This is a genomic window from Cytobacillus oceanisediminis (assembly GCF_022811925.1).
Lineage (GTDB): Bacteria > Bacillota > Bacilli > Bacillales > Cytobacillaceae > Cytobacillus > Cytobacillus oceanisediminis_D.
The window spans coordinates 1,660,247-1,717,917 of the sequence record NZ_CP065511.1; the positions used below are offsets into that span (position 1 = coordinate 1,660,247).

Consider the following 57,671-nt stretch of genomic DNA (forward strand, 5'->3'; position numbering starts at 1 on the left):
TTGAATGAGAGTGAGTAATGGGGAACCAGCCTTTGGGCTGGTTTTTTGTTTGGGGTATTACCTCTGCGGGATTTGAATGATTATAAAAATGGCGCAAAAAGTTAGCTGAAAGCGCAAATGACTTATATAACGGCGCAATAAAGAAGAAGAACAGCGCAAGTAAAGTAATCAAGACGCAATCAGGTCTTGAGAGCGCAATTAAGCCAGAGGAAAACGCATATAAAATATATGATGGCGCAATGGAGAAAATGAACAACGCAATTAAAATAAATCACGACGCAATTTAGGTCCCGAGAGCGCAAAAAAGCAAGAGGAAGACGCAAATGACTTATATATCGGCGCAATAAAGAAAAGGAACAGCGCAATTAAAGTAAATCAGGACGCAATCAGGTCCCGAGGGCGCAAATAAGCAAGTGGAAGACGCAAATAACTTAGATGATGGCGCAAAGGAGAAAAAGAACAGCGCAATTAAAGTAATTCACGACGCAATCAGGTCTCGAGAGCGTAAAAACCAGAGGAAAACGCAAATAACCTAGATAATGGCGCAGAAAAAAAGAACTTGTGCTAATCAAGAAAATAACGAAGCAATCAGATTTCGAGAGACAAAAATATACATAACATACAAAAATCCAAAAGGGAATTTACTGATCGATTGCGAATTTTAAATACGTAAACTAAAGGAGGTAATGTAATGATAATGAAGCCAAGAACTATTCCAAGAAGAATTCTGCAAAATGAAGCATTATTGCGAAGATTGCCCGAATTTCATCGAAAGAGGCATGAAATTGAAAGAGATAACCGAAACCGAATTAGTGGATATAAAGGAGAAAGGCAGCTTGATTACTTTTTAGGTTTCCTTCCAAATGAATTTAAAGTATATAATGATCTCCGTTTTAAAAACCACACTGCCTTTCAAATCGATACCCTTCTAATAACTCCTTTTTTCACAGCTATTATTGAAGTGAAGAATTATACCGGTACTTTATACTTTGAACCTCTTTCTGATCAAGTGATTCAAATACATTATTCCTAATCCTATTTCACAGGTAAAACGGCAAGCAGCACAGTTCATAGAATGGATGCATAACGAAAAACTGCCAGCCGTACCTATTGAACATTTTGTAGTAATGGCTAATCAATTAACCTATATAAAAACCGAGAAGGAAAATAGAGATATTTTAAAGACAGTGATCCATGCTGAGAAAATAATAGACAGGCTGCTGGAAGCCAAAAATCAATATCAAAAACAATTACTTTATCCCCATCAGATAAAAGAAATTAATAAAAGACTTCTTGTAAAACATACCCCATCCAACAAGAAAATTCTCGAAATATATGGAATAGCGGAGAAAGAACTAATACGAGGTGTTCAATGTAACTCTTGCAACTCTTTTAACATTAAAAGAAAAAATCGGAAGTGGCATGCTCTATATGTCAAAACATTTCCAACACTGCTCATCGACAAGCCATCTATGACTATTTCCTTCTTATTAACGATCAAATATCGAATACGGGTTGCCGCGAGTTCCTTAATATTAATTCCAGGCACATGACCTATAAATTACTATCTTCAATGAAGCTTAAAAATAAAGGTGTCACTAAATCCAGGGTTTATACAGAAAATGATGCAGAGTAGCCCCAGCCCCTACTTCTTCAAAAACATCTCCAGCAAAGGCCCTGCATTTTTCAGCAATGGTTTTAACTGATGAGCTGAAGTCATAAGAGTGTCAATGTTGCCCATTAGTTCCTCCAAGTTGATATTGTTCAGGATATTGTTTCCATTTTCGTTAGGAGGATTGTCTCTTTCATTAGTTTCTCTGCTTCTTCCGCCAAGAAGCCATTCGTCAGCTTCATGTGCATTTCTGCTCCTGCCCCCGAAAAGCCAGTCATCTATCCCTTGAGCTTCTTCAGCTCTTCTATCCGATTCAGTTTCACCTTCAGCTGGCTCATGTCTTCTTACTCTTTCACCAAACAGAAAATGGGTTAAAGGGTCTTCTGTATTTTCTTTGACTTTATCATCTTTATCAAGCATAAGCTATTTTCCTCCTTTCAGATCCCTATATAACAGCATATGAAGAAAAGTTAACTGGGTATAGACATTTGTGCAGTAATAAGTAAGGGAAGGTAAAAAGTGTTGCGTTATTATATATACTTTTGATAAAATTAGTACCAAGTCATAATAATTGATAACAATTTAAATAGAGAATGCTTATGGGTTTGTAAATATGAAAGGGAGTGGGACTCCATGAATGCTGGAATTATAGGAATCGGAAGATATCTTCCTGAAAAAGTGGTAACAAATGCAGATTTGGAGAAAATAGTTGATACTTCTGATGAATGGATTCGGACCAGGACTGGAATTGAGGAAAGAAGAATTGCGGATGACAGCATAGACACATCTGATATGGCGTATGAGTCAGCACTTAAAGCATTGGAAAATGCAGGCATTGAAGCAGAGGATTTAGATCTTATTTTAGTTGCAACGGTTACACCGGATCACCCGTTTCCATCTGTTGCCTGCATGCTTCAGGAGCGATTAAATGCAAAAAAGGCGGCGGCAATGGATATTAGCGCTGCATGTGCAGGTTTCATGTATGGTATCATAACGGGAAAACAGTTTATTGAAACAGGGACATATAAACATGTATTGGTAGTAGGTGTTGAAAAGCTTTCCAAAATTACAGACTGGAATGACCGTAATACTGCTGTTTTATTTGGAGACGGAGCAGGTGCAGCTGTAATCGGGCCAGTCTCAGATGGCCGGGGAATATTATCATTTGAATTAGGTGCAGATGGCACAGGCGCAAAACATCTATATCAGGATGAATATATCATTATGAATGGACGCGAAGTGTTCAAATTTGCGGTTCGCCAAATGGGTGAAAGCTGCATCAACGTACTTGATAAAGCTGGACTATCCAAAGAGGATGTAGATTTCCTAATACCTCATCAGGCGAATATACGCATTATGGAAGCTTCCCGTCAAAGACTGGAACTTCCGGTTGAGAAGATGTCGAAAACAGTGGATAAATACGGAAATACTTCTGCTGCATCTATTCCAATTGCATTGGTGGAAGAACTGGAAGCGGGTAAAATTAAAGATGATGATTTGCTCGTGATGGTCGGCTTTGGCGGAGGGTTGACTTGGGGAGCCATTGCGATGAGATGGGGAAGATAAGATACCTCATTTTAAATATGATGATAATTTAAAAGGAGCTGCATCAAAATGAATAAAAGAAGAGTTGTAGTTACAGGCATCGGAGCTGTAACACCGCTTGGAAATAATACAGAGACGACATGGAATAATATTAAATCAGGGGTTTCAGGTGTTGGCCCTCTGACTAGATTAAATGCAGATGAATATCCCGCTAAGGTTGCTGCTGAGGTAAAGGATTTCAATCCTGAAGAATATATTGACAAAAAAGATGCCAGAAAAATGGACCGCTTCACACACTATGCTGTTGCATCATCCTTTATGGCCGTAAAGGATGCAAACCTTCAGATTACAGATGAAAATGCTCATCGCATCGGTGTTTGGATTGGTTCAGGCATTGGTGGTATGGAAACTTTTGAAAATCAATATGAAACATTTATGAAACGCGGGTACAGAAGGGTGAGCCCATTCTTCGTGCCAATGATGATTCCGGACATGGCAACGGGTCAAGTCTCGATTTATTTAGGTGCAAAAGGGTTTAACTCCTGTACAGTAACTGCATGTGCCACTGGTACAAACTCAATCGGCGATGCCTTTAAGGTTATTCAGCGCGGCGATGCCGATGCGATGATCTCAGGGGGAGCAGAAGCGCCAATAACAAAAATGTCTGTAGCTGGATTTTGTGCCAACACCGCACTTTCAACCAATCCAGATCCAAAAACAGCCAGCCGTCCATTTGATCAGAATCGTGACGGGTTTGTTATTGGAGAAGGTGCGGGAATTGTAGTACTTGAAGAATTGGAGCATGCACTTGCACGCGGTGCAAAAATTTATGCTGAAATCGTCGGATATGGCGCTACCGGGGATGCTTATCATATCACTGCACCTGCTCCAGGTGGAGAAGGCGGAGCAAGAGCCATGAAAATGGCGATTGAAGACGGCGGCTTAAAGCCGGAAGATATCGATTATATTAATGCCCACGGTACAAGTACTGATTATAATGATAAATTTGAAACATTGGCTATCAAAGAGGTGTTCGGAGAGCATGCCTATAAATTGGCAGTAAGCTCGACTAAATCAATGACGGGACATCTTCTGGGAGCTGCAGGCGGAATTGAAGCCATTTTCACAGTTCTGGCAATGAAGGAAGGGATCCTGCCGCCGACCATTAATCTCGAAAACCCGGATCCTGAATGTGATCTGGATTATGTTCCAAATAAGGCAAGGGAAAAAGAAATAAAAGCCGCAATGAGCAATTCACTAGGCTTTGGCGGCCACAATGCAACCATTGTTTTTAAAAGATATGAATAAAAAATAAACCAAAGCCGATTCAATGGAAGATGAACCTCCTTTGAATCGGCTTTTTATTTTGAAGAACAAAATGCTGCTACTTACATAAAATTTATTAAATATCGAGTATATGGAGGTGGGGAAATGGGATAGTCAAAACAGATTTATGGCTCGAAGAAAGTTTTAATGATCCGCTTAAAATATGTGAAAAACTTACAGGACCCTTCAATGATCATAATCCCCGAAAAATATACGAATACTTAATGGATTTCGGCATGTATAAACCTGACCGGTTCAGCAGGAATGATTTCAAGGAATTAAAAGAAAAAGAAACATGGGATCTAGCAGAAAAAATATACTTAAAATATAGGAAGAAATGGGGCGGTCCTAATATTGATGTTTATATCTTCCCGGCGGCAGGAGGAGGTCTTTTTTCGCGGCATTCTGGAAAATCTGGAGTTTCATTCGCAAATATGCTCTTTCTGTTTCTTCCTTCTGATATAGAAGAAGACGAAGTAGAGGCTTTATTTGTACATGAATATCACCATTCTTGCAGAATTAACTCACAGAAAAAAAGCCTTGAAGAATTTACGCTGCTTGATTCCATCATATTGGAGGGGCTTGCCGAACATGCGGTAGAAATACACTGTGGTAAGAAATTCAGAGGATCCTGGTGCAGCAGATATTCAAAGGAAGAGATCAGGAATTTCTGGGATAAATTGATTAAAGCTCATTTGAAATTAAAAAAGGATGAGAGGCTTCATCAGAAGATACTGTATGGTGAAAGACCTTACCCTCCATTACTTGGTTATGCTGCTGGCTACGAAATTGTAAGGGGATTTAGAGAGAAAAAAAGTTTTTCTACAAAACTATCTTTTAGTGCGCCATCCGAATATTTTGTGGACCAAACTTTATATAAACTGAAGTCGTAATCGCTTTAAAGCCCTAAAATGTGGGCTTTTTTTTTAGTATAGAAAAATGAATCTTAACAAATTTTAAAAAAATCTTGCAATTGTAATAACTTTGTAATAATATTTTAGACAAATAGAATGAATTAACAGAATAATTCGAAAAGGTAAGAGGTGTCCTATGAGCGCAAATCCCCGTCAACATAAAGACGCACCATTACTAGAGGTGAAGAATTTAGAAACGGCTTTTTCCATAGATGGTACATACTATAACGCAGTTGATAATGTTTCTTTTAGAGTTAAACCTAGACAAATAGTTGGAATAGTAGGAGAGTCGGGCTGCGGGAAATCTGTAATGAGCCTCTCTGTCATGAAGCTCCTGCCTAAAGGAATTGGCCAAATCCGAAACGGAGAAATCATCTTTGACGGTATTCATTTGGAGAAGATGACAGATTCAGAGATTAATAAAATCAGGGGAAAAGATATCGCAATGATATTCCAGGAACCTATGACTTCTTTAAATCCTGTTTTCTCTATCGGGTTCCAGCTGCAGGAAGTATTATTCAATCATATGAAAATCTCCAAAAGAGAAGCGCGGCTTAAAAGTATCGCACTTCTAAAAAGTGTGGGAATTTCAAGACCTGAAAAAATTGTAGATGAATATCCGCATCAGCTTTCAGGAGGCATGAGGCAAAGGGTCATGATCGCCATCGCCATTGCCTGCCAGCCGAAGCTGCTGATCGCCGATGAGCCGACAACTGCCCTGGATGTAACTGTACAAGCCCAAATTCTGGAGCTTCTAAAAGAAATCCAGGAAGTCAATGATATGTCCGTCATTCTGATTACTCATGATCTGGGTGTTGTGGCTGAGATGTGTGATGAGGTAATTGTTATGTATGCAGGGAAGATAGCAGAGCGGACAGATGTAGATTCCTTATTTCACAATCCAAAACATCCTTATACTCAGCTCCTGATGGGAGCCATTCCAAAAATGGATGAAGAAGTGGAAAAGCTAAGCACAATAAAAGGAATTGTGCCTTCATTAAAAAATATGCCTAAAACAGGGTGCAAATTTGCGGCGCGCTGCCCTAAGGCAATGCCAGAATGCATGACAGTTACACCTCGATTGGCAGAAAATGAAGAAGGACATGAGGTAGCCTGTCTGCTTTACGAGACAAGCCAGCCGAAACAAGAGGTGAACGCATAATGAGTACAGAGCATAATAATACAGCTGTTATAAAAAAGGATAAAAGCAGTAATGATGTACTTTTAGAGGTTAAGAACCTAAAAACGTACTATCCAATAAAAGGCGGAATCCTTAGAAAGACGGTAGCGGTCGTTAAGGCTGTTGATGATGTTTCCTTTGAAATTAGGAAAGGGGAGACATTGGGGCTGGTTGGAGAATCAGGCTGCGGAAAATCAACAGCAGGCAGAACAATCCTCAGACTTCTAGAACCTACAGACGGACAAATCATATTTGACGGACAGGATATCACAAATGTGAGAGGGACCAGTCTGAGGAAAATCCGCCAGGATTTCCAGATGGTTTTCCAGGATCCTTATGCATCATTAAATCCCACGATGATGGTTGGGCACCTTGTGTCAGAGCCAATCAGGAACTATAACAGTAAATCCGAAAAGGAACTGAAGCCGGAAGTAATGGATCTTCTTGCGAAAGTTGGGCTACCTGAAGACGCTTACTATAAATACCCGCATGAGTTTTCGGGCGGGCAAAGACAGCGTATCGGGATTGCAAGGGCACTGGCTTTAAGACCAAAGCTCATTATTGCGGATGAGCCTGTTTCCGCCCTGGATGTATCAGTCCAATCTCAGGTATTGAACCTGCTGAAAGAGCTTCAGGATGAATTTGATCTTACTTTCTTATTTATTGCCCACGATTTGAGTGTAGTTAAACATATGAGTGACCGGATAGGGGTTATGTATCTGGGAGGCCTTGTAGAAGTCGCTGAAAAGGACAGCCTCTATGCAGAGCCTTTGCATCCTTATACTCAAGCTCTAATATCTGCAATCCCAGAACCGGATCCGCGGAAGAAAAAAGAAAGAATCATTTTAGAGGGCGATGTGCCAAGCCCGATTGATCCTCCAAAAGGATGTACATTCCATCCGCGCTGCGCACATGCAATGCCGGAGTGCCAGAGTGTAAAACCGCACTTAAAGGAGGTGAAGCCTGGGCATAGAGTCGCTTGTCACTTATATAAATAAGGCTTTGTCAAAAAATATTTTTCGGGGGGAAACCAATGAAGAAGTCAGCATTTTGGCTGCTTTCGCTTCTGCTTGTCATGTCTGTATTCCTGGCAGCATGTTCCGGCGGGGGGGAGAAAGCCAGCACTGAAAAGGAACCAAAGGATGATGGGAAAGCATCAGGAGAAGCTCAAGAGGGTGGAACAGTAACATTCGGTTATACTCAGCCATTTAAAGGTGTTTTATCTTATGCTTATTATGAGGGTGAAGATGATGTTAATGCTCTTCAGTTTATGCATGAAGGTTTGCTTAAAGTAAATGATGAGCTTGTATCTGAACCGAATCTGGCAGATTATGAGTTATCTGAAGACAAGACTAAATTAACTTTCAAGCTTAAGCAAGGGGTTAAATGGCATGATGGTGAAGAATTAACTGCAGAAGATATGGAATTTGCATGGTATTTAATTGCTGATCCAACATATGAAGGTGCTCGTTTTGCTAACGTTGCAATGATCAAAGGTGCTCAAGAATATAAAGACGGAAAAGCTGAGACAATTGAAGGTATCAAGGTAATTGACGATTATACAATTGAAGTGACAGTAACTGAGCCTTCTGTTAACTTATTGGAAAATATTTGGATTTATCCTGAGCCAAAGCATCATTACGGGGATATTTCTTCTAAAGAGCTTCCAGACTCGGATCAAATCCGTAAAACCCCAATCGGTGTAGGTCCTTTTAAGGTGAAAAACATCGTACCTGGTGAAATGATTGAATTTGAGCGTTTTGATGATTACTGGCAAGGACCAGCTAAATTGGATGGTGTAGTTTACAAAATTATTGATGGTTCTCTTGCGCAAGGTTTAGTGCAAAACGGAGAAATCGATGTTATTGAAGCTCCAAAGGATCAGTGGGAAGCTATTAAAGCTCTTGACAATGTAAATCCAGTAGAAGCTGATGCAATGTCTTACAGCTATATCGCTTTTGACTGGGGTCATTATGACACTAAAAAAGGTGTAGTAGTTTCAGATAACAAGAAGTTCCAAAATAAATCCCTTCGCCATGCTATGGCACATGCAATTGACCGTCAGGCATTTATCGATGGCTTTGCAAACGGATTAGGAAAACCATTAAACACTCCTTTCCCATCAGTATCATGGGCAAAAATTGATGATTCAGAAATCAATCCATATGAATATGATCCAGAAAAAGCAAAGAAATTACTTGACGAAGCAGGATATGTTGACAAGGACGGCGACGGCTTCCGTGAAGATCCAGAAGGCAAGCCATTCACAATTAACTTTGATGCAATGGCGGGTGCTGAAACTTCAGAGGCACGTGCTCAATTCATCCTTCAATCCTGGCAGGAAGTTGGCTTAAATGCTAAGCTAAACGGCGGTTCATTAAAAGATTTCAACCTATTCTATGACACTATTGAAGCAGATGACCCATCTGTTGAAACATTTATGGGTGCTTGGGGACTTGCTAATGACCCAGATCCAGCTGGCATCTGGTTGTCTACTGACAAATGGAATATGTGGAGATGGTACAGCGAAGAGTCTGATGCTCTTATTAAAAAGGGTGTAACATTCCCTGAAGACTCCAGTAAAGATGTTCAAGAGCACCGTCAGGAAATCTATAATGAATGGCAAAAGCTTGTTAACGAAGAATTGCCAATCATCTTCTTCGAACAGCGTGTAGATCCATGGGCGATCAACAAGCGTGTGGGCGGAGTTAAAGTAACTCCATTTGGAACTGATGAGTTCCACAAGTGGCACATTGTAGAGTAATAGGATAAAGGAACCTGTATTCCTTGAGGGATTTTGTTCTCCCAAGGAATACAGGTTTAACCAGCGAATAAATTTTTGTTTGGTAAGGGGAATGGAAATGCTACAGTACACAATTCGACGACTCATAGGTATGATTCCAATAATTTTCCTTATCTCAGTAGTGGTTTTCACACTGGCGAAGCTAATGCCTGGTGATGCACTATCTGGAAAAATTGACCCTTTAAACTCAGATCCGGAGTATATTGAAGAAATGCGTGAGCAGATGGGATTGAATGATCCTATTCCTGTACAGTATGTCCGCTGGATGAGTGGTGTGGTCCAAGGAGATTTTGGAGATTCATTTGTTCATAAGCGCCCGGTTATGGAATTAATTGGTGACCGTTTGCCGAACACAATCATTTTAGGAATATCAGCACTAATTATCACTTATTTATTGGCCTTTCTAATGGGAAGATACTCTGGGCGTTTTGCCTATAGCATGGGCGATTATTTAATATCAGCTTTTAACTATCTAGCACTTGCAATTCCCAGCTTTGTTGCAGCTTTGGTTGCCATTTATGTTTTTGCCATCAATCTTGGATGGGTTCCAGCCAGTGGAAGTATCGGCAGCGGGGTAGAAGCAGGAACATTGGAATATTACTTAAGTAAAGCAAAACATACAGTATTGCCGGCTATTGTCCTGGGAGCCATGGCTACAGCCGCATACACACAGTTCTTAAGAAATGATATGATCGAAAGCTCTCGCAAGGATTATGTTCGTACAGCAAGAGCTAAAGGTACGAAAGAATCTGCGATTTATAATAAGCACATTCTAAGAAACTCAATCATACCTATTGTTACTTTACTTGGATTCGATATTGCCAATCTTTTTGGAGGGGCAATTATTACAGAAACTATTTTCACATACCCTGGCATCGGTTATTTATTCGTAGAATCAGTTAATGCACGTGATTATTCTGTCATGATGGCTATAGCCATGATGCTTACAATTTTGACCCTGATTGGAAATTTAGTTGCAGATTTACTATACGGTCTAGTAGATCCGCGTATTCGTTTAAGTTAGGTAGGTGAGAGTATGGAACCATCAATTTCACAGCAAACTTCGCCTGGTTTAGCAGAACCTGTTAAACCGCCGAAGAGTCAATCACCATGGGCTCTCGCCCGCCGCAAGTTTTTGCGCAATAAAGTGGCAATGATCAGTCTGGTCTTCCTGCTGCTGGTCTGTGCAATGTCCATATTGGCTGAGCCGCTAACTATGCCGGTTGAGGAGACAGCTAAGATCAATTTAACACAAATGAGCAAAGAACCATCTGCTGATCACTATTTTGGCACCGACAAGTCAGGCAGAGACGTTTTTGCCAGAACTCTGCACGGCGGCAAGACTTCACTCTTGCTTGCATTCTCTATCACGCTTGCTGTTATTACTATTGGTACTCTTGTTGGTGCTACTGCGGGATATTTTGGCGGCTGGGTCGATAATGCCCTAATGAGATTCACAGACTTTATGATGAACTTCCCATTCCTGCTATTTGTTATCGTATTAAAATCAATTTTTATCGAATCAAGTACAGGAACCCTTATATTCGTAATAAGTGTACTCAGCTGGACAGGAACTGCCCGTCTTGTGCGAAGCAAGGTCATGGCTGAGAAGGAAAATGAATATATTATGAGTGCGGTTTCCATCGGATGCTCTGCACCAAAGACCATTTTTAAACACTTGCTGCCGAACGTAATGTCAACCATTATCGTTCAGGCGACCATTACACTGGCAGCGATGATTGTAGCTGAGACAGGCCTAAGTTTCTTGGGATTCGGTGTTCCGATCAACATCCCTACCTGGGGGAATATGCTTCAGGAAGCAAGAAGTCCGGATGTTTTAACCAGTAAATGGTGGATATGGATTCCGCCAGCTGCGGTTTTAACGTTTACCATCCTATCGATCAACTTCATTGGAGAAGGCTTAAAAGATGCCTTCAATCCTAAATCCAACAGATAGCAAAGAAACGCCTACAATCAGGCGTTTTTTTTGTTGTCTACAGGACAATAGCTTGTACATATCCGAACAAATTCCTTCATATATATGTAAAAAAAGACTGGGAGTGAGTTTATGGCAGCATTAAATCCTTTTGGGACTCACGCATATAGTAAAGAATATGTTATTTAGGGCATTTTGGCTTTTAACCGGGTTTGGGATTTCTGTTTCAGGAGGAGTCAGTGTAATAGGGTATTTAAATTTGCTTACAACTGGACATACCTTTAAAGAATATTTCAATTTTATTATCTCGCGTCCAGAATGTTATTTGCTTCCGATCGGAATCATTATTATAACTCTAAGCATATATTTTCCCTATTCAAGTGTGAATGAATAAAGGGAAGGTATTTATTTCAGCAATGTCATTTCAAAGTTTATTACAAAAAATGGATTGCGAGTGCAATATAGGAATAAATTTACTGCTTACTGCCCATACTGAGTGACAAATAGTTTGTTGAAGTGGGGGTTGAAAAATGTTGTATCTTCATGATGTTTGGGTGAATTGGTTTGAAGGAGAAGAGAATGGATACAATGTATGCCATTTTCATGAATGGAGAAAAGATGACGGCGTAGAACTGCTTGATCAGGTTCCGCTGCTGAAGCTTGACCCGGTTCTTTTTAATTATATTGAAAATGATCTTTCTGAGCTGCCACAACAACTGCTAGATGATATTTATCAAAAAGCTTACTTAAGGAAAAATCATGAACGCATTCAATTGGAGTATTGCTTTGTTGTATCAGATGGGACAGGCATATTGGCAGTCGATACGATCGGCTACAATATCCCTATCAGGAAAAGCAGACTTATCCCCCGGCAGGAGCAGCTGGCATATGAAATGCTTGAAAATCACGAAGCGGCAAACTACTCATTTAATGATCAAACAGCATTAAAGGAATTTCATATCCTTTCTCCATCTCCGGATTTGATGGCAGGCCTGACGAGAAAAGAAAGACAGCTTAAGCAGCTGCTGTTTATGGCGCTGGATCAGCTTCACTCCTCCAAAAATGATGCTGAGATCCGTTATTGGTATACGGAGTGGAGCCCGGAACGCTATTCGAAAATACAGTCAATGAATTTCGAAGAGGCATGGTATGAACTTTACGATGAAAGTAAATACGGCTGGTCAGGTAAACACGAAAAGTTTTGTGAAAATTTAATAAAAGGACAGCCGTTTTTTGAGAAGTTGTGGGAAATGGAGCATGGTCCAAAAGTGAATTAGTTTAAAATAAAAAACAGCCAAAAGGCTGTTTTTTATTTAAGGAAAGGAATGTATAAATTCTAAACTTAGATAACTGTCTAGCTCCAGGCGCCATCGGCTCGAGGTCATAAGCCGATAAGCGGGCGCCTTCCGCTTTTCTTATCTCTTTCGGCCGAGTCCCATGGCACTTTCCATTTTTTTTATCATTTTGTATGCAGACTTATTCGCTTTTTCAGCTCCCTGATCAAGAACAAGATCAAGTTCTTCCGATTCCATTAGCGCATAATATTTATCCTGAATAGGCTTAATTGCTCCAACAACAACATCTGACAGGCCGGCTTTAAAATCTCCATATCCTTTGCCTTCGTATTCTTTTTCGATTTCCGCAACAGTTTTCCCTGAAAGGATTGAGTAAATGGAAAGGAGATTGGATACTCCCGGTTTGTTTTCCTTATCATATTTAACAATGCCTTCAGAATCTGTTACGGCACTTTTTATTTTCTTTTCAATTTGTTTTGGATCATCTAATAATGATATAAATGACTTTTTATTGGGATCAGACTTGCTCATTTTCTTTAATGGATCCTGAAGGGACATAACCCTAGCGCCAGCTTTGGCGATTCTTACATCAGGAATAGTGAAGATGTCGTTGTACTTCTTATTGAATCTTTCTGCAAGATCGCGAGTTAATTCCAGGTGCTGCTTTTGATCCTCTCCAACAGGAACCAGGTCAGTGTTGTATAGAAGGATATCTGCAGCCATCAGAGGGGGATAGGTCAGCAGTCCTGCAGATACAGCATCTTTACCTTCTGATTTGTCTTTGAACTGGGTCATGCGTTCGAGCTCACCGATGTAAGAAACACATTGCATCATCCATCCTGCCTGGGCATGGGCTGGAACTTCCGATTGGATGAATAGGGTGGATTTTTCAGGATCGATTCCAACAGCCAAATATAGAGCTGCCAGGCTTCGGATGTTTTTTCTTAATTCCAGTCTGTCCTGGGGTACTGTTATTGCGTGCTGGTCAACAATGCAAAAATAGCAATTGTAGTCATTCTGCAGTTCAACAAATTGCTTCATGGCACCGATGTAATTTCCAAGGGTAATTGTCCCGCTGGGCTGGATGCCGGAAAATATAGTTTTCATGTTTTTCCTCCTTTAATCGGCTTAAAAGATCATGAATTGACAGGCAGTGAAGAGCAATATTTGTGCTGTAAGCATAAAAAAGCATAAAAAAGAACCATTCATCCCTATAAAATAGGGACGAATGGTCCGCGTTGCCACCCTAATTACTCAAATACTGAGTCACTCTGCCCTATGCAGAATAATGCATAGGTCCCCGATAACGCAGGGAAACGCCTGAAAAATTCAGAAGCTCAAAAGTCCATTCGATTTACCGGGCTGCCTGTTTGCACCCTCCACAGACTCTCTGTTAAACCCTCAGTAAATGTACTACTCTTTTTTCATTGCCGACTAGATAATTAATTTATATTTGTATTATATAATAAGTTAAACTATCCGGATACAAAAATCAAGCTAATAAAAGGAAAAATGAAAGTCATCGATAGCCTCTATTTCAAAGCTGTATTTCACAATATATGGGTGATAATTCCTATTAAAATAGCAAAAATCTTAAAAGAAAAAATTTTTATAATCTCAAAAATCTTAATTTATAAGACTTTTTGACGAAAAATGTCATACTCGATTGGATTGCATGTACAAAAGCCACTTGCAATAAGTTTTTAAACTATTTATAATAAACGTAACAAACATAATCTTTACGAATTTGTTACATTTAAAACAAAACTATATCACTCCAGATAGCGAGAGTATGGTGCATATTGAGTAAGTTTATAGCTTACATATTATAGATTCATTCTTTTGATCTGAATTGTCAGAATATAAGGATAATCTATCTTTAAGAGAATATAAACTTGCTTTTTTTGTTGCCTTTTAAATAGTCTGCAAATTTTTTAAATTTAATTAACAGACTATTTGAGCAATATATCTGGGGCGCACAGTTGTGTTTTTTGTGAAAGGCAAGCGTAAGGATATTGTTTGAGGAAATTAAATAGGGGGTTACTACCGTGAACAAAAGATTATCGATCTTTTTTAGCATGCTGCTTGTGCTAAGCATGTTCCTTGCTGCATGCAGCGGCGGCGGAGACAATGCTGATGGCGGCGACAAAGGCGGAGATGACGGCGGAAAGTCCGATGTACCGCAGGAACTACGAGTAAATATCAACACTGAACCACCATCTTTAAACCCAGGTTTAGCACAGGATTCAACTTCTGGAACTGTTCTGCGAAATGTCTTAGAAGGTCTTACTCGCATCAGTCCTGAGGGCAAACCTGAAAATGCAATGGCAGAAGACATCAAAGTTTCTGAAGATGGAAAAACTTATACTTTCACAATTCGCGATGCTAAATGGTCAAATGGCGACCCTGTAATCGCTAAAGACTTTGAATATGCTTGGAAATGGGCATTAGATCCTGCCAACAACTCAACTTATGCTTACCAGCTTTACTACCTTGAAGGCGCTGAAGCATTCAACACAGGCAAAGGTGAAAAGGATGCTGTTGGTGTTAAAGCTGTCGATGAGAAAACTTTAGAAGTTAAATTAGTAAACCCAACACCATATTTTGAAGAATTAACTGCTTTCTATACTTATCTGCCAGTTAACAGCAAGATTGCTGAAGCTAACCCAGAATGGGCAACTGACGCTGGTGAAAATTTCACTACTAACGGTCCTTTCCATTTAGCTGAATGGGCTCACAGTGACAAGATCGTTCTTGAGAAGAGCGAAACATACTGGGATGCTGAAACAGTTAAGCTGGACAGCATTGAAATGATTATGATCAATGATCCTAATACTGAATTATCTATGTTTGACAACGGCGAACTAGATTGGGCTGGAGCTCCAACAGGTGCCCTTCCAACTGACGCTATGCAGGCTCTTAAAGACGAAGGCCGCTTAGTTACTCAACCAATCGCAGGTATTTACAATTACAAGTTTAATACAACTGTAGAACCATTTAATAACGTTAATATCCGTAAGGCATTTGCACATGCTATCAACCGTCAGGAGCTAATTGATAACATCCTTCAGGGTGAACAGCTTCCAGCAATGGCGATTGTCCCTCCATCAATGTTTGAAGAGAATGAAAAAGGTTATTTCTCTGACAATGATGTAGAAAAAGCAAAAGAATATTTACAAAAGGGTCTTGAAGAGCTTGGATTGAAAGATGCTTCTGAACTTCCAGCTGTAACTCTTTCTTACAACACTTCTGAAGCACATCAAAAGATTGCCCAGGCAATTCAGGATATGTGGAAGCAGAACCTTGGTGTTGAAGTAACTCTAGATAACTCAGAGTGGAATGTATATCTTGATAAATTAGACCAAATGGATTACCAAGTGGCTCGTTTGGGCTGGTTGGGTGACTTTAACGATGCAATCAACTTCTTAGAAATGTACCGTGACGCTGATGGCGGTAACAACAATACTGGATGGGAAAGCAAAGAGTTCCAGGATCTGCTTGCTAAATCTGCAACAGAAACTGACCCTGAAGCACGCCAGCAGTTATTGAAGGATGCTGAAGCAATCTTCATGGAAGATATGCCAGTAGCTCCAATCTATTTCTATACTAACAACTGGGTACAGGCTGAGAACCTTAAAGATGTTGCAGTATCCGGTCTAGGTGATGTCCAGTATAAGTGGGCACACTTCGAATAAACATAGCTAACTTTACGAAAGGTATATGGGATGCTCAATCCCATATACCTTCGTTTCTGATTAAGGCATTGTAATAAATTGGAGGTGTTTGACAATGGCGAAATATATTGGAAAACGCTTGGTGTACATGCTTCTGTCTCTTTGGATGATTGTTACAGCAACGTTTTTCTTCATGCGCATTGCACCCGGAAACCCTTTTGCATCTGAGAAAAAACTTCCTCCCGAAATTGAAGCAAACCTGAATGCCCACTTTGGGTTGGACAAGCCATGGTATGCACAGTATTGGGAGTATCTGGTTCGAATTGTCAATTGGGATTTTGGCCCATCATTTAAATATAAAAGCCAAACTGTAAACGACCTGATTAATGATGGTTTCCCTGTTTCATTTCTTCTTGGAATGGAAGCCATTTTTATCGCCATTGCAGTAGGAGTTCTATTAGGAATCATTGCGGCATTAAAACACAATAGATGGCCGGATTACACAGCGATGATTGTAGCTGTATTAGGTATCTCTGTACCTTCCTTTATTATGGCATCATTCCTGCAATATTTCCTGGCAATAAAAATGGGTATTTTCCCTGTAGCACGATGGGAATCATTTATGCACAGTGTTCTTCCAGCCATTGCACTGGCATCAACACCGATGGCATTTATAGCCCGGTTAACTCGTTCCAGCATGCTTGAAGTTCTGGCGAATGATTATATTAAGACTGCTAAATCAAAAGGTTTAAGTAGTGGAGTAATTACAGTAAAACATACAATCCGTAATGCGCTTTTACCTGTTGTAACTTATATGGGACCATTAACAGCAGGTATTTTAACAGGAAGTTTCGTTATTGAAAGAATCTTCGGTATTCCTGGACTTGGTGCACACTTTGTAACAAGTATCAACAATCGTGATTATACGGTAATTATGGGTGTAACAGTTTTCTACAGTATTCTGTTGCTTGTATCTATTCTCCTTGTTGACATTGCATACGGAATCATCGACCCACGCATCAAACTTGCTGGCGGGAAGAAAGGAGAGTAATTATGCAGATTTCGAAAGATAAGTTCAAGTTAGTCGGAACACAGCTTGGTGAAGCCGAAAAAATTTCAAAGCCTAGTCTTTCTTTTTGGAAAGATGTATTTATTCGATTTCGAAAAAACAAGCTTGCCCTGTTTGGATTAGTATTATTAGGACTGCTAATCTTCATGGCAATCTTTGGACCATATATGACTCCATATGATTATGCATCAAATGATCTGGGCAACAAAAACCAGCCGCCTTCTTCTGAACACTGGTTTGGTACAGATGATCTGGGCCGTGATGTATTTGCCCGTACATGGGAAGGTGCACGAATTTCCATTTTCATTGGAGTTGCTGCAGCTGTAATTGATTTAATTATTGGTGTGCTTTGGGGTGGTATTGCCGGTTATAAGGGCGGACGCACAGACGAGGGTATGATGCGCTTTGCCGATATTTTATATGGTGTACCTTATTTATTATTAGTAATCTTGTTAATGGTTGTACTTGGACAGGGATTGTCTACTATGATCATTGCAATGTCCATTACAGGATGGATCAATATGTCCCGTATTGTACGCGGTCAGGTGTTATCTCTTAAAAATCAGGAATATGTCCTGGCAGCCAAAACGCTTGGTGCAAATACAAGCAGAATTATGGGCAAACACTTAATTCCAAACTCAATGGGACCTATTCTAGTCACAATGACGCTAACGATCCCTTCTGCTATTTTTACTGAAGCATTCTTAAGCTTTATTGGACTTGGATTAACACCGCCTATAGCGAGCTGGGGAACAATGGCCAATGATGGATTGCCGGCTATGCGTTACTACCCATGGCGCTTATTCTTCCCTGCTACGTTTATCTGTTTAACGATTTTTGCTTTTAACGTAGTTGGCGATGGCTTGCGTGATGCTCTAGATCCAAGAATGCGTAAATAAAGGAGTGAGAACATGGAAAAATTACTTGAAGTAAAAAATTTAGAAGTCTCATTCCAAACATATGGAGGTACAGTAAAAGCAGTCCGGGGAGTCAGCTTTGACCTTCATAAGGGAGAGACGCTTGCGATTGTTGGTGAATCTGGTTCAGGCAAAAGTGTTACTTCCCAGTCTATTATGAAATTAATACCTATGCCGCCAGGCCGAATTTCAGGCGGGCAGATCCTGTTGAATGGTGAAGACATCGTACCAAAAACAGAAAAACAAATGGAAAAAATTCGCGGTAAAGAAATCAGTATGATTTTCCAGGATCCGATGACGTCATTAAATCCAACGATGAGAGTTGGAAATCAGATAATGGAAGTGCTGATTAAACATCAAAATATGACGAAGACTGATGCCAAAAACAGAGCAATTGAATTACTGAGACTTGTTGGTATTCCGATGCCTGAGAAAAGAGTTAATCAATATCCTCATGAATTCTCTGGCGGTATGAGACAGCGTGCAATGATTGCGATTGCTCTTGCAGCCAATCCAAAGCTGCTTATCGCTGATGAGCCGACAACAGCTCTTGACGTTACTATTCAGGCGCAAATCCTGGAGCTTATGAAAGATCTTCAAAATAAAATGGATACATCCATTATCTTTATCACGCACGACCTGGGTGTTGTTGCAAATGTTGCTGACCGTGTAGCTGTAATGTATGCTGGCCAGATTGTTGAAATGGGCACTGTGGATGAAATTTTCTATGACCCGCGTCATCCTTATACATGGGGATTGCTTGCATCAATGCCAAGCTTAGAAAATGATGATAAAGCTGAATTAGCTGCGATACCTGGTACTCCTCCGGATCTGACGAATCCTCCAAAGGGAGACGCATTTGCAGCCAGAAATCAATATGCACTTGCAATTGATTTTGAAGAAGAGCCGCCGATGTTCCAAATTTCAGAAACACATTTTGCAAAAACATGGCTTCTTCACCCGGATGCTCCAAAGGTTGAGCCGCCGGAAGCAGTAAAAAGACGTATGCGCCAATTATCCTCCACATTTGAAAATCCTGTATTAGTGAAGGAGGGAAAATAATAATGGCAGAAAAATTGCTCGAAATTAAAAATTTAAAACAGCATTTTAATGTAGGACGTCCAAATATGGTAAAAGCAGTTGATGGGATTACTTTTGATATTTATAAGGGAGAGACCCTTGGACTTGTAGGTGAGTCTGGCTGCGGTAAATCAACTACTGGACGAACCATTATCAGATTATACGATGCAACAGATGGTCAAGTTCTTTTTGAAGGTGAAGATGTTCACGGCAAAAAGTCTGCAAAAGAACTAAAAAAGTTTAACCGGAAAATGCAAATGATTTTCCAGGATCCTTATGCTTCCTTAAATCCGCGTATGACAGTTGCCGATATTATTGCTGAAGGCATCGATATCCACGGTTTGGCAAAGAGCAAAAAGGAACGTATGGAGAGGGTTTATGAGCTTTTAGAAACAGTCGGTTTGAACAAAGAGCATGCTAACCGTTACCCTCATGAATTCTCAGGCGGACAGAGACAGCGTATCGGGATTGCCCGCGCGCTTGCGGTTGACCCTGAATTCATTATTGCCGATGAGCCAATTTCTGCATTGGACGTTTCCATCCAGGCTCAGGTAGTAAACCTTATGAAAAAACTGCAGCGTGAAAAAGGATTGACATACCTGTTTATCGCTCATGACTTATCAATGGTTAAGTATATCAGTGACCGCATCGGTGTTATGTACTTCGGTAAACTGGTAGAGCTGGCACCAGCTGAAGATTTATATAACAATCCAATGCATCCGTATACTCAATCATTGCTGTCAGCTATTCCGCTTCCGGATCCAGAAACGGAACGTTCCCGCAGAAGAAAATCCTATGATCCAGCAGTTCATAATTATGCTGACAATGAAAAGCTGGAAATGCGTGAAATTACTCCGGGACATTTTGTTTACTGTTCTGAAAAAGAGTATAACGAATTAAAAGCCCAATATGCCAAATAACAAAAAACGATCTCAACTGAGATCGTTTTTTACATCCTGGAAAAGTAAGTGTTTGCTAAACTTATGCTAATCCTTTTTTATAATAAAAAGGAGTTGCCAAGATGTAAATTACTCAGTCAAATATGTAGAGAGTAGAAATATCTCTTTAACACGTTTATTCGCTAATGTAAGCTTTAGTATATAATACAACATTTTCTAGAATATTACTATTATAATTTTCGATTATTTATATTTTTCCGTCAATTTGTTTAATCAAACAGCATTTTAATATTTTTTAATAATATTGGTTTAAAGAACACTAATAAAGATAATTTAGTATAAATATAGTTCTTAATTCATTGAGATAATTTTATAATGGAGGTAACAACAAGCAGAACTTCAATAAAGGGGGCATCACATTTGAAAAAGTCAGTACATTTTGCTGCTGCCTTAATGTTAGTGTCAGGTCTATTCATTTCTGCCCAGCCGGGGGAGGCAAAAGAACAGGAAAACGAGGAACCAGGCCGAAATCCGCAAAGGGAACATGTTTCGCTTGTAAAGGCGCTGCCAGAAAAAATAAGCCGATTTCAATTTGATTCCGGCTATCATTTTCAATATCCTGATGCTGTAAGGGGGATATATGTTACCGGACATTCTGCAGGCGGCGCAAAGTTTAATAACCTGGTGAAATTGATGGAAGATACCGATTTGAATGCGATGGTGATTGATATTAAGGACGATTGGGGAAATCTTACTTATATTCCGGAAGAGAGCTCACCATATAATGATATTGGAAAACCTTACATAAAGGATACAAAAAAAATCCTGAAAGTCATGGAAGAAAAACAAATTTATCCGATTGCACGGGTAGTTGTTTTCAAAGACTCTGTCCTGGCAAATAAAAAGCCGGAATGGTCTTATAAAGAAGGAAATACAGTATGGAAGAATGGCAGAGGTGAATCATTTGTAAATCCATTTTTAAAAGAAGTTTGGGATTACAATGTGGGAATTGCAATTGAAGCTGCAAAAATGGGATTTCAGGAAATTCAGTTTGATTATGTTCGGTTTCCTGAAGGGTTTGAACACCGCGAGAGCTCTTTGAAATACAGTATGGGTGAATATGAAAATCTTAGGATTGAAAATGTTCAGAAGCGTGTAAGTGCAGTTACAGACTTTGTTGAGTATGCAAGGAAGCAGCTTGAGCCATATGGAGTAAAGGTATCGGTTGATATCTTTGGTTACACGGCTACCCTCCCTGAAGCTCCAGGAATTGGTCAAAATTTTTCTAAGATCTCAGAACATGTAGATGTAATTTCTTCTATGATATATCCAAGCCACTGGACTTCCTATTTCGGAATTGCCAAACCAGATCTGGAACCTTATAAGCTGGTTTCTGAATATGCAAAACTTGAGAATAAGAAGTTGGAAGAGTTGGATAGTCCACCTGTTTCAAGACCGTGGCTGCAGGATTTTACAGCTTCATATTTAGGAGCCGGAAATTATAAGAGGTATGGAAGAGCAGAGGTTGAAGCTCAAATAAAGGCACTGAACGAACAGGGAATTCATGAATTCCTTTTATGGAATGCGGGTAATTCGTATACGCCAAAAGTGGATTATACACCATAAAAGCCAGAAAGAGGCCGATTATTTTGGCCTCCTTCTGGCTTTGTTTATCAATTAATTAAGTTACATATCATTTGACACCAATCTTGAATACGGTATCATAGTATAGAGGCATAGGTTACTGCTTTTTCTTTCCGCCTACGCTTTTCCATCCAGTCTGCACCCTTGCAGATTGATCCACGAATTCGGATTTATTTTTACCGCCAAATACCTTTTCTCCAATACCATTAGTTAGTACACCTAATAAGGCAGTAAATCCAATTATGAGCAGCGCAACAATTGTTAAATCAGTTATGTAACCAACCATGATAAACCTCCATCTTTCTTTTCACAGTTTCCTGTGATTAGTGTATAAACATCCCTAATCTTATTTTATTCGAAATTTTCCAGTATTAAAAGGGGTAATTCCACAAATACTTAATCTGATTGGAAATAGTATAAAAGGCTAAATTTATAAGTGAGTGGAAAGGAAAGCTGGGAGCTTATCATGCTGGAATAAATATTCATGCTCTATAAACAGTTTATCGTTTGTGAGCAAAAAAGGAGAAGATCCATGCATTGGTATGAAAAACTGAATCAATATTTCCCTATTGAAGAAATGAAATCCAGAGAACATATGGAAACCTTATTAAAGGAACGGTCAGACATTTATCATAAAGATGAAGGTCCACACCATGTTCTTATGTATGTGGAACTGGATAACTTTGTGTTTATTGATTATCTGTTTGTTTCGAAGGAATCCAGAGGACAGGGGCTTGGCCATAAATTACTTCAAAAGCTGAAAGCCAAAGGCAAGCCGATCATTTTGGAAGTTGAACCGGTTGATTATGAAGACACGGATACAGAAAAGCGCCTTCGGTTCTATAAAAGAGAAGGGTTTGAGCATGCACAATCAATTGGATACAGCCGCCGGTCTCTTGCAACCAATGAAATCAATACAATGGAAATTCTATATTGGTCCCCTGAGAATGAAAGTGAAGAAGTGATTTATGAAGCCATGAGGAAAACATATGAAATGATACACACATACAGAGATGCACATTTCTATGGGAAGTCCTATCAGCCTGTAGATGAGGTCCTGACCTATGAGGAAAATAAAAATGGGACAGATGTATTGGAGGATCTTTAAAAATTGGGAAAACACAGCCATTTTTGTAAATGGCTGTGTTTTCATTTTCATTTATTAATTGAGAAAATGTTAATATCAATTTTAGGTTTAATCAAAATTCATAAGGGTATATATAGAATAATTTAGTATAAATAAAATAATTTAATACATAAAATTGCCTTGAGCTATAGGCTTAAGAAACTTTATGGAAGAAATTATAGCAAAAAGATATAAAAATGAAACTTTTTGCTTGTTCATTCGTCTTATTAAGTAGATTCTAATTCTTAATCCATTTGTTTAATAAATGTTTAATACTTTTATCATATTTATAAAAAGTTATACCAAATAGATATTGTTTGGTGTATAATAAATAATATAAATTCCTTGATTAAAGTTATTTTAATCTAGAAAACTCTAGAAATATTTGATTAAACAAATATAAATCTCAGATAGTTTCATATATGTCTAATTTAAGGAGTGTGAATTTGTAAAATGGTCACATTATACACTTCACCAAGTTGTACATCTTGCAGGAAAGCTAAATCATGGTTAGAAGAACATGAGATTGCCTATAAAGAAAGAAATATCTTTTCAGAACCGCTATCAATTGATGAGATTAAAGAAATTCTGCGAATGACTGAAGATGGAACCGATGAAATTATTTCTACTCGCTCAAAGACATTTCAAAAGCTTGATGTAAACCTTGAATCAATGCCTCTCCAAGATTTATTTGAGCTGATCAAGGAAAACCCTGGGCTGCTTCGCCGTCCAATCATTCTTGATGAAAAACGTTTGCAGGTTGGATATAATGAGGACGAAATAAGACGTTTCCTTCCAAGAAAAGTTCGCACCTACCAGTTGCGTGAAGCACAGCGCATGGTTAATTAACACTGGTTCAATTTAAAACTGAAACATTAGCTCAAGTCCAGATTGTGAAATAACAAACTTATTCAACTTAAAATTAAGAGGCCTTCTTTCTGTCAACAGAAGAAGGTCTTTTTGTTTGTTATGTGAAAAAGAACAAGGAAAATGGATATAATAAGAGAATATATAGTTACAGTCAGATTAGATAAGGATGAAATCTTGCGACAATATAGGCATTTAACGGTTTTTCTAAACATATGACTTTTTAATTCCCTTTATGCTCAATTTGTCATAAAATAAAAGTACAAGGTACAAAATACAGTTTACCTTCAATTAAATCGGGGATTAGCCAATTGATTTACGGGTAAATGGATAACACATGACTGCTGGGGGTATTTAGTCCCTTCAATCATAGCCAGAAGGGAGAGTTGCTGCATGGAAATCGAACGTATTAATGATCATACAGTTAAATTTTATATTTCTTATCTTGATATAGAAGAAAGAGGCTTTGACCGTGAAGAGATTTGGTACAATCGTGAGCGGAGTGAGGAACTCTTTTGGGAAATGATGGATGAAGTCCATCAGGAGGAAGAATTTCTTGTTGAAGGACCTTTATGGATTCAGGTTCAGGCATTGGATAAGGGTCTGGAGGTTCTTGTAACAAAGGCTCAGCTTTCAAAGGATGGCCAGAAGTTTGAACTTCCTGTCCCGGATGAAAAAGTGAAAGATTTGCCTGTGGATGAACATATAGAGGAAATGCTTGATCATCATTTCCGTAAATCCGATGATGATGATCCTGGATTTGAAGGAGATCTCGAGTTCTTATTATCATTTAAAGATTTTGAAGACGTTATTTCATTATCAAAGCAGTCAATTCTTGATTCCATTACTACAAAGTTATATTCCTTTGAAGGGAAGTATTATTTATTCGCAGAGTTCCCTGATGAGCTTTTTGAAGAGGATGACATAGATAACATGCTAAGTATTCTCCTGGAGTACGGGCACGAAACGAGCACAACTATTCACCGTGTAATGGAATACGGTAAATTGATTATAGAAAATGATGTTTTTGAAAATCTGAGAAAACATTTTAAGTAGTTCAGCAAAGCCGATTTCATTTTTGGAATCGGCTTTATTTTGGTTAAGGCGCTCGTGTCAGACACTATATATTGCAGTGTATATTGCAGCAATGAACATATGTATATGTTTGCACAAAAAAAGCTCAAAAAGATTTTGCAAGATATAAAGGAATTTAGCAATTAAATAAAGAACGTTTAGCATAGAAAGGAGATGATCATTTGTTAGTTGCCGCAACAGAGAAGGGGGTTCGAATAAGTCTTTTAGGTTCACACAGTATCCCGGATTTACAACAGTATAGGGAAAAGCACACTTTTTTCTGCCCCGAATGCAAAGCGGAAGTAATTATGAAGATCGGAAATAAGAGAATCCCGCATTTTAGCCACAAAAAGGGTTCTGAATGTCCAGAAAGCTTTGAAAGGGAGTCTGAATACCATATTTCTGGAAAGTTGCTTTTGTTTCAATGGCTAAAGAAAAAAGGGTTAAATCCAATTCTGGAGCCATACTATCCGGACATTTCCCAGCGGCCAGATATAGGTGTCCATTATGAAGGCGTAAATTATGCTCTTGAATTTCAATGTTCAATCATCTCAGAGGAGTTATTTAAAAAACGGTCAGAAGCATATTTTCAGTCAGGTATAGTTCCAATATGGATACTGGCAGGAAAAAATATTAATCGGATTGGCAAAACAAAAATTTCTTTATCTGGTTTCCAGTACTTTTTTCTTCGGCAAACAGCTTCAGGCAAATGGGTAATCCCTTCATTTTGCCCCCATACAAAGTCCTTTATCAATGTCCGCCAAATCCAGCCCCTAACAGTCAGAAATGCCTACGCGCATTACGATGTGAAAACAATTAACCATGCTGATGCAGATTTTTTATTTGACCCATATTTTAAAAATGATTTAAACATAAGTGAATGGAAAAATGAAATTCGAAAAATAAAGAATTTCCTAGCTCAAAATAGCAGTGCTTATAAAAATAACTTTCTTCAGGATTTATACTCCCGCTCAATTGCTCCTGCTTTTCTCCCACCTGAAATTGGCCTTCCTGTCCGTCATTCTCCATTTATTGAAACCCCACCCATTCAGTGGCAGACCTACTTGTACATGGATGTCATCGGTAAAGAAAGACCGTTTTCTCATGCGCGAATGGTTGCAGCCCTTCGCAATAGGGTAAAGAATAGCGATATTAAAGTCAGGTCAATTCCACTAATTCAAACCGGATCCGAAGTCTTGGCAGTTAAAGAATATCTGGATATCCTTATTAACTTAAACATTGTTAAACAAACTGGAAACGGTCTGTACAAAAGAACTGCGTCATATGGAGAGCCTGATAATTACTCCTGTCTTCTTCAAAGAGAGGAGGATTTTTATAGGGGTATTACGCAAAGCATTTTGCAGGGCAATAAATGAAAAAGATCTATTTAACATAAAATAATCAAAGATTTGCACATTCGCTCTTTGAAAAGAAGGAATTTTTTTCTTGAAAGAGAAGATAGTGTAATGGGACTTTTGAATGGAGGATGAATGAATGGCTAATGAGACAACTGTAAAGAAACTTCCAGCAAGGAATGAGATTTCACAAGAAGATACCTGGCGTTTGGAGGATATTTTCCCTTCTGATGAGGAATGGGACAAGGAATATAATGAAGTGCAGAAGCTAATCCCTAATGCAGGCAAGTATCAAGGCAGGCTTGGAGAAAGTGCTGAAACATTATATGAAGCGCTGCAGTTCCAGGATCATTTACTCTCGCACCTTGGGAAGCTTTATACATATGCCCATATGCGTTATGACCAGGATACAACAAACTCATTTTATCAGGGCCAGGACGACAAAATTAAAAATTTATATTCAGAAGCTGCAAGTGCACTCGCGTATATCGTTCCTGAATTGCTGGCTGAAGATGAAGAGAAGATTGCCGGGTTTTTAGAGGAAAAAACTGAGCTGCAATTATATAAACATTCTCTTGAGGAAATTAATCTTCAAAGGCCTCATGTATTATCTGCTGAGCAGGAATCCCTGCTTGCCCAGGCTTCCGAGGTGCTTGGGGCTTCGAGCAATACATTTGGCATGCTGAATAATGCTGATTTGGAGTTTCCATCCATTAAAGATGAAAATGGTGAAGAGGTCGAAATTACTCATGGAAGATTCATCCGTTTTCTCGAAAGTGATGAGCAGCGTGTCCGCCATGATGCTTTCAAAGCGGTATATGAGACTTATGGAAAGTTCCGCAATACATTCGCAAGCACTCTAAGCGGAAATGTTAAAAAGGATAATTTCAATGCAAAAATCCGGAATTATGAATCTGCGCGACATGCTGCCCTTGCTGCGAACAATATTCCCGAAAGTGTTTATGAAAATTTAGTCAATACCATTAACGATAATCTGCATTTGCTGCATCGATATGTCAAACTCCGCAAGAAGGTTCTGGGGGTTGAGGAGCTTCATATGTATGATCTTTATACTCCATTAGTGAAGGAAGTGAAAATGGAAATCCCGTACAATGAAGCAAAAGATCTCATCTTAAAAGGGCTGAAGCCGCTTGGCGAGGACTATTTGAATATTTTAAAAGAGGGCTTTGAAAATCGCTGGGTAGATGTTCATGAGAACAAGGGCAAAAGAAGCGGTGCCTATTCATCTGGAACATATGGCACTAATCCATATATACTGATGAACTGGCAGGACAATGTGAACAACCTATTTACCCTTGCCCACGAATTTGGGCATTCTGTTCACAGCTATTACACAAGAAAATATCAGCCATATCCATATGGAAACTATTCTATTTTTGTCGCAGAAGTTGCATCTACTTGTAATGAAGCCCTCTTAAATGATTATCTGCTTAAAACAATAGATGATGATAAGAAGCGTTTGTATTTGCTGAATCATTATCTTGAAGGCTTTAGGGGAACTGTTTTCCGCCAGACAATGTTTGCAGAGTTTGAACATCTCATCCATCAAAAGGCGCAAAACAATGAAGCTTTGACTGCTGATTCATTGACGAAAGAATATTATGAACTCAATAAGAAATATTTTGGGGAAGAAGCCATCGTGATAGATGAGGAAATCGGCCTGGAATGGTCCAGAATCCCGCATTTCTACTATAATTATTATGTTTATCAATATGCAACAGGCTTCAGTGCGGCAACTGCATTAAGCAAGCAAATTCTTCAGGAAGGCCAGCCTGCTGTTGACAGATACATTGAATTCCTGAAATCCGGCAGCTCAGATTATCCAATTGAGGTGTTAAAGAAAGCCGGTGTTGATATGACGAACAGCAAGCCGATTGAAGATGCCTGCAAAGTATTTGAAGAAAAACTTAATGAAATGGAGAGCTTGCTTTCTTAAATAGAAAAGCGCAAGCGCCTTGCCCACGAAGGAACGCAGACTAAGAACGCCACGTCCTCCCAAAAGCTACCGCTTTCGGTCGTGCGATGTATCGCTGCCGTAGCTTTCCTTGTCCTGTGGCAACGTCTGCATGACCCCCATCCTGGGGGCCTCACCTCGAGGGGGTAGGCTGCTTGCGCTAGTCATAAAAGGTGCCAGGCGTTTGTCTGGCACCTTTTATGTATTGTTCAAAACCCCTTAAATCTCCTTCGGTCATTCAAATATAAAAATAAAATCAGGAGAGAAATAAATAAAATAGGTGAAGTGATGAAAATGGGGATAAGTTTCATCAACCCGAGAATATTTAAAATAAAGGAGAGCAAGATGAGCAGCAGCATCAATAATACAGGCAGTTTTTTCATATTGCATTCTCCTCCTTGGCATTGTTTACATCCGTATTATTTTATGCGGTTGTCCAGCAAGTCATGACTTGATTTTGACAATATTGTGAAAAAAGGCACAAACTTATTGTCATTTTCTTTCACCTCATGATATATTACAGATGTGAAGTTGATCACATGCAAACATTTACCCCTTTTGTTTGGACGTGAAAAATTTCTCCCATCCCCTTTGTTCGTTTAAAAACCCTGAAAAAACCGTGCGTATGAAGAGCATGGTTTTTTTCATCGAAAAAAAAGCTGTGCATTTTGCACAGCCTTAAATCACCCTGAATATCTCCAGAAATTACCGTATTTTGCAGGTACATATTCAGCTATTTGCTTTAGCTGAAGCTTTTTCATTTCCCTGTTCACTTCGGTGTCGGACATATTATATACAACGGAGATCTCCTTGCTGGCCACTAGCTTAAAGTATTTTAAGAAATATTCAAGGGGCGGCAGAGGAGCACGCTCAGGTTTAGCAGGAAGCATTTCCTCTAAAATCTGTTCATAAATTTCATAGGGATAATATCCGGTGACTTTGATGCCTTCATCTTCTATATTTTCATTAAAAAAGACAAGAGTGGGTATTTCTTGAACATCCATTTCAGAAGTAATTTTTAAATCGCATTGAAAAGCCTTTGCTGCACTATCTGAATGAATATCAGAAACAAATTCTACTACATCCAGACCGACTTCCTTAGCACAATCCTTTAGTACTTCAAAATTAGACACATTCTGCTTTTCAAGAAATAAGACCTCCTGAAGCTTGCGTAAAAATCTGATGCCAGCTTTTCTCCCCTGCAATTCTGCAGCTTTAATTGCAACCGAAGCCAGATGGGGGGAAGAAATCGGATTTTCGAACCAGACGTTCCCGTCACATGACATTCCAGAGCGGCTTGCTGTTTTCTCCCATAAATCAGCAATGTTTTCGTAGTTTTGTCTTTTCCCCATATTTAACGTTGCCAGCCTGCCGCTTAATACATGCTTTATGGAAAAATAGCGGCCGTATTCAATCAGGAGCTTTTTTAAGATTGGCTCCAAAGCCCAGCATTCTGGGCAAAGAGGATCAACAAACATATAGACTTCTATGGGCTTTTTTTCACTGCCGTGGCAATGTGGAGATGTAAGCTTGTTTTCATTGGATTCTGGCTTATTCACGAGCTTTCACCTTTCACGCCGTTTTCAGGTGTATTGATCATATGCTGGGCAGTGAGTACAAGCCTTGCAAAAAAGTCTTCCCTCAAGTGACCATCCAGCCTAATTTCGTCCATTGCTTCATTCATGCATGAAAGCCAGGCCTTTGCCCGCGTTTCCGTTATGGGAAAAGGCATGTGCCGTGCCCGAAGCATCGGATGTCCATGTTCTGAAGTATATAAAGGAGGTCCCCCTAAATACTGCGTCATAAACTGCTTTTGTTTTCTGGCTGTCTCTGTCAGGTCATCTGGAAAAATAGGAACGAGATCAGGATGTTGTCCTACGCGCCGGTAAAAAGCGTCAATTAGCTGGTGAAGCTTTTCCTCACCAATAGCGTCGAAGGGAGTGTGCATTTTCTCGGCCATATTTAAAACTCCTTTTATGAGTTAATTCGTTTGTAAAAAAATCTTCCTATTTAATATTGAGTGATGTGATCTCTTTATATTCTATCAATGAGGGATTTATATCTCAAACAAATAGCTTACTGAGCCCTTTTGCCCGCTCCTTGACCATCTTATTTTTATAGTATGGATTAAGCACATGCCGTCAATCCGAAACATTCGCTGAAAAGGAATAGAAAAAGCCGCCCGGTAAATTCGGGCGGCTGAAATTAACCTTAAGCCATAAACGATGAGGTTACTTTCTTTATGTAATTCAGAGTTTCTCTAAAAGGTGGGACTCCTCCGTATTTATCTACATTTCCAGGTCCGGCATTATAGGCAGCCAGTGCAAGTTCAACATTATCCCCATACCTGTCCATCATTTGCCGTAAATATTTGACTCCGGCAAAAATGTTCTCTGCAGGGTCGAAGATATTTTCAACGCCAAGCCCCTTGGCTGTATCAGGCATAAGCTGCATTAACCCGGAAGCACCTGCATGGCTGACAGCATTCGGATTGAAGTTTGATTCCTGTTTAATGACTGACTTAATCAGATTAACTGGTACATTAAACAGATCTGATGCTTTTTGAATGAGATCATCAAAATCACTTTTTGAAGTTTCGGCAAATTTGGTTATTTTAAGGGGCGGAAGAGCTGCAGCTGTAAGGGTATCTGTTTGTAAAGCGCTAATATAAGGTTCCAGAGACGCAACTGCTCCAAGTCCTCCTGTGACTTGATGTGATGAAACGGGACTTTCCGAAACTAACCCGGCCAATAGCTCTTGAAACAAAGGGTTTGAAGTATTCGTTTGCTTAGAACTATTAAAACCTTGCAGTGCTTGCAGCTCCATCAATATTTTTAACTGATCTACGTTCATTGTATTGCTCCTTGGCAAAAGGTGTACTTCTATTAAACCTTTTGCTGTCTGTATTTTTCGTTATAAAACCTCTTAATTTTATTTTCGGTCTTTCTGACAGGAATGTTAAGCTGTTTAAGCAAATTAAGAAAAGTCAATTCACCTTCATTCCTGTTATCCACTTCATATTCTAACTCAAAATCTTCCTTATTTAAATATCGGCTGTGATCAAGAACAGCCAATCCTTTCATGTACTCCTTTTCGGCACGTTTTGTTGCGAGAGTACCAAAGTATTGAAGTTTATCTGTCTTTATGCCCAGCTCTTCTATGGATTTTATTATCTGTTCAGTGGGAATTTTCCCAGTCTGGATCATCTCTGCAGCTTCGGACTCAGTAAGATTTTCATTAGTCTCTAATAGCCCTTCAGGGTGGGGCTGTTTAAGAGTCAATTCAAATGAGCCGTTTTTCTGCCTAATCCTTAATGCACTTTCTTTAGCCTTCAATAAAAAATCCGGTGTATCGAAGTAATGATTCTCCTGTTCGGAAAAATCCTCGCTTCTTAAGTTCAAAAAATCTATTAATGAGGAAAATTCTTCTCTGGTAACCATGTTTTTAAATTCAATTTCAATATTTTTGTTAAACAAGCCTATACACCTCAGCTATAAGTAATTTCCTGTATTATCGCCTTAATCAGCATGGACTTCAATCTTTGAAATTTTTTTTATTGCTGTGATAAAGTCAATCAGGGGAGTTTGCTTCATGTTTGACTGAACTTTCGGGGCGCAGGACTGTGACTGTGAAAAATGAATCAGGGGTTTTACTGTCCATAAAATCTGCGATAGAATAGGTAATGACAATGGAGGTAGAAAAATGAAACAAAAACTTACAGTTTTAAATGCAGAATGGATTGAAAATGAATTAATCTTGGGAATAGAAGCTGGAACAGTCTCAGGCTTAACAGCCATGCAGCAAATATTGGCTGATTCCGACAACCTTTCATTTATTTACATAGCAGAACAAAATGATGATTATACATATATTTCTCTTCCGGAAACAGTCTGGCCGGAACTAAAAAAGGCACTTGATGGCCAGATGCGTGTATTTGCTTCTGATAGTAATCATGATCGCATTGAACTGGCAGGCTTTCATGAGGAATTAGGAGATTTAATAGAAAATATCCGCGGGAACAGCAATTATGGTAATGAAATGGTAGAAAAAGTAGAGAACATATTTTAATTAAATGTTTAAATTACGAAAAACTTGGATAAAGAAATAGGCTGTGTTACCCCCTCTCGAAGTCGGGGGTGGTCTAGGCGCTTGCGCTTTTCTAACTTCGGATATTTGGTGGTGTTGCAAGTGAAGCATTGGGATTTATTTTTGGCGCCATATAAGCAGGCGGTCGAAGAATTAAAAGTAAAGCTAAAAGGCATGAGAAGCCAATTTGAAATGGATTCTACCCATTCTCCGATTGAATTTGTTACTGGGAGGGTAAAGCCTATTGCAAGCATTCTTGATAAGGCAAACCAAAAAGGCATTCCTCTCGACAAATTGGAATCTGAAATGCAGGATATTGCCGGTGTTAGAATGATGTGCCAATTTGTAGATGATATTAAGAGAGTGGTTGAACTATTAAGAAAAAGAAATGACTTTGAAATTGTTGAAGAAAGAGACTACATATCTCATAAAAAAGCAAGCGGTTACCGCTCTTACCATGTCGTGATCCGCTATCCTGTTCAGACAATAAAAGGAGAGAAGAAAATTCTCGCAGAGATTCAAATCAGAACGCTTGCCATGAATTTCTGGGCCACGGTTGAACATTCCTTAAATTATAAATATAAGGGCCAATTCCCTGAAGATATTCAGATGAGGCTCCAGAGAGCGGCAGAGGCTGCTTTCAGGCTTGATGAAGAAATGTCACTCATTCGCGGTGAAATTCAGGATGCACAGGCATTCTTTACAAGGAAAAAGGAAAAGCAGCAAAAGGGAGAAAACTAACGTATAAAAGAGGAGCTTGGATAAGATGAAATTTGCCATTACCTCAAAAGGAGATTCAAAATCTAATACACTCATGCACAAAATGAGAACCTATTTATTGGACTTCGAGCTTACATATGATGAAGAAGAGCCTGATATAGTCATATCGGTAGGCGGGGATGGCACTTTACTTTATGCCTTTCACCGATACAGCAGCCGTCTGGACAAGACCGCGTTTGTGGGTATACATACAGGCCATCTTGGGTTTTATGCAGACTGGGTGCCGGAGGAAATCGAAAAGCTTGTCATTGCAATTGCCAAAACCCCGTATCAGGTGATTGAATATCCGCTCCTGGAAGTAATTATCCGCTACCAGCATGGCGGCAAAGAAACCCGTTATCTTGCATTGAATGAATCAACAGTCAAAGCGGTGGAAGGTACTTTAGTAATGGATGTGGAAATACGCGGCCAGCATTTTGAACGGTTCCGGGGAGATGGCCTTTGTGTTTCTACTCCATCTGGAAGTACAGCTTATAATAAGGCGCTGGGTGGTGCCATCCTGCATCCTTCCTTGCCTGCCATCCAGCTTGCTGAAATGGCTTCCATCAATAACAAGGTATTCCGTACAGTGGGCTCTCCGCTGGTACTGCCGGCACACCATACATGCATGCTGAAGCCTGTGAATGAACCAGATTTTCAAATTACTATTGATCATTTGACTCTTCTTCATAAAGATGTAAAATCAATACAATTCAGAGTGGCAGATGAGAAAATCCGTTTTGCCAGGTTCAGGCCATTCCCATTCTGGAAAAGGGTTCACGATTCATTTGTTGCTGATTGAAGAAGGAACCTTGGAGAGAATCACTTATTTTAATAAGCCCGTTACTTCTTACAGAACAGGAGCCTATAGCTCATGGCGCGTTTTAAATTACAATGGAAAATTACTGCCCCGCAGGCGGGCTCGTTAATCAGGGAATTTTTAAAAGAAAATGATATTTCTAAAACTGCACTCACTGACATAAAATTTGCTGGCGGCTTCATTAAAGTGAACAATCAGGAAGTCAATGTCCGCTATAAGCTAAAGGAAGGAGATATTCTTCAGGTTGGTTTCCCGGAAGAAGTTCCCAGTGAAGGCATGAAGGGGGAAGACTTGCCCCTTGATATTCTTTATGAAGATGATTATCTTCTTGTAGTAAATAAACCGGCAGGTGTGAGTACCATTCCTTCCAGAGAACATCCTTCGGGAAGTTTGGCTAATCGGCTGATTGGATACTATCAGCGAATAGGCTTAAATTCTGCTGCACATATCGTGACTCGACTCGATCGAGATACTTCTGGCTTGGTTTTAATTGCGAAACACAGGCATGTGCATCATTTGTTTAGCCAGCAGCAGCGCTTCCGTAAAATCCAGCGGAAGTATGAAGCCTTTGCAGAAGGGACAATCAGCCGGGATGCCGGTACTATAGAACAGCCGATTGCGAGAAAAAAAGACAGTATTATTGAGCGGGAAGTTAGTGAGGCAGGACAATATGCATGTACTCATTATCAGGTAATCAGCCGGTGCAAAGAATTTACACATGTAAAATTAAAGCTTGAAACTGGCAGAACTCATCAGATCAGAGTCCATTTGTCGTGGCTTGGTTATCCTCTTGCAGGTGATGAATTGTATGGAGGCACAAGACAGTTTATCAGGAGGCAGGCACTGCACTGCTGCAGCCTTTCCTTCTATCATCCCTTTCTGCACAGAACCCTTATGTTTGAACAGCAGCTTCCAGAAGATATGAATTGTCTATTATAAAAGCCGGCATTTGCCGGCTTTTTGGATTAAATCTTCCTAAACTTCTCTTCTGCATAAGGCATGCCTGACTGGACAGACATTAATTCCATTTCAGGATATCTAATTGCAGTTAACTTATTTCCAAAAACAGCACCTGTATCAATATTATAGGTGTTATTGATTTTCCTGACTTCCTTTACGGGAGTATGCCCATAGACTACCGCTGCCTTACCCTCATACTGTTTAGCCCAATCCCGTCTCACGGGTGTCCCGTCAGGATTTTTTTCTCCAGTTATATCCCCGTAAAGAACAAACGTTTTAACTTTGGATGAATGTTTCCCAATGTAGCTTTCCTTAATTCCAGCATGAGCGATTACCAGTTTATTGTTGTCAAGTACATGGTATAGCGGTGCACTTTCATATAATTCCATAAATTTACGTTTAATTTCCATCTGTGATTGCGGATCCAGCTGCTCATATTCAGCTGCTGTGGTTTCCAGGCCATGTGTAATTTGAACTTTATTTCCCAGAAAGTAGCGGTATAGTTTATTGCAATGATTGCCCGGGACATAGTACGCCAGGTCATTTGCAGCAAGGTTATATACTGCATCGATGACTGCCAGAGATTCTGGTCCTCTGTCTGTTAAGTCTCCAACAAAGGCGAGTTTTCTATTACTTGGGTGGACAGGAAATCCGTTCTTCCATATATAGCCCATTTTCAAAGTCAGTTCTTTAAATTCAGCAAAGCAGCCGTGAATATCACCAATAATATCAAGTCTCATATATAGGCTCCTTTAATAGTTCTACTGTTATGATATCAATTTTCATAATATTTATCATGACGTTTATTTTTCAGCATGCAGAGAAACCTTTAACGGTTTTAAGTTTAAGGAATGGGAAAATTAAAATTAAGAAAAGAGTTATGATTGTTCAGAGACGACAAAAAAACAAAGATTTGCTAGTATAGTGAAGTACGTTTTCCTGTTATGCATTTTAACGGGCAAGAAGCTCGTGTTCGTGTTTAACAAAAATACTGCTGCCGATATCGATTCCACAGAAAGAATGAAATTGTTCCCATTTATCTCAGGTTCTTGTGCTGTGGATAACATTTCAAAAGGATGGTTTCATTGTATGAGAGGAGGTAAATCTATGGAAGATCACGCAGTGGAAAGGGCAGATTCCCACATCAATACCAGTCTTTTAATCCAATCTTTACAAAATGAAGAAATTGATATCTTCAGGAATGAATTTCTTGATATGCACCCTTATGATCAGGCTTCATTTTTTAAAGATCTGGATGAGGACATCCGGGCAAAAATTTATCTTTATCTCTCTCCGGAAGAAATGGCAGCTCTATTTGAAAATTTGGAGATTGAGGAAGAAGATTATAAAGACGTTCTTGCTGAGATGAATCCCCACTATGCAGCGGATATGCTTTCAGAAATGTATGCCGATGATGCCGTTGATGTTTTAAATGAACTGGATAAAGACCAGGTTGTCAGCTATTTGACAATTATGGATGATGAATCGGCAAAAGAAATTAAGGATTTGCTTCATTACGAAGAATATACAGCAGGAAGTATCATGACGACGGAATTTGTCTCACTGTCAGCCAATCAGACGGTTCGTTCTGCTATGTATATCCTGAAAAATGAAGCGCCAAGGGCGGAAACCATTTATTATGTGTACGTTGTGAATGACGAAAAAAAACTTATTGGCGTTATTTCATTAAGGGATTTAATAGTAAGTGATGATGATACGATGATTTCGGAAATTACAAATGACAGGGTAGTTTCCGTATCAGTTGGCGAAGATCAGGAAGAAGTCGCAAGAAAAATTAAAGACTATAACTTCCTAGCCGTTCCGGTTGTGGATTTTCAAAACCATTTGCTGGGTATTATTACAGTTGATGATGTCATGGATGTCATGGAAGAAGAAGCATCTGATGATTATTCCAAATTGGCTGCTGTATCGGATATGGATCATATTGACAGGAATCCAGTTTCTGCGGCACGTAAACGGCTCCCCTGGCTTATCATCCTGCTGTTTTTGGGTATGTTAACTGCAAGCCTTATAGGAAGATTTGAGGATACCCTGGATAAGGTTGCCATTTTGGCTGTTTTCATTCCTCTTATTGCAGGGATGGCAGGAAATACAGGGACTCAGGCATTGGCCGTAGCTGTCCGGGGGATTGCTACAGGAGACCTGGAGAAAGAAAATAAGTGGAAACTGGTGATAAGGGAAGCCGGGACTGGGTTAATTAATGGCGGAATTTGCGGCGTTCTTGTTACTTTCATTGTTTACTTCTGGAAAGGAAATTTCTTTCTTGGTGTTTTAGTTGGCGTTTCAATTTTGTTTACATTGATAGTAGCCACCCTTGCCGGTGCGCTGATCCCTTTACTAATGCACAGAATGAAAATTGACCCGGCAGTAGCTTCAGGTCCATTTATTACAACTATTAATGATCTAATCAGTATTTTAATTTATTTTGGCATGGCGACATTATTTATGAGCTACTTAACAGGCTAAGGGGGTTATTTTATGGAACATGGGGCATCGGTAGCATCGCTGGTCATTGTGATATTGGCTGCTTTTATCACGCCCATTTTACTTCACCGGCTGAAAATTAATTTCATCCCTGTAGTGGTGGCAGAGATTCTTATAGGTTTGATTATCGGTAAAAGCGGCTTTGATATCGTGCATGAAGATATGTGGCTGGAGACACTTTCGACTCTTGGATTTATATTTCTAATGTTCCTGAGCGGTCTGGAAATTGACTTCACAGCTTTTTCTTCGGCAAAGAAGAGAGTAAAGCTCCCAAGCGGGAAGCTTGAGCCAAACTCTTTTGCTGTTTCTTCCATTGTTTTTATAGGAATATTTTTGGTTTCATTGGGTCTATCGTATTTATTTGTCTGGGCAGGATTCATTGATAATGCCTTTTTAATGACATTAATTATTTCGACCATTTCTCTGGGAGTAGTGGTTCCGACACTTAAGGAAGCTCATTTAATGAAAACAGGCATAGGCCAAATTATTCTGCTGATCGCCGTTATTGCTGATTTGGCTACGATGATTCTACTGGCTGTGTTTGTTTCATTAAATGACACAGGCGGAGGGAATACCTGGCTGCTTCTCGTCTTATTTGGCGTAGGTGTATTGCTGTATTTTCTTGGCAGAAGGTTCAAAAACCTTAATTTTCTTGAAGCGATGTCTACTGGGACTGTTCAGATTGGAACAAGAGCAGTATTTGCACTGATCATTTTCCTGGTGGCGTTATCAGAAACAGTTGGGGCAGAGAATATATTAGGTGCTTTCCTGGCCGGGGTGCTTGTATCATTGCTGGCGCCAAACCAGGAAATGATCCATAAACTGGATTCTTTCGGATATGGATTCCTCATCCCTATTTTCTTTGTGATGGTAGGGGTGGATCTCGACGTATGGACATTGTTTGGAGATCCTAAATTGCTAATGCTTATTCCATTGCTGCTGATTGCACTGCTGCTTTCAAAACTTTTACCAATCTATATTTTAAAAAGATGGTATGACATTAAAACTGTTATTGCTTCAGGGTTTTTATTAACGTCAACCCTTTCCCTTGTTATTGCTGCAGCAACGATAGGCGAAAGAATGGACGTCATAACCGCCGAAATGAGCGGAACATTGATTCTGGTTGCTGTCATAACAAGTATATTTACTCCTGTAGTCTTTAAAAAGCTATTCCCTCAGGAAGCGGCAGAGGAGAAAAAGCTTAAAGTGTCCTTCATTGGTGCAAATCAGATGACTATGCCGATCTATAATGAACTTAAGTCAACCCTTTACGAACCAGCTTTGTATCATAAAAAGCAGGAAAAGGCGGAAAAGCAGATAGCTGACTCTTTGTTTGATATCATTGAAGTTGATGAGTTTGATATTGAAAATTTTGAAGGTACAGAAGCATTTGATTCAGATATTGTAGTAATCTCGACAGGGGATGAAGAGACAAATGCCACATTATCCATCGCTTTTAAAGAAAAGGGAGTGGATCGTGTCATTTGCCGGATGGAAAGCCCTGATATGGAAGAAACTCTACGGGAACATGATATTGAGCTATTTTCAACCATTCTTTCGTCTAAGGCACTGCTTCGTGCTTTAATCGAGTCACCAAGTGTGGTGAACATTTTAACGAACCAGGAGACAGCTTTATACGAGATCCGATTAAAGAATGAGCAGTTTGAAGGCATGATGCTTCGGCGATTCCCGTTTACAGGGGATGTAATATTCGTACGTATATTTAGAGGAAAGGATTCTATTGTTCCCCACGGAGATACTGAACTGCATGTTAATGACCGCCTGATTGTTACAGGATCTAAGGAATACGTTGATGAATTAAAAAGGGAACTTGAATTTTGTGAATGGTGTTAAGGCTCTCCGACATCTTTCTTGCCGAAATAGTTCTGCTTTAAAAGCAGGATTTTTTCGGCTTTTCTTTTCAGGTAAATTGATGTACAATTAGTACTAGGTACTAATAACATGTAATAATAAATCAGGAGGATTATAAAATGACTCTTTCACTAAATGGAAAAACATTCGTTGTTATGGGTGTGGCTAATAAAAGAAGTATTGCATGGGGAATTGCCAAATCCCTTCATGATGCTGGTGCCCGATTAATTTTTACATATGCGGGAGAAAGACTTGAGAAAAGTGTGCGTGAATTGGCTGAATCATTGGAGGATGCACATTCATTAGTTCTTCCTTGTGATGTAACAAGTGATGAAGACATCGCGAAATGCTTTAGCACGATTAAGGAGGAAGCTGGTGTAATTCATGGAATTGCCCACTGCATCGCCTTTGCCCATAAAGAAGAACTGCAGGGAGAATATATGAACACCACAAGAGACGGGTTTCTCTTAGCTCACAATATCAGCTCTTATTCACTAACTGCCATTGCTAAGGAAGCAAAAGGATTAATGACTGAAGGCGGAAGCATTGTGACTCTCACATACCTTGGCGGTGAAAAGGTTGTGAAAAATTATAATGTTATGGGTGTAGCAAAAGCCTCCCTTGACGCAAGTGTCAAATATTTGGCCAACGACCTCGGTAAAGATGGAATTCGGGTCAATTCCATTTCAGCAGGTCCAATCAGGACTCTTTCTGCAAAAGGAATCAGCGAGTTCAATTCTATCCTGAAAGAAATTGAAGAACGGGCTCCTCTCCGTAAAACAACTACTCCGGAAGAAGTAGGGGATACAGCTTTATTCTTATTCAGCAGCCTGTCCCGCGGAATTACCGGGGAAAATATCCATGTGGATTCCGGTTATCATATTCTCTAATAGAAATTGCCTGCTCCAATGTGAGCGGGCTTTTTTTATTTCCATCAGAAACGAAAGCCCAACTTCTGCATACATATAATACGACGAAACATTAAGATTGCGGAGGTGGGCAAAAAATGGCTGAGAAAAAAGAGAAGGAACCATTATTTTATATACAGCAGCCGAGTTTTCAATTTCCAGAGACCAGGATGCAAACAGTATACTCCAGCAGAAAAGCAGAGCTGGAACGTAAACAGGAACAAAAAGACAGTGTACCGGAACCCGCGAACACAATAAATGAACAGACGGTGCCCGAAGAAAAGATCGAAAATATGACCGAAGTAAAGGTGCAGGCAGCCATTGAAGAATTTGAAGCAGGCAGGGAAGAGAAAAAAGAAAATACATCCTTTGCTTTTACGACGGAAAAAAGAAAGCCTTCTTTCAATCGTGTACGAAGTTTTAAGGAAATGGACACGCTTGAGCGCCTGGATTACTTAATTGATTTCCCAGAACAGCTTCCACCCATACCATGTATATTTGAAACCGGCGAGAAAGCAATAAGGGGATTTCTGGTTTCAAAAAATGAAGGATCCATCGAGGTTAAGTTATTTGATGAATCGATTGAACAAATTAGTCTTCAATCTTTAAATGCTGTCAAAATGATTGGCCTAAGAAGGTAAAAGAAAAGCGCTGGAGCTAGACAGAAAAAAATAGCCAGCCGAATGGACGGCTGGCTCCATATCATTAGTCTTCGCAGATATCAAGATCTACATCGGCAATACATTGAACAGCGCAGAAGCAGTTTAGGTCAACTGTTACACAGTCATTAGTACTGCGGAAGTCGTCAACTTCGCAAACTTTTTTCAAGTCGATGCAGCAGTCATCGGCAAGGTTAACTGTTTTGTCTGGGCCAGGTCTTCTATTTACTGGCTCTAGGACACGAAGCACTGCGCAGCAGTTATCGAACACTTCTTCCACTCTGAAGAAAATGGATACACATGCACACTCATTTCCTGTAAAGAAAGCATGGAATGGTGAACCGTCCGCAGTTTTCAGTGTGAAGACGCGGGTATCCGGGCGCTTATGGCGTTTTCTTCCAGATGGTGATATAACTCCCAGCGGCTCCAGGAAACAGTTTGAAGGGCATTCGCACACATCTTCTGCGTTATCTTGAATATCCTTTATAGCACGAACTACTTCACATACACAGCCTTTACCTTTGAAGTCGTCTTTTTTTCCACAACCCATTTTTGTTTTCCTCCTTGTTTGTTTCTTGTGGTCTACACTACTAACATATTGCCGGAGTGACCTATGGGTTACGGACAAACGCCTTGTTTTTTAAAAAAATAGGCTATTTTTTTACATTAGAGGTGAAAAAAATGGATATATCACCTATGGAGCTGCTAATTTTGGCACTTGCAAGCTTCAGGCTTACCAGACTGATTGTATTTGATAAAATTACCGAATTCCTGCGCAAACCTTTTCTGGAAGAAGTTGAGGAAAAAGATGAAAATGGCGAAATTGAAGTGTACTGGGTTGTAAAAGAAGGAAAAGTGCGAGGATTCTTCGGGGAGCTTTTAAGCTGTTATTGGTGTACAGGTGTTTGGAGTACATTATTTTTATATGCTTCATATTATTTTTATGCATCCTGGTCAGCTCCAGTGCTGCTGATTTTGGCAATTGCCGGACTTGCAGCAATTATTGAATCCCTGGTGCAAAAATTGATCAATTAGCATAAAGCCAAATACTTCATGCTGTAGGCGTTTGTTTTACACAAGCTTTGAGGCTCAGCATAAAATAAAAAGAGGAAAATTATTGTTAATGGAGGGCCTCAAAGATGTTAAATAATGATAAGGGTCAGCAAATGGAAAAATCACAGCCGGTCAGCAAGAAAAAGAGAAAGAAAAAGGGATGCGGCTGCGGAAAAAAAACGAAGAAAGCTCAATAGCCGGGGATACCGGCTTTTTTTATTGGGTTTCTTCTGGAAAAAATAGGATGGAAAGTAATATTCATAAATCCAAAACAATTCGAGGACAATATAATTAAAGATTCTACATAGGAAGGGACTATTATGAAAAATAGACTTTTATCATTTATTGCATTTTCACTGATCTTATTATCAGGCTGCAGCGGAGACGGAAAGGTGACGGACAGCGACCTTGCACTTCTCAAAACGACTGATCCCCCTGCTGTATTAATTGATAAAAATACAAAGGAAAATTTGGATTTAGTTGAAAACATTGAGCATGATATCGAAAAAATGAAAGAACTTTATGATGTTGCAGTGGTCAAAAGCAATGGGGATACACTTGTTGCTTATAAAGTGAAGCACTTGCAGCGATTCCACATGAAAAAAATTGAAAAGAAAATGACCAAGATGCTTGAGGAAAAGTATCCAGATGAGAAATTCATTGTATCAAGTGACTATAAGATCTTTATTGAAGCGGTGGAACTTCAGGAAAAAATGAAAGATCCTGATTTTACCGACAAGAAAGCGAAAAAAAAGCTTGATAAAATCATTAAGCTTAAAGAAGAAATGACATAAGAAAGGGGCAAGGGCATGAACAAAAATGCAAATAAGACTCCGGAACAGCAGCAATATGAGCAGCTTGAGCAAAAGCATGAACTAAAGCGCCCAGTCCTGAAAAATTGTATTCGTGCATTCTGGGTGGGAGGGCTCATCTGTGTAATCGGACAGGCAATAACGTATTTTTATATTTATTTTTTTAACTTCACCGAACAGACCGCTGGAAACCCAACTGTAGCTACGATGATTTTTATTTCCATGCTGTTGACAGGTTTTGGCGTATATGACCGTCTGGGGCAGTTTGGCGGAGCAGGCAGTGCCGTTCCTGTAACAGGTTTCGGAAACGCTGTAATTTCAGCTGCCATTGAGCATCGCACGGAAGGATTTGTGCTGGGAGTTGGAGGAAATATGTTCAAGCTTGCAGGTTCAGTTATTCTCTTTGGTGTATTTTCAGCTTTTGTAGTGGCTCTTATTAAAACACTATTAATCATGTGGGGGGTTATTTAATGCTTAAGGGTAAACAATCCTGGGTTTTTGAAAACCGCCCAGTAATTGCGGCTGCTGGTGTTTCCGGCGGTCCTTTTGAGGCAAACGGCAACCTGGCAGAAGATTTTGATGTATTGCACGATGATTTGTGGATGGGGGAAGATTCATACGAAAAAGCCCACAGAATTCTTTTGGAAGAGGCTGGACAGACGGCCTTGAATAAAGCAAATATCCAAAAGGAAGATGTTCAGTTTTATATAGCAGGGGATTTAATTAATCAGATTACACCTACCAGTTTAAGTGCAAGAACCATTCAAATCCCTTATTTCGGAATATTTGGCGCTTGTTCGACCTCTATGGAGGGGCTTGCCCTTGCATCTTTTATTGTGAACTATCATGGGGCTGATTACGTTTTAACAGGTGCTTCAAGTCATAATGCTGCAGTAGAAAAACAATTCAGATACCCCACAGAATATGGTGGGCAAAAGCCTCCTACTGCCCAATGGACAGTAACTGGTGCTGGTGCAGCTCTTATTACCTCGAAAACAGCAGGACATAATACGCCGGTCACTACTTCCGCAACAATTGGCAAAGTAATCGACATGGGTCTTACCGACCCTTTTAATATGGGAGGGGCAATGGCTCCTGCAGCAGCAGATACCATTACTGCACACTTCAAGGATATGCAGCTTGATCCATCATATTACGATTTGATTGTTACAGGGGATTTAGGGAGAATTGGCCAGGAAACTGCTTATGAATTGCTTTCAAATAATGGGCTTAACATAGAAAAAGAGAAATTTAAAGATTGCGGATTGATGATCTATAAAGATGATCAGCCTGTCCAATCTGGAGGAAGCGGAGCAGGGTGCTCAGCTGCTGTCCTGTATGGACATCTATTGAATCAAATGAAACAGGGGACTTATAGGAGAATCCTTGTTGTCGCTACGGGTGCACTATTATCCCCATTGACATTCCAGCAGAATGAGAGCATCCCTTGTATTGCTCATGCTGTTTCTATCGAAATGACTTAAAGGAGGAATTTGTATGCTGCCTATGTTTTTCTGGGCTTTTGTAATTGGTGGCCTATTTTGCGTATTTGGCCAAATAATGTTTGATGTTTTTAAGCTAACACCTGGCCATACATTAAGTCTTTTGGTTGTAATAGGAGCTGTTCTTGATGGCGTTGGACTCTATGAACCGCTTGCAGACTTTGCGGGAGCCGGAGCGACAATCCCTATAACAAGCTTTGGCAATTCCCTCGTCCATGGAGCCCTTCAGGAAGCTGATCAGCATGGGCTTGTCGGTGTATTGACCGGAATGTTTGAAGTAACCAGCTCCGGTATTTCAGCAGCGATAATCTTCGGCTTTATCGGTGCACTTATTTTCAAGCCAAAGGGATAAGTGGCATTAGATATAATGAAAAGATTCACAAGAATGATCTTCAGTTATTTAAAAACAAGCCCCTTATTACAATTTGACTGAATAAACCAAGCCTGCCTTGGGAGCTTGCCCATACACCCTGTTTAGATTTTACATATGTTGTATTGAGAAATCTAAGTGAGGTGAAAGGCATGGGCTATGGCTATGGAGGCTGCGGATATGGCGGGGGCTATGGAAATACGTTTGTTCTAATCGTTGTCCTATTCATTTTACTCATTATCGTCGGAGCAAGTTTCTACAATTAGATTCACAAAGGCTGACTCAGAACCAGCAGCAGGTTTTGTGTTGGCTTTTTTGCATATAAGGTACATAAATTATTAATACATTTCACGTTTTCCGCCCACCTTCATAAGATATAAAGGAGTAAATGAAGGAGCGTGATTGAGCAGGATGGATAACAACTTTTTTAAAAACCTTGAAAAGAAAACAGGCGTAAATATGAAGGATGTATTTGAACTGGCCGGCTCTTTGCAGAATGCAAATTTTAAAGATGAAAAAACAGTACGAAATGTAATCAAGAGGGTTTCGCAAATTGCAAATAAACCCGTTTCCAAGGATACGGAAGACAAGATTGTGAAATCGATCGTTGCTGATGGAAAGCAGCTTGACTTTAATACAATTTCCCAGATGATGAATAAAAAATAACAGAAGGACCTGGCCGGGGTGCAGCCAGGTCTTCTTTTTATCTTCCGTCTTTGTTCCTGCTGCTTCTTGTGATGGGGGCAAGGAACCTTGAGGCATATGCCCTCCGTCCCCGCCTTTTTTCCGGCACAGAGATATATAAGTCCTTCCTGGCCCTTGTTACGGCAACGTACATCAGCCTTCGTTCTTCCTCCAATGGGGCAGACTCACCTGAACGGTAAGCTTCCAGAGCATGATCATGAGGAAGATTTCCTTCAACTGCACCGGCAACATATACCACATTATATTCAAGCCCTTTTGCACGGTGGATAGTGCTTAATGTAATAGCATTATCATTATTCCTGCTGAGGCGCTTGATTTCTTTGTTCATGGCTTTCATATGTTCAGTATGCTCCAGAAACTCTTGAAGAGAATGAAAGTTACGCGCAGCGACCTTTAAATCTTTTATATCATCAGAGCCTTTATCCATTTTATTGCCTTCATTGCCGCGTTTTTTTAAAAAGTCCTGGAAGCCAAGCTCTTTTTCAACAGTTTCAATTGCAGTGATGGGACTAAGACCTGAGATTGATCTGGTAACAGGGATCACTTTTTTTAACTTGCTTTCCTGAAAAGCAAATCCTGTTTTTATAAACTTTAGGCACTCCAGCATTGAGCAATCCTGCAAGATGCTTTCTGCCTTAATATCCTGAAGGACTGATTGTTTAACAAATAGAGACGGCAGCATATCTTTCAAAGCATTCTGGTCATCCTCATTTAACGATAACTTTAGAAAAGCAAGCATGCTTCGAACAATAAACCGATCATAAAATGATTCGGCATCCTGATCCAATTTAAACGGAAGACTGGAATTGGCCAGCCTTTCAAAAATGGCCCTGCTCCCAGTATGGGTGCGGAATAATACTGCAAAATCCCGCGGCTCGTATCCTTCTTCAATTTTCTCCTGAATATCAGTCATGATCATCGTAGCTTCTTCTTCCTCATCATAAGGAAAAAAGAGGAAAGGGTGCTGTCCGCCAGAAAATTGGGCATTCATGCTTTTGGCGCGTCTATGTTTATTTAAAGATATGATTTGGTTTGCAGCTGATACGATCTCGTGAGCAGAGCGGTAATTCTGATTCAATGTTATAACCTTAGCACCAGGGAAATCTTTCTCGAAATCTAAAAGATATTGGGGATCGCTTCCTCTGAAAGCATAAATAGATTGATCATCGTCACCCACTGCACAGACATTTTTTGTTTTATCGGACAGCATTTTCATAAGCTCATATTGAACATTATTAATATCCTGGAACTCATCGATCAGGAAATAATGAAAGCGATTCTGATATTGTTCAAGAATTTCAGGCTTTTCATGAAAAAGAACATGGCAGCCTGTCAGCATATCATCAAAATCAAATAATTCTCTTCTTAATTTTGTTTGTTCATACCTTTGATAAAGAATCGCGGTCTGTTCCTCCCAATCATTCTTTGGATGAACCTTCCCAGGTATGATAAGAGAATTTTTCCAATAGCTAATTTGCTGGAGGGCAAGGTCAAAGGCAAATTCCTTTTCATCGAGCTTTAAGTTTTTGCTGGATTCCTTAATGATCTGTTCCCGCTGCCATTCTTTATTCAGTAGCTTGCCGGAAGACCATTTATCCGGATTGTGGAAGGAGAGAATCCTGTAAAACAAGCTGTGAAAAGTGCCGGAAACGATTTGCCTGACTTTTCGTGAATCCATTCCTGGATATTGGGCAAGGCGCTCTTTCATTTCAGCCGCAGCCTTAGCTGTAAATGTAACGAGCATTATTGATGTAGGATCGATATCTTTTTCGCGCAGCATAAAAGCAGTCCTGGTTGTTAAAACTCGGGTCTTACCGCTCCCTGCACCTGCAAGAACGAGCAGAGGCCCATCAATATGTGATACAGCAGATGCCTGCTGTTCATCCAAAAAGACTCCTGCTTGTGAAAGGGACTTTAGGTATTCATCAGGGAAACTTGGATTGTGAGTGCTTTCTTGGATATAAGGGGGGATATTTTTTGCCGGCTGAGCTTTTTTAAAGGCTGATTCTATTTCTTTTACAGCAGCAGAAGCAATTGGCCTTGAAACAGGAATTTTAAAGCCGTTTCTTTCTATATATTCTTCAGTCTCAATCTTGGCCGATTCTTGTTTGATCATTTTATCCTTGCACATTCTGCTGCTTTGCTGAATATGATAAAAATGAGGCTCATCCATAATTCCTAAATACAAACGGACTGAAGCTCCGCAATCAGGGCAAAACAGCTTTCCTTTTTTGCCTTCTTCATAAATATGCTGAAAACTTTCTCGATTCAATTGTTCCAGATTCACTGTATTATTATGTAAAATTGCTGTCTTCATAAAAAATACCCCATTTTTATAAATTGCCGAGTTTAAGTGATTAATCATCTTCTAACAACAAGACAAATTTTATCATAACAAACCGGTAAAGGATTCTAAAGTGCTTTTCTGTTTAAAATTTAATGTAAACGGGTACATAAAAGTAAATATTGTTTCGTATTCCTTTAATAATCAGATACATAGAGAATGGAGAGGGGAGCATTCATGGGCTACATTTTACCTGTAACTTCATATCAATATAATCAGTATGCAGAAAGAGAGATTGGCACAAAATATGATCCATTTCGTTTCGTGCCAGTTGCCAAAATATCGGCACAAACCAATTCAAAAGATTTCCGTCATGAGCTTCCTCTTGATATTCAAAGAATGTTAACCAAATCAAATCCTCAGCAGCGGGCAGACATCCAAACACGCAGCACTAGAAAAAAAGCAGATGAAACATACGGCGAGCTGACGGGTAAAGGGCGCTATATTAGTGAATGCATATAAGAAAAGCGGAAGCGCCTTCGGAACAAGCAAAAAGCGCTTGTTCCTGAGAAGCGCATCCAAGGAAGCTTTCCCTTGGTGCTCACCCCGACACCTCGAGGGGGTAGGTGCTCCTCCTAAAAGCTACCGCTTTTAGTCGTGCGATGATTAAGCTGCCGAAGCGTTCCTGGTGGAGCTAGATAAGTATCTAAACCCATAAAATAAAGAAGGAGAGGCTCAGTACGTTTGCACGTGCAAAGCCTCTCCTTTTTTCCACTCTGCGTATAAGACATCTTTGACATTATTTGCGCCGTTGTTTTTAATCTCATTAATAAGCTTTGTTTCGTCCCAATTGATGCTTTTGAGATTATCCCAAATCACTTCTCCGTCTAAAATTAAAGTTACAGGCAGCTCGATCATATTTATAGGGAGATTCAAATCCTGTATAGTTGGTGTCGAGTAAAGCGGTTTTTTTAATGCACTGACCGTTCCATCTGTTTCAAGAATGGCATATTCGCATTCCCTGATTGAAAAAACGTCCTTTGAACGGAGGAGGTGCTGGAGCTGATTAATGTCGAGATGATTTTTCTTCAGTTCTTCATAGACGATTTTTCCTTTTTTTATAACAATAGAGGGCTCACCTTCAAGAAGTTTGCGTGCCCTTTTAAATTTCTGGGTAAGGACTTCAGTTGCGTAGATGAGTATCCCCCATACTGCAACAGCAAAGAATATTTCTGGGATTCCAGTCTCCTGATCGTATAGGGCATTTCCCACCAGCTCGCCTAACACGATGGCAGAGATAAAATCAAAAGGAGTAATCTGTGTGATCTGTGTTTTGCCCAGGAGTTTTGCCATAATAAATAAGAAAATATATCCTATAACAAGTACACTTATGATATGTAAATATTCCATTCAAACCACTCCTTAAATTGCTGTATCTGGAATAGTGTTTGCAGAAGACCCCAAAATTATTGCATACAAAAAAGCTCCTGCCATCCCTGGCAGAAGCTTGTCCGCTATATCGTTTTTTTCATTGTACGGTGGGGAATCCCGGCATCCATGAATTCTTCCGAGATTACCTGATAGCCCAACTTTTCATAAAAAGGGATAGCCTGCGTCTGGGCATTTAATTTTAAGGCAGGCAAGCCTTGTTTCTTAGCATGCTCTTCAATTTTATCCATTATTGCTTTTCCTGATCCGCTCTGGCGGTTCTCCTTCAGAACGCATATTCTTTCCACTTTGCCATTGCCGTCAACTGTGCGAAATCTTCCGGCACCTGCGGGAATGCCATTATTATATAGTACAAAATGGACTGCTTCGTCTTCGAACTGATCGATTTCCTCTTCTTCAGGAACATTTTGCTCGTTGATAAAAACTTGTTTCCTTACTGAGAAGGCATCGTGCAATTCTTGTTCAGATGAGACAACTCTAACTTCCACTTTTCACTATTCCTTTCCTAGCCTGAATGTTTCATAAACGGTCCATGAGCCGTTTTCCAGCTGATATAGAAGATGAAAACGATCAACAACCTCTTCATGATTCACAGGCTGCATTCTTAAGCTCCCATATACATCTGAATGTTCATCATTGGAGAGTTTTTGTCCGATGGTAATATGGGGGACAAAATTATATTCAGGTGTTTCGCCAGTAATATGATCATTCAGTTCAATATGTAACTCTTCGAGCTGGGCTGAAGGCTCAATTTTGAAATAAATGACATTGTTGACAGGCTGGAAAGAGCTTATTTTTGTAGCGTTTATTTGAAACGGCTCGTGTTTCTCAGCTATTCCATGAAGTGTTTCCGTCAGCTTTTTTATTTCTTCTTCAGATGCTTCAAAGCGCGATCTTAAAGTTACATGAGGAGGAATTAAAGCATAATGCGGATCATACCGCTTTCTAAAAGAATTGGCCAAATCCTGCAATTTTTTTGACGGGAAAATAACTATGCCGTAATTAGTGCTCATACAACAACCTCCATGTTTATTAATATTTTTTATAACTGGCAGGCTAAACGAGATGAAAAACACTTGGTTGGTCTATTATAGCAAATTTTCTAAATTCATTATATAATTATACCTTTTTTCGTAATAAAAAACAGTGTGTCGAGGTAATCTTTTTATCGCGAAAGAATAGTTCCTTTTACACAATTTCAAACTTAAAACATAGACTTTAGGGCCCTTTTTAAATCAGGCTGCCAGTATGTCCATGTATGATCCCCATCAAATTCATCATAGAAGTATGGAAATTGTTTTTGCTTAAACAAACTGGATAGATCCCGGTTTGGAGTAAGAAAATCTTTCTCTGCACCCCCTGTGGTTTTCACAGATGTCTCGCCTTTCCCAATAACGTGATAAATATTAAGAAGGTGAGGCTGAGTAAATTCCTGCACTGCCTCTGCAACGGAGTGATCAACATAAGGAGATTGAAGAATTATCCTCCCAAAAGTATTAGGGTATTGCAGGGCTGCCATTAATGAAACAGTTGCTGCAAGGGAATCTCCCATAAGGGCACGTCCCATTCCCATTTGATAAGTAGGGAATTCACGGTCAAGATATGGAACCAGCTCGTGTGCAAGAAAACGGATATAAGCATTATGCTGTTCACCGTCCGGATGATATTTCTTCCATCTGTCTTTGACGTTTTTATATGGGACACCAACAATAATGATATTTTCGATTTCTTTTTCGTTTAATAATTCATCTGCGATGCGCCCGACTCTTCCCAGCTGGAAGTAATCTTTGCCATCCTGGGCTATAACAACAGTGTATTTATATAAGGGTGAAAAGGAAGCGGGCAAATAAATGAGCAGCTCAACCTCTTCGCCAAGTTCCTTGCTTTCGATTACAATATCTTGTATTGATCCTCTGGGGTAATCCATCATTTTTGTTCCTCCGTTTAGTTCTGTTATGTAAGAGTTTACATATAGATTTTATCATATATATATAGGAATTGCTTTTTACATGCATTCTCATTCATGGGTCATGGTGCTTTATTTTAGATAAAATTTACATCGAGGGTGAATCAGCATGCAATAAGACAATTAACAGCAAATTTTAAAAGCAAGGAGGGATCATTTGACAATTCAGATAAGGTTTATGTTAGTATATAATTGATAAAATCTAATCTTTAAAAGGGGGAAATAGGATGAAAAAGAGAAGTATATTCCTAGCCACAGCTCTGCTGTTAGCGCTTTCTATGGTTCTTGCAGCCTGCGGCGGCGGAAAAGATGAAGGCGGCGGCGATGGAGAAGGCGGCGCAGACAAGCCTAAGTTCATGAGCATTGTGACTGGTGGAACAGGCGGTACATACTATCCGCTGGGCGGATCATTCGCTGAGATTATATCTGATGCTACAGGCATTGATACAAATGCTGAAGTTTCAGGTGCATCTGCAGAGAACATGAACACACTGAAAGATGGCAATGCTGAGATTGCTTTCTCTCAAACAGATATTGCTTCATATGCACAAGAAGGGAAATTAATGTTTGAAGGTGCAGCTGTGGATAATGTGAGTGCAGTCGGCACGCTATATCCGGAAACGATCCAGATCGTTACTACTGCAAAATCTGGCATTAAATCTGTTGAAGACTTAAAAGGCAAAAAAGTTTCAATCGGAGCTCCTGGTTCAGGAACTGCTGCGAATGCAGAACAGATTCTTGAAGTGCACGGAATCAAATTGGATGACATTCAAAAGCAGGATCTTTCTTTTGATGAGTCAACTGCCGGAATCCAGGATGGCAATATTGATGCAGCATTCGTTACAGCAGGAACTCCTACAGGTGCTGTTGAAGGACTTTCTGCAACTGAAGATGTTGTGATCGTTCCGATTGAACAGGATAAAATCGATGCATTAATCGAAAAATATCCTTACTATGTACAGGATGAAGTGCCATCTGGAACATATAAGCTTGCAGAAGCTGTACCAACAGTAGCGGTACAGGCAATGCTTGTTGTTTCAAATGACCTTTCAGAAGATGTAGTTTACGATGTTACGAAAGCAATCTTTGAGAACCTTGACAAAGTTACGCATGCCAAAGGAAAAATGATTAAGGCTGAAAATGCTGTCAAAGGTACTGGCATTGAACTGCACCCTGGTGCTAAAAAGTACTTTGACGAAAAAGGTTTTAAAGCTGAATAATCTTTCAATAACAATCGAATGATGAAATTTGGCCGGCTGTAAAACCTAATAAGGTTATTGCGCCGGTCAATTAATTTTAAAATATCAATTGTAAAAGCTGACAACTTTTTTTTAGGTGGAGGTTCCATGAACTTTTATAAGCCAGGGAATAAAAAAGCGGTCCTGGCACTCCTCGTTATCATAACCATCGCAATCATGTTCTTCATACCCATTAAGCAGGCAGTTGTTTTTGAGTATCAAAACAAAGGAAAGGTGATTGCTTATTTCCCGATTAAAGAGGACAGAACCTTTAAGATAAAGTATACACATTCCATCCACCTTACAGATGTTGTAGAAAGCTATACTATAACCGGGGATGGAAGTATTAAATTGTTCGAACTCATGTATGAGGATTTTGCCATCGGCATGCCTGAGAATGCTTCAGATGGAGAAACATTTGAACAAAAGGACGGCAAATATTATATTAAAAATATGAAAAGGATTTTTCCTTCATTTGACTTAAGGCTGGGTAAGGTCAGAGCAAATCACAGATTGATTTTGAAAGGCGAAGAATATGTCCTTTCAGATTATATCGAACCTGGCACATGGGTACGGATAAAGGCGAAAAAAATAAACTTATTCGAGGTGTTGAAAGGAGTGAATATCCTTGGAAAATAAAGGGGAAACGTTATCTCTTGAGGAACAGCAGAAATTGCTGGAAAAATACGATCCAGAGGCTGGCACAAGGAAATTAGGAGGAGTATTAGGCTGGATTGTCTTTTTTGGGCTTTTAGCATTTTCATTGTTCCATTTATATACAGGGGTTTTCGGGATGCTTACAGCCCAGCTGCAGCGTTCGATTCATTTAGGCTTTGCATTAGCCCTAATATTTCTATTATTCCCTGCAAGGAAGAAAGACAGAGGACGAAATCATAAAGTTGCCTGGTACGATATCATTTTAGCTATACTGGGTATTGCTGTAGGTGCTTATTGGCCGCTTTTTATTGATGAAATTGTCATGAGGGCTGGCCGTCTGACCGAGATTGATTTTTATGTAGGACTAATTGCAGTTCTTCTGGTTCTGGAAGCGACAAGGCGCGCGGTTGGACTTCCAATAACCATTATTGCCGTCATTTTTCTTGCCTATGCTATGTTCGGGCCATATATGCCGGCATTTTTGGCGCACCGCGGTCTTGATTTAGAAAGATTGGTGCAGACCATGTTCTTTACGACTGAGGGAATCCTAGGTACCCCCTTAGGCGTATCTGCCACGTTTATTTTCCTATTCTTGTTATTTGGCTCTTTCCTTGTAAAAACTGGTGTAGGGCAGTATTTTAATGATTTAGCTGTGTCCATCGCCGGAAAGAGAACTGGCGGACCGGCGAAAGTTGCCATTTTCTCAAGTGCTCTACAGGGAACAATCAGCGGAAGTTCTGTAGCTAACGTAGTAACTTCAGGCTCCTTTACCATTCCAATGATGAAAAAGCTTGGATACAAGAAAGAATTCGCTGGCGCAGTTGAAGCGACTGCATCAACCGGCGGCCAGATTATGCCTCCAATCATGGGTGCTGCTGCATTCCTGATGGTTGAGTTTATTGGCGGCGGCATTACATACTGGGATATTGCAAAGGCAGCTGCTATTCCGGCACTTCTATATTTTGCCGGGGTCTGGATAATGACTCACTTCGAAGCAAAACGTGTAGGACTTAGAGGGCTGAAAGATGAAGAGATGCCTAACCGTAAGGAAGTATTGAAGAAGATTTATCTGCTGCTGCCGATTTTGGCAGTTATCATCCTGCTAATGAGCGGAATGAGTGTAATACGTGCTGCTCTTTGGTCAATTGTAATTACGGTTGCAGTAAGTATGATAAGCAAGGAAACGCGCATTGGATTCAGAGATGCTATCGATGCATTAGTTGATGGTGCACGCACGGCTTTGGGCGTTGCTGCAGCAACAGCTGCGGCAGGTATTATTGTTGGAGTAGTTGTTAAAACAGGTCTTGGATTAAAGATGGCGAATGGCCTTCTTGATCTTTCAGGCGGGCTGCTGATCCCAACTTTGATGCTGACAATGGTTGCAGCAATTATCCTGGGAATGGGGTCACCAACAACTGCAAACTATGTTATTACATCTACAATAGCCGCCCCAGCAATCATTCTTCTGGGCGTACCTGATTTATCTGCTCACTTATTTGTGTTCTATTTTGGTATTGTGGCAGATGTCACACCTCCAGTTGCTCTTGCAGCATTTGCGGCGGCTGGTGTATCCGGGGGAGATCCGATAAAGACTGGAGTAACAGCATCAAAGCTTGCCATCGGGGCTTTTATTATTCCATACATGTTTGTCCTTTCACCGGAGTTATTGATGATTGATACAACCTGGTATTACTTAATCTGGGTAGTATTCACTGCTTTGGCAGGTATGATGGCAATTGGCGCTGGCGTAATTGGCTACTGGCTGCGTAAATTGAATATTTTTGAAAGACTGCTGGGAATTGCAGGGGGACTTTTGCTTATCTACCCTGAAGGGGTTACTGATATTGTAGGATTAGTTATTTTTATCCTGTTGATTGCATTGCAGGTTTTCATTAAAAAAGACGATCAGGCAAAGCCGCAAACAGCATAATAGGAAAAGCGGAAGAGCCTTGCCCACCCCCGACAAGCACAAGACGAGCCTCTCGAAAGGCGTTCTTTGCCTTTTTGGGAGGATTGGCTTGTGACCTCGAGGGGGTAGGCGCTGGAGCTAGACAGTTCTCGGAGTACAAAGAAATAAATTTATATAAAAAAGAAGGAAGGATGCTCACTCAAGCTGAGATCCTTCCTTTTTTTCATTTCCATACATTGTTTGTCATGCTTCCTAATCGCTATTGCCGATTGAAAGGGAAGCATTAACATAGCCTTCTTCATTACTCGTCAATAGGACAGTAAAAGTACCGGGATCATCGCCTTCATATACTTCTTCACTGAGGTTTTCTTTTAATAGTTCGCTTTTATATTCAATAATTTCAGTATGATTGTTATCATCTTTGGTTCTGTCAACTTCTTTGGCATCTTTCGGAATTCGCTTTTCGACAAAAGCAAGGATTTCCTCATTATTCATATCTTGTTCCATATCCTCAAATTGCAGCTCAACATTTACTGCCCGATGCGTTTGAAACTCTACCAGCATACTGTCTCCGTTGAAGCGGGCAATTTCATCATTGTTTTTATTATCTCCATAAGCCTTTGTGAAAAGGTCTCGTGTGTCTCCCAAACCAACTTCTTCAGTGATCTTTTTGTTTTCTCCCGGCGCTTCCTCTGTTTCCGCCCGCTGTTCTTCCGTTGACGGATTATTCTTATCTTCTTCCTCTACAATTTGTTCTTCGTTCGGATTACAGCCTGCCATTATGAGGCTTCCTGCAAACATTGCAGCAATCAATGTTTTATTTTTCACAGAACCCTTCCTTTCTGAGCGTGATGTCTTTATGGGATCAAACCCGGTTAAAAAGTATATACCCCAATGAGGGCAGGATAATCGGGAAGAAAGGAAGCACAGAAAAAAGCCGTACTTCTTATGTGAAATACAGGCTTTGAAGGTTCAAGTATGAAAGAAATCTCATTATTAGCTGATCTGGCGAGCTTTATTTTCGGGCAAAATGGACATGATATGGTTCAAGTTGAAGATGCGCATTTGTTTTCTATATAAACAATAGGCTAAAATCGTGCTGCCTCGAAGCTCTTTGATTAATATTTTTCTTTGTGTAAATGAATTGCGTTTGGAGAGATAAATGATTTCCACAGGCTTTCTCTCTTCCATAGCTCGATAAAGAATTCCTTTCATAGAGAAATCCCTCCTTACTTTTATTTACATTATACACGAACGCTTGTTCTTAATCAAGTGGAATGCGAAAATTTGTTCGCATAAAAAAAAGACTTCACAAATGAAGTCTTTTAAATAATCTTTAAACCCTTAGTTTTCAAGTGATTAAGCAAAACAGTGCCGTATTGTATGGCATAGCCTAAAAAGACGGCTACGAACAAGGTGCCTAATCCAACTGGACCGCCTAAGATAAGGCCAATGGCCAATGCTAAAAATTCATTAATTATACGTGCAGTCTTAATGCTGATATTGAGCCTTTTGGCAGTTGCGATCATTAATCCATCAATTGGGCCGCTGAATAATTGCGGACGGATATAAATAGATACCCCGAAGCCCAGTAATGAGACACCTGAAATAAAGGCAAGGATCTGAAGGGAAAAGTTTGTAACTGTGATGCCGCTGAAAACAAGCTCCATCCAAAAATCGATCCCCACACTCGCTAAAATGGTGCCAATAAATGATTTAAACTGGGGTTTTTCCCAGGTCAGCAGAGCATTGAAAAATATAAGGGATGCTGTGACCAGAAATGACCATGTTCCAATTGTCAGACCGAACTTATTAAAAAGGCCAACATAAACAGTGTCCCAGGCACCTGCACCAAGATTGGATAAGATAATTAATGAGACACCGAGAGTGAGAATTAAATAACCTGCAATTATTTGAATGAATGTTGTGTGTTTAATCATGTTGTATCCTCCCCAATACATATTACCGTATTTAAATAAATTCTCAAGGGAAAGAAAAGGAAGAAAATTATTTAGTATTCATAACAGTCCAGTATAGGGAATAGCACTTTTTTTAATTCTCTAACATATAAAAAACAGCTCCCATATATGGGAACTGTTTAAAAAATACTTATACCTTAATATCAATTTTTGCACTTTTCTTCAATTCTTCTACATGCTTAACCAGCATATCCTGCTGTTTTTGCTGTTCGAGCTGCTGTTTGATCTGAGGCTTTACTTCCTCCAATTTAGGTGGCTCCTGTCCTTCTGCACCGCCCTGGCTGGCATATTCATCATAGAATTTCTGAATTTCAGCATCTGTAACTTCCCCTGGTTTAATCTCGCCGTTAATATATTTCGTATATTTTATATTGTTGGCAATTTCCTTCTCTAATGAGTCAGGGTTAAGGCCAGCCTGTTTCATTGCTGTTTCGAATTCCTTGTCGTCCTTGAATTGTCCTTTTGTTTCTTCCAGCTGCTTTTTGACTTCTTCATCAGAAGCTTTGTAGCCTTTTTTGTCTGCCTCCTGGAGAAGAAGTGTCTGGCCGACTAGACTGTCGAGTGTCTGCTCCTTGATTTTCTCTGCAGCATCTTTGGTAGTAGGGTCTTGTCCCATTTGCTGATACATCATCTGTGATGAAGTAAGCACGCTGTTATACTCGCGGCCAAGAATTTCCTGGTCATTAACGATTGCGACAGTCTTTTCTTCATCAAGCTTTTGCTTGTCCATTTTCTTTTGCATTTCTTCCATTTGCTTTTGCTGGTCCTGCTGGTCGGTTTCAGCTGTTTTCGCTTCCTCTTTTTTATCTGCACTCTTGCTTTCATCATCAGCTCCACAAGCAGCTAAAACGGCAGATATTAAAACTAGTAAAAAGGGATACATTAGT

Annotated in this window: 59 protein-coding genes and 1 other annotated feature (2 of these 60 running past the window's edge); of the genes, 41 read left to right on the forward strand and 18 right to left on the reverse strand. The window is 39.8% G+C overall.

Annotation, left to right across the window (positions count from 1 at the left end):
- A protein-coding gene (locus tag IRB79_RS08585) for a ComZ family protein (protein WP_243508086.1) crosses the window boundary here: on the forward strand, window positions 1–18 show its final stretch. It extends 177 nt beyond the left edge of the window; 18 of the gene's 195 nt are visible here — the last part of the coding sequence; its start codon lies beyond the left edge, outside the window; it ends in the stop codon at window positions 16–18.
- 673 nt (window positions 19–691) lie between these two features.
- Window positions 692–1,033 (forward strand): nuclease-related domain-containing protein, encoded by a 342-nt coding sequence (locus IRB79_RS08590; RefSeq protein WP_243508087.1) that lies wholly within the window; start codon window positions 692–694, stop codon window positions 1,031–1,033.
- Window positions 1,034–1,645: 612 nt separating this feature from the next.
- Here the strand turns inward: IRB79_RS08590 and IRB79_RS08595 are convergent.
- Window positions 1,646–2,032 (reverse strand): hypothetical protein, encoded by a 387-nt coding sequence (locus IRB79_RS08595; protein WP_243508088.1) that lies wholly within the window; start codon window positions 2,030–2,032, stop codon window positions 1,646–1,648.
- 213 nt (window positions 2,033–2,245) lie between these two features.
- Here IRB79_RS08595 and IRB79_RS08600 point away from each other — a divergent pair, with 213 nt between their 5' ends.
- The 9 genes from IRB79_RS08600 to IRB79_RS08645 all read left to right on the forward strand — a co-directional run bounded on the left by IRB79_RS08600 (window position 2,246) and on the right by IRB79_RS08645 (window position 12,593).
- A complete protein-coding gene (locus IRB79_RS08600) occupies window positions 2,246–3,178 on the forward strand; it encodes a beta-ketoacyl-ACP synthase III (RefSeq protein WP_243508089.1) in 933 nt (310 codons plus the stop codon).
- 48 nt (window positions 3,179–3,226) lie between these two features.
- Window positions 3,227–4,465, forward strand: coding sequence for a beta-ketoacyl-ACP synthase II (fabF, locus tag IRB79_RS08605; RefSeq protein WP_243508090.1), 1,239 nt, complete (start codon window positions 3,227–3,229; stop codon window positions 4,463–4,465).
- Between the two features lie 254 nt (window positions 4,466–4,719).
- Window positions 4,720–5,376 carry a DUF2268 domain-containing putative Zn-dependent protease gene (locus IRB79_RS08610; protein ID WP_243508091.1) on the forward strand — a complete coding sequence of 219 codons (657 nt, stop codon included), beginning with the start codon at window positions 4,720–4,722 and terminating at the stop codon, window positions 5,374–5,376.
- Between the two features lie 157 nt (window positions 5,377–5,533).
- Window positions 5,534–6,559, forward strand: a complete 1,026-nt coding sequence (locus IRB79_RS08615) for an ABC transporter ATP-binding protein (protein WP_243508092.1) — start codon at window positions 5,534–5,536, stop codon at window positions 6,557–6,559.
- Entirely contained in the window at window positions 6,559–7,575 is a 1,017-nt protein-coding gene (locus tag IRB79_RS08620) for an ABC transporter ATP-binding protein (protein WP_243508093.1), read from the forward strand. The genes IRB79_RS08615 and IRB79_RS08620 overlap by 1 nt, the downstream gene beginning before the upstream one ends.
- Window positions 7,576–7,610: 35 nt before the next feature.
- On the forward strand, window positions 7,611–9,341 hold the full coding sequence (gene opp4A, locus IRB79_RS08625) for an oligopeptide ABC transporter substrate-binding protein (protein ID WP_243508094.1): 1,731 nt from the start codon (window positions 7,611–7,613) through the stop codon (window positions 9,339–9,341).
- A 97-nt stretch (window positions 9,342–9,438) separates the two neighbouring features.
- The gene (gene opp4B / locus IRB79_RS08630; RefSeq protein ID WP_243508095.1) at window positions 9,439–10,404 is read left to right on the forward strand and encodes an oligopeptide ABC transporter permease; all 966 of its coding nucleotides are present in this window, start codon (window positions 9,439–9,441) and stop codon (window positions 10,402–10,404) included.
- 12 nt (window positions 10,405–10,416) lie between these two features.
- Window positions 10,417–11,337: an oligopeptide ABC transporter permease gene (gene opp4C / locus IRB79_RS08635; protein WP_243508096.1), complete on the forward strand. Its 921-nt coding sequence runs from the start codon at window positions 10,417–10,419 to the stop codon at window positions 11,335–11,337.
- A 509-nt stretch (window positions 11,338–11,846) separates the two neighbouring features.
- Entirely contained in the window at window positions 11,847–12,593 is a 747-nt protein-coding gene (locus IRB79_RS08645) for a YjbA family protein (RefSeq protein ID WP_243508097.1), read from the forward strand.
- A gap of 138 nt (window positions 12,594–12,731) precedes the next feature.
- Here the strand turns inward: IRB79_RS08645 and trpS are convergent, their stop codons facing one another.
- Entirely contained in the window at window positions 12,732–13,718 is a 987-nt protein-coding gene (trpS, locus tag IRB79_RS08650) for a tryptophan--tRNA ligase (protein WP_243508098.1), read from the reverse strand.
- A gap of 110 nt (window positions 13,719–13,828) precedes the next feature.
- Window positions 13,829–14,048: a binding site (T-box leader), on the reverse strand.
- Between the two features lie 611 nt (window positions 14,049–14,659).
- Here trpS and IRB79_RS08655 point away from each other — a divergent pair.
- From IRB79_RS08655 to IRB79_RS08680, 6 genes are all read left to right on the forward strand, one after another.
- Window positions 14,660–16,306: a peptide ABC transporter substrate-binding protein gene (locus IRB79_RS08655; protein WP_243508099.1), complete on the forward strand. Its 1,647-nt coding sequence runs from the start codon at window positions 14,660–14,662 to the stop codon at window positions 16,304–16,306.
- A 94-nt stretch (window positions 16,307–16,400) separates the two neighbouring features.
- Window positions 16,401–17,336, forward strand: a complete 936-nt coding sequence (locus tag IRB79_RS08660; RefSeq protein WP_243508100.1) for an ABC transporter permease — start codon at window positions 16,401–16,403, stop codon at window positions 17,334–17,336.
- Complete coding sequence (locus IRB79_RS08665; RefSeq protein WP_370224732.1) at window positions 17,336–18,253, forward strand: ABC transporter permease; 918 nt, start codon at window positions 17,336–17,338, stop codon at window positions 18,251–18,253. The genes IRB79_RS08660 and IRB79_RS08665 overlap by 1 nt, the downstream gene beginning before the upstream one ends.
- 12 nt (window positions 18,254–18,265) lie before the next feature.
- The gene (locus IRB79_RS08670; protein WP_243508101.1) at window positions 18,266–19,333 is read left to right on the forward strand and encodes an ABC transporter ATP-binding protein; all 1,068 of its coding nucleotides are present in this window, start codon (window positions 18,266–18,268) and stop codon (window positions 19,331–19,333) included.
- Window positions 19,334–19,335: 2 nt separating this feature from the next.
- Entirely contained in the window at window positions 19,336–20,271 is a 936-nt protein-coding gene (locus IRB79_RS08675) for an ABC transporter ATP-binding protein (protein WP_243508102.1), read from the forward strand.
- A gap of 399 nt (window positions 20,272–20,670) precedes the next feature.
- Window positions 20,671–21,876, forward strand: a complete 1,206-nt coding sequence (locus tag IRB79_RS08680) for a putative glycoside hydrolase (RefSeq protein WP_243508103.1) — start codon at window positions 20,671–20,673, stop codon at window positions 21,874–21,876.
- A 115-nt stretch (window positions 21,877–21,991) separates the two neighbouring features.
- Here IRB79_RS08680 and IRB79_RS08685 read toward each other — a convergent pair whose 3' ends face one another.
- Complete coding sequence (locus tag IRB79_RS08685; RefSeq protein WP_159868752.1) at window positions 21,992–22,180, reverse strand: hypothetical protein; 189 nt, start codon at window positions 22,178–22,180, stop codon at window positions 21,992–21,994.
- 246 nt (window positions 22,181–22,426) lie between these two features.
- Here IRB79_RS08685 and IRB79_RS08690 point away from each other — a divergent pair, with 246 nt between their 5' ends.
- The 5 genes from IRB79_RS08690 (at window position 22,427) to pepF (ending at window position 28,273) form a co-directional block, all read left to right on the forward strand.
- Complete coding sequence (locus tag IRB79_RS08690) at window positions 22,427–23,002, forward strand: GNAT family N-acetyltransferase (RefSeq protein ID WP_243508104.1); 576 nt, start codon at window positions 22,427–22,429, stop codon at window positions 23,000–23,002.
- Window positions 23,003–23,473: 471 nt separating this feature from the next.
- Window positions 23,474–23,869 (forward strand): transcriptional regulator SpxA, encoded by a 396-nt coding sequence (spxA, locus tag IRB79_RS08695; protein ID WP_009331204.1) that lies wholly within the window; start codon window positions 23,474–23,476, stop codon window positions 23,867–23,869.
- 411 nt (window positions 23,870–24,280) lie between these two features.
- Window positions 24,281–24,943, forward strand: a complete 663-nt coding sequence (mecA, locus tag IRB79_RS08700) for an adaptor protein MecA (RefSeq protein WP_243508105.1) — start codon at window positions 24,281–24,283, stop codon at window positions 24,941–24,943.
- 200 nt (window positions 24,944–25,143) lie between these two features.
- Entirely contained in the window at window positions 25,144–26,337 is a 1,194-nt protein-coding gene (locus IRB79_RS08705) for a competence protein CoiA (protein ID WP_243508106.1), read from the forward strand.
- 118 nt (window positions 26,338–26,455) lie between these two features.
- Window positions 26,456–28,273 (forward strand): oligoendopeptidase F, encoded by a 1,818-nt coding sequence (pepF, locus tag IRB79_RS08710; RefSeq protein WP_243508107.1) that lies wholly within the window; start codon window positions 26,456–26,458, stop codon window positions 28,271–28,273.
- 701 nt (window positions 28,274–28,974) lie between these two features.
- Here pepF and IRB79_RS08715 read toward each other — a convergent pair.
- The 4 genes from IRB79_RS08715 to IRB79_RS08730 all read right to left on the reverse strand — a co-directional run bounded on the left by IRB79_RS08715 (window position 28,975) and on the right by IRB79_RS08730 (window position 31,731).
- Entirely contained in the window at window positions 28,975–29,850 is an 876-nt protein-coding gene (locus IRB79_RS08715) for a ClpXP adapter SpxH family protein (RefSeq protein ID WP_243508108.1), read from the reverse strand.
- A complete protein-coding gene (locus IRB79_RS08720) occupies window positions 29,847–30,251 on the reverse strand; it encodes a globin domain-containing protein (protein ID WP_243508109.1) in 405 nt (134 codons plus the stop codon). Before IRB79_RS08720 ends, IRB79_RS08715 begins: the two co-directional genes overlap by 4 nt.
- A gap of 251 nt (window positions 30,252–30,502) precedes the next feature.
- Window positions 30,503–31,144 (reverse strand): lytic transglycosylase domain-containing protein, encoded by a 642-nt coding sequence (locus tag IRB79_RS08725; RefSeq protein ID WP_243508110.1) that lies wholly within the window; start codon window positions 31,142–31,144, stop codon window positions 30,503–30,505.
- Window positions 31,145–31,176: 32 nt separating this feature from the next.
- Entirely contained in the window at window positions 31,177–31,731 is a 555-nt protein-coding gene (locus tag IRB79_RS08730) for a CYTH domain-containing protein (RefSeq protein ID WP_431833430.1), read from the reverse strand.
- Between the two features lie 262 nt (window positions 31,732–31,993).
- On the opposite strand from IRB79_RS08730, the gene IRB79_RS08735 reads away from it, so the two are divergent.
- The 4 genes from IRB79_RS08735 (at window position 31,994) to IRB79_RS08750 (ending at window position 34,895) form a co-directional block, all read left to right on the forward strand.
- Window positions 31,994–32,359 carry a UPF0738 family protein gene (locus IRB79_RS08735; RefSeq protein WP_221877427.1) on the forward strand — a complete coding sequence of 122 codons (366 nt, stop codon included), beginning with the start codon at window positions 31,994–31,996 and terminating at the stop codon, window positions 32,357–32,359.
- Between the two features lie 120 nt (window positions 32,360–32,479).
- The gene (locus IRB79_RS08740; protein WP_275723073.1) at window positions 32,480–33,118 is read left to right on the forward strand and encodes a GTP diphosphokinase; all 639 of its coding nucleotides are present in this window, start codon (window positions 32,480–32,482) and stop codon (window positions 33,116–33,118) included.
- A gap of 25 nt (window positions 33,119–33,143) precedes the next feature.
- A complete protein-coding gene (locus IRB79_RS08745) occupies window positions 33,144–33,938 on the forward strand; it encodes an NAD kinase (RefSeq protein WP_009331194.1) in 795 nt (264 codons plus the stop codon).
- Window positions 33,939–34,010: 72 nt separating this feature from the next.
- Window positions 34,011–34,895, forward strand: a complete 885-nt coding sequence (locus tag IRB79_RS08750; protein ID WP_243508112.1) for an RluA family pseudouridine synthase — start codon at window positions 34,011–34,013, stop codon at window positions 34,893–34,895.
- Between the two features lie 26 nt (window positions 34,896–34,921).
- Here the strand turns inward: IRB79_RS08750 and prpE are convergent, their stop codons facing one another.
- Window positions 34,922–35,656: a bis(5'-nucleosyl)-tetraphosphatase PrpE gene (gene prpE, locus IRB79_RS08755; protein ID WP_243508113.1), complete on the reverse strand. Its 735-nt coding sequence runs from the start codon at window positions 35,654–35,656 to the stop codon at window positions 34,922–34,924.
- Window positions 35,657–36,023: 367 nt separating this feature from the next.
- Here prpE and mgtE point away from each other — a divergent pair, with 367 nt between their 5' ends.
- The 4 genes from mgtE (at window position 36,024) to IRB79_RS08775 (ending at window position 40,842) form a co-directional block, all read left to right on the forward strand.
- Complete coding sequence (mgtE, locus tag IRB79_RS08760; protein WP_243508114.1) at window positions 36,024–37,403, forward strand: magnesium transporter; 1,380 nt, start codon at window positions 36,024–36,026, stop codon at window positions 37,401–37,403.
- 12 nt (window positions 37,404–37,415) lie between these two features.
- The gene (locus IRB79_RS08765) at window positions 37,416–39,275 is read left to right on the forward strand and encodes a monovalent cation:proton antiporter family protein (protein ID WP_243508115.1); all 1,860 of its coding nucleotides are present in this window, start codon (window positions 37,416–37,418) and stop codon (window positions 39,273–39,275) included.
- Between the two features lie 137 nt (window positions 39,276–39,412).
- Window positions 39,413–40,183, forward strand: coding sequence for an enoyl-ACP reductase FabI (gene fabI, locus IRB79_RS08770; protein WP_221877432.1), 771 nt, complete (start codon window positions 39,413–39,415; stop codon window positions 40,181–40,183).
- A 116-nt stretch (window positions 40,184–40,299) separates the two neighbouring features.
- Window positions 40,300–40,842, forward strand: coding sequence for a CotO family spore coat protein (locus IRB79_RS08775; protein ID WP_243508116.1), 543 nt, complete (start codon window positions 40,300–40,302; stop codon window positions 40,840–40,842).
- Window positions 40,843–40,906: 64 nt separating this feature from the next.
- Here the strand turns inward: IRB79_RS08775 and IRB79_RS08780 are convergent, their stop codons facing one another.
- A complete protein-coding gene (locus IRB79_RS08780; RefSeq protein ID WP_243508117.1) occupies window positions 40,907–41,410 on the reverse strand; it encodes a CotY/CotZ family spore coat protein in 504 nt (167 codons plus the stop codon).
- A 131-nt stretch (window positions 41,411–41,541) separates the two neighbouring features.
- Between IRB79_RS08780 and IRB79_RS08785 the strand changes: the two genes are divergently transcribed.
- From IRB79_RS08785 to IRB79_RS08815, 7 genes are all read left to right on the forward strand, one after another.
- Window positions 41,542–41,895: a DUF1360 domain-containing protein gene (locus IRB79_RS08785; protein ID WP_243508118.1), complete on the forward strand. Its 354-nt coding sequence runs from the start codon at window positions 41,542–41,544 to the stop codon at window positions 41,893–41,895.
- Window positions 41,896–42,233: 338 nt separating this feature from the next.
- Window positions 42,234–42,707, forward strand: coding sequence for a YhcN/YlaJ family sporulation lipoprotein (locus tag IRB79_RS08790; RefSeq protein ID WP_243508119.1), 474 nt, complete (start codon window positions 42,234–42,236; stop codon window positions 42,705–42,707).
- 15 nt (window positions 42,708–42,722) lie between these two features.
- Complete coding sequence (gene spoVAC, locus IRB79_RS08795) at window positions 42,723–43,196, forward strand: stage V sporulation protein AC (RefSeq protein WP_243508120.1); 474 nt, start codon at window positions 42,723–42,725, stop codon at window positions 43,194–43,196.
- Window positions 43,196–44,209, forward strand: a complete 1,014-nt coding sequence (spoVAD, locus tag IRB79_RS08800) for a stage V sporulation protein AD (protein WP_243508121.1) — start codon at window positions 43,196–43,198, stop codon at window positions 44,207–44,209. The genes spoVAC and spoVAD overlap by 1 nt, the downstream gene beginning before the upstream one ends.
- Window positions 44,210–44,222: 13 nt before the next feature.
- Complete coding sequence (spoVAE, locus tag IRB79_RS08805) at window positions 44,223–44,579, forward strand: stage V sporulation protein AE (protein ID WP_035327302.1); 357 nt, start codon at window positions 44,223–44,225, stop codon at window positions 44,577–44,579.
- Window positions 44,580–44,749: 170 nt separating this feature from the next.
- Window positions 44,750–44,863 (forward strand): YjcZ family sporulation protein, encoded by a 114-nt coding sequence (locus IRB79_RS08810; protein ID WP_019381501.1) that lies wholly within the window; start codon window positions 44,750–44,752, stop codon window positions 44,861–44,863.
- A gap of 145 nt (window positions 44,864–45,008) precedes the next feature.
- The gene (locus IRB79_RS08815) at window positions 45,009–45,263 is read left to right on the forward strand and encodes a sporulation-specific transcription regulator SpoVIF (protein ID WP_221877974.1); all 255 of its coding nucleotides are present in this window, start codon (window positions 45,009–45,011) and stop codon (window positions 45,261–45,263) included.
- 37 nt (window positions 45,264–45,300) lie between these two features.
- Here the strand turns inward: IRB79_RS08815 and IRB79_RS08820 are convergent, their stop codons facing one another.
- Entirely contained in the window at window positions 45,301–47,619 is a 2,319-nt protein-coding gene (locus IRB79_RS08820; protein WP_243508122.1) for a UvrD-helicase domain-containing protein, read from the reverse strand.
- A 204-nt stretch (window positions 47,620–47,823) separates the two neighbouring features.
- Between IRB79_RS08820 and IRB79_RS08825 the strand changes: the two genes are divergently transcribed.
- Window positions 47,824–48,108 carry a hypothetical protein gene (locus IRB79_RS08825; protein WP_243508123.1) on the forward strand — a complete coding sequence of 95 codons (285 nt, stop codon included), beginning with the start codon at window positions 47,824–47,826 and terminating at the stop codon, window positions 48,106–48,108.
- Window positions 48,109–48,321: 213 nt separating this feature from the next.
- Here IRB79_RS08825 and IRB79_RS08830 read toward each other — a convergent pair whose 3' ends face one another.
- The 4 genes from IRB79_RS08830 to IRB79_RS08845 form a co-directional block, all read right to left on the reverse strand.
- A complete protein-coding gene (locus IRB79_RS08830; RefSeq protein ID WP_243508124.1) occupies window positions 48,322–48,996 on the reverse strand; it encodes a DUF421 domain-containing protein in 675 nt (224 codons plus the stop codon).
- Window positions 48,997–49,100: 104 nt separating this feature from the next.
- On the reverse strand, window positions 49,101–49,523 hold the full coding sequence (locus IRB79_RS08835; protein ID WP_243508125.1) for a GNAT family N-acetyltransferase: 423 nt from the start codon (window positions 49,521–49,523) through the stop codon (window positions 49,101–49,103).
- Between the two features lie 6 nt (window positions 49,524–49,529).
- Window positions 49,530–50,048 carry a YjcG family protein gene (locus IRB79_RS08840; RefSeq protein ID WP_243508126.1) on the reverse strand — a complete coding sequence of 173 codons (519 nt, stop codon included), beginning with the start codon at window positions 50,046–50,048 and terminating at the stop codon, window positions 49,530–49,532.
- Window positions 50,049–50,239: 191 nt separating this feature from the next.
- Complete coding sequence (locus tag IRB79_RS08845) at window positions 50,240–50,965, reverse strand: alpha/beta hydrolase (protein ID WP_243508127.1); 726 nt, start codon at window positions 50,963–50,965, stop codon at window positions 50,240–50,242.
- 263 nt (window positions 50,966–51,228) lie between these two features.
- Here IRB79_RS08845 and IRB79_RS08850 point away from each other — a divergent pair, with 263 nt between their 5' ends.
- The 3 genes from IRB79_RS08850 (at window position 51,229) to IRB79_RS08860 (ending at window position 54,826) form a co-directional block, all read left to right on the forward strand.
- Complete coding sequence (locus IRB79_RS08850) at window positions 51,229–52,221, forward strand: TAXI family TRAP transporter solute-binding subunit (RefSeq protein ID WP_113883304.1); 993 nt, start codon at window positions 51,229–51,231, stop codon at window positions 52,219–52,221.
- A gap of 126 nt (window positions 52,222–52,347) precedes the next feature.
- Entirely contained in the window at window positions 52,348–52,878 is a 531-nt protein-coding gene (locus IRB79_RS08855) for a DUF1850 domain-containing protein (protein WP_243508128.1), read from the forward strand.
- On the forward strand, window positions 52,868–54,826 hold the full coding sequence (locus IRB79_RS08860) for a TRAP transporter permease (protein WP_243508129.1): 1,959 nt from the start codon (window positions 52,868–52,870) through the stop codon (window positions 54,824–54,826). The genes IRB79_RS08855 and IRB79_RS08860 overlap by 11 nt, the downstream gene beginning before the upstream one ends.
- Before the next feature lie 231 nt (window positions 54,827–55,057).
- Here IRB79_RS08860 and IRB79_RS08865 read toward each other — a convergent pair whose 3' ends face one another.
- The 4 genes from IRB79_RS08865 to IRB79_RS08880 form a co-directional block, all read right to left on the reverse strand.
- Window positions 55,058–55,633 (reverse strand): hypothetical protein, encoded by a 576-nt coding sequence (locus tag IRB79_RS08865; RefSeq protein WP_243508130.1) that lies wholly within the window; start codon window positions 55,631–55,633, stop codon window positions 55,058–55,060.
- A gap of 168 nt (window positions 55,634–55,801) precedes the next feature.
- Window positions 55,802–56,020, reverse strand: coding sequence for a WYL domain-containing protein (locus IRB79_RS08870; protein ID WP_243508131.1), 219 nt, complete (start codon window positions 56,018–56,020; stop codon window positions 55,802–55,804).
- Window positions 56,021–56,130: 110 nt separating this feature from the next.
- Window positions 56,131–56,745 carry a YczE/YyaS/YitT family protein gene (locus tag IRB79_RS08875; RefSeq protein ID WP_243508132.1) on the reverse strand — a complete coding sequence of 205 codons (615 nt, stop codon included), beginning with the start codon at window positions 56,743–56,745 and terminating at the stop codon, window positions 56,131–56,133.
- A gap of 169 nt (window positions 56,746–56,914) precedes the next feature.
- On the reverse strand, window positions 56,915–57,671 hold the 3' portion of the coding sequence (locus IRB79_RS08880; protein WP_243508133.1) for a SurA N-terminal domain-containing protein. It continues 8 nt past the right edge of the window; only the last 757 of its 765 coding nucleotides appear in the window; its start codon lies beyond the right edge, outside the window; it ends in the stop codon at window positions 56,915–56,917.

Bases quoted from the DNA above. Each gene is read 5' to 3' on its own strand.
- IRB79_RS08590 (WP_243508087.1), top strand. From the start codon at position 692: ATGATAATGAAGCCAAGAACTATTCCAAGAAGAATTCTGCAAAATGAA.
- IRB79_RS08595 (WP_243508088.1), bottom strand. From the start codon at position 2,032: ATGCTTGATAAAGATGATAAAGTCAAAGAAAATACAGAAGACCCTTTA.
- IRB79_RS08600 (WP_243508089.1), top strand. From the start codon at position 2,246: ATGAATGCTGGAATTATAGGAATCGGAAGATATCTTCCTGAAAAAGTG.
- fabF (WP_243508090.1), top strand. From the start codon at position 3,227: ATGAATAAAAGAAGAGTTGTAGTTACAGGCATCGGAGCTGTAACACCG.
- IRB79_RS08610 (WP_243508091.1), top strand. From the start codon at position 4,720: ATGTATAAACCTGACCGGTTCAGCAGGAATGATTTCAAGGAATTAAAA.
- IRB79_RS08615 (WP_243508092.1), top strand. From the start codon at position 5,534: ATGAGCGCAAATCCCCGTCAACATAAAGACGCACCATTACTAGAGGTG.
- IRB79_RS08620 (WP_243508093.1), top strand. From the start codon at position 6,559: ATGAGTACAGAGCATAATAATACAGCTGTTATAAAAAAGGATAAAAGC.
- opp4A (WP_243508094.1), top strand. From the start codon at position 7,611: ATGAAGAAGTCAGCATTTTGGCTGCTTTCGCTTCTGCTTGTCATGTCT.
- opp4B (WP_243508095.1), top strand. From the start codon at position 9,439: ATGCTACAGTACACAATTCGACGACTCATAGGTATGATTCCAATAATT.
- opp4C (WP_243508096.1), top strand. From the start codon at position 10,417: ATGGAACCATCAATTTCACAGCAAACTTCGCCTGGTTTAGCAGAACCT.
- IRB79_RS08645 (WP_243508097.1), top strand. From the start codon at position 11,847: ATGTTGTATCTTCATGATGTTTGGGTGAATTGGTTTGAAGGAGAAGAG.
- trpS (WP_243508098.1), bottom strand. From the start codon at position 13,718: ATGAAAACTATATTTTCCGGCATCCAGCCCAGCGGGACAATTACCCTT.
- IRB79_RS08660 (WP_243508100.1), top strand. From the start codon at position 16,401: ATGGCGAAATATATTGGAAAACGCTTGGTGTACATGCTTCTGTCTCTT.
- IRB79_RS08670 (WP_243508101.1), top strand. From the start codon at position 18,266: ATGGAAAAATTACTTGAAGTAAAAAATTTAGAAGTCTCATTCCAAACA.
- IRB79_RS08675 (WP_243508102.1), top strand. From the start codon at position 19,336: ATGGCAGAAAAATTGCTCGAAATTAAAAATTTAAAACAGCATTTTAAT.
- IRB79_RS08685 (WP_159868752.1), bottom strand. From the start codon at position 22,180: ATGGTTGGTTACATAACTGATTTAACAATTGTTGCGCTGCTCATAATT.
- IRB79_RS08690 (WP_243508104.1), top strand. From the start codon at position 22,427: ATGCATTGGTATGAAAAACTGAATCAATATTTCCCTATTGAAGAAATG.
- spxA (WP_009331204.1), top strand. From the start codon at position 23,474: ATGGTCACATTATACACTTCACCAAGTTGTACATCTTGCAGGAAAGCT.
- mecA (WP_243508105.1), top strand. From the start codon at position 24,281: ATGGAAATCGAACGTATTAATGATCATACAGTTAAATTTTATATTTCT.
- pepF (WP_243508107.1), top strand. From the start codon at position 26,456: ATGGCTAATGAGACAACTGTAAAGAAACTTCCAGCAAGGAATGAGATT.
- IRB79_RS08720 (WP_243508109.1), bottom strand. From the start codon at position 30,251: ATGGCCGAGAAAATGCACACTCCCTTCGACGCTATTGGTGAGGAAAAG.
- IRB79_RS08725 (WP_243508110.1), bottom strand. From the start codon at position 31,144: ATGAACGTAGATCAGTTAAAAATATTGATGGAGCTGCAAGCACTGCAA.
- IRB79_RS08730 (WP_431833430.1), bottom strand. From the start codon at position 31,731: ATGGTTACCAGAGAAGAATTTTCCTCATTAATAGATTTTTTGAACTTA.
- IRB79_RS08735 (WP_221877427.1), top strand. From the start codon at position 31,994: ATGAAACAAAAACTTACAGTTTTAAATGCAGAATGGATTGAAAATGAA.
- IRB79_RS08745 (WP_009331194.1), top strand. From the start codon at position 33,144: ATGAAATTTGCCATTACCTCAAAAGGAGATTCAAAATCTAATACACTC.
- IRB79_RS08750 (WP_243508112.1), top strand. From the start codon at position 34,011: ATGGCGCGTTTTAAATTACAATGGAAAATTACTGCCCCGCAGGCGGGC.
- prpE (WP_243508113.1), bottom strand. From the start codon at position 35,656: ATGAGACTTGATATTATTGGTGATATTCACGGCTGCTTTGCTGAATTT.
- mgtE (WP_243508114.1), top strand. From the start codon at position 36,024: ATGGAAGATCACGCAGTGGAAAGGGCAGATTCCCACATCAATACCAGT.
- IRB79_RS08765 (WP_243508115.1), top strand. From the start codon at position 37,416: ATGGAACATGGGGCATCGGTAGCATCGCTGGTCATTGTGATATTGGCT.
- fabI (WP_221877432.1), top strand. From the start codon at position 39,413: ATGACTCTTTCACTAAATGGAAAAACATTCGTTGTTATGGGTGTGGCT.
- IRB79_RS08775 (WP_243508116.1), top strand. From the start codon at position 40,300: ATGGCTGAGAAAAAAGAGAAGGAACCATTATTTTATATACAGCAGCCG.
- IRB79_RS08780 (WP_243508117.1), bottom strand. From the start codon at position 41,410: ATGGGTTGTGGAAAAAAAGACGACTTCAAAGGTAAAGGCTGTGTATGT.
- IRB79_RS08785 (WP_243508118.1), top strand. From the start codon at position 41,542: ATGGATATATCACCTATGGAGCTGCTAATTTTGGCACTTGCAAGCTTC.
- IRB79_RS08790 (WP_243508119.1), top strand. From the start codon at position 42,234: ATGAAAAATAGACTTTTATCATTTATTGCATTTTCACTGATCTTATTA.
- spoVAC (WP_243508120.1), top strand. From the start codon at position 42,723: ATGAACAAAAATGCAAATAAGACTCCGGAACAGCAGCAATATGAGCAG.
- spoVAD (WP_243508121.1), top strand. From the start codon at position 43,196: ATGCTTAAGGGTAAACAATCCTGGGTTTTTGAAAACCGCCCAGTAATT.
- spoVAE (WP_035327302.1), top strand. From the start codon at position 44,223: ATGCTGCCTATGTTTTTCTGGGCTTTTGTAATTGGTGGCCTATTTTGC.
- IRB79_RS08810 (WP_019381501.1), top strand. From the start codon at position 44,750: ATGGGCTATGGCTATGGAGGCTGCGGATATGGCGGGGGCTATGGAAAT.
- IRB79_RS08815 (WP_221877974.1), top strand. From the start codon at position 45,009: ATGGATAACAACTTTTTTAAAAACCTTGAAAAGAAAACAGGCGTAAAT.
- IRB79_RS08820 (WP_243508122.1), bottom strand. From the start codon at position 47,619: ATGAAGACAGCAATTTTACATAATAATACAGTGAATCTGGAACAATTG.
- IRB79_RS08825 (WP_243508123.1), top strand. From the start codon at position 47,824: ATGGGCTACATTTTACCTGTAACTTCATATCAATATAATCAGTATGCA.
- IRB79_RS08830 (WP_243508124.1), bottom strand. From the start codon at position 48,996: ATGGAATATTTACATATCATAAGTGTACTTGTTATAGGATATATTTTC.
- IRB79_RS08840 (WP_243508126.1), bottom strand. From the start codon at position 50,048: ATGAGCACTAATTACGGCATAGTTATTTTCCCGTCAAAAAAATTGCAG.
- IRB79_RS08845 (WP_243508127.1), bottom strand. From the start codon at position 50,965: ATGATGGATTACCCCAGAGGATCAATACAAGATATTGTAATCGAAAGC.
- IRB79_RS08850 (WP_113883304.1), top strand. From the start codon at position 51,229: ATGAAAAAGAGAAGTATATTCCTAGCCACAGCTCTGCTGTTAGCGCTT.
- IRB79_RS08855 (WP_243508128.1), top strand. From the start codon at position 52,348: ATGAACTTTTATAAGCCAGGGAATAAAAAAGCGGTCCTGGCACTCCTC.
- IRB79_RS08870 (WP_243508131.1), bottom strand. From the start codon at position 56,020: ATGAAAGGAATTCTTTATCGAGCTATGGAAGAGAGAAAGCCTGTGGAA.
- IRB79_RS08875 (WP_243508132.1), bottom strand. From the start codon at position 56,745: ATGATTAAACACACAACATTCATTCAAATAATTGCAGGTTATTTAATT.